Source organism: Agromyces sp. GXQ0307 (genome assembly GCF_044769845.1).
Lineage (GTDB): Bacteria > Actinomycetota > Actinomycetes > Actinomycetales > Microbacteriaceae > Agromyces.
The window spans coordinates 681,872-737,049 of the sequence record NZ_JBIZVY010000003.1 but is presented as its reverse complement, the minus strand read 5'-3'; the positions used below and the strand labels follow the sequence as shown (position 1 = coordinate 737,049).

Genomic DNA, 55,178 nt, shown 5'->3' with positions numbered 1-55,178 from the left:
CGTCGGCGCGACACTCTCGATCCTGCTCGGCTCGGGCACAGTGAACGCGATCATGTACGTCGTCAGCCTGTACTTCCAGGACCCGGCGACGTTGGGCATGGATGCGTTCCAAGCGGGACTCGCGACGCTGCCCGTCGCTGCCGCCGCCGTCGTGCTGTCGCCGCTGATCACGCCCATCGTCGGAAAGATCGGCGCACGGACCACCATCGCCGTCGGGTTCATGATCATGACCGGCTCGTTCGCGGCGCTCGCGTTCGTCCAGGAGTCCTGGACGTACGCGCTCTTCGTGCTGCCGCTGATCGGTGTCGCCGCAGGAATGAGCCTGCAGAACGGTCCGTGCTCCTCGCTGTCGACCGCGGCCGTCGATCCCTCGGAGGTCGGGGCGGCTTCCGGGATCTCGAACATGGCGCGGTACGTCGGTGCCGCGGTGATGACGGCGATCGTCGCGTCCGTCTACGGCGGGGTCGGCGCCCGCCGCATGGACGCCGGCGAGACCGATGGTGCGGCGCTGGCGGACGCGTTCTCGTGGTCGTCGATCTCGATGGGCATCTGGTGCGCGCTCGGCATCGCGCTCGCCCTGCTCGTCGCTCGGGGAGTGACTCGCGGCCCGCGGAGCTTCGAAGCCGCCGCGGCGGCGTCGTCGCTGTCTCACACCCTCGTACCGCCCGAGTCGGTCACTCGTGCAGTCGGGACCGCAGGCTCCCGGGCCCCACGCTGAAGCGATCCCCCCAGCGTCAGCGGCGGGCGTCGGCGCATCGGCATGAGGCGCCGACGAGCCGGGACCCCGGCGCGCCCGGTCCCCTCACGCCTTCGAGCGTTCGAGCGCTTCCGCGAGTGCGTCGAGCTGCGGCTTCTGCGACGCATCGATCGTGAGCGACATGAACGAGGACATCGCGAGCAGCACCTCGTAGGTGTCCGGCTTCCCGCGCCTGCCGGGCCGGTGGGTGACTCGGAGGTCCCGGTAGGTCGAAACCGGGTTGCGGGCCGCCTCCTGCAGCCCGTTGTGCCGGAACTTCGCGACCGTGGCGCCGTCGAACAGGAGACGCTCACCGTTGGTGCCCGTGACTTCGATGTTGTCCATGGCTCAGCTTCCCAGAGCAGCCGGCTCGTCCGCCGCAGGTCGAACGGTCCGGCGTCGGCGCGGCTGCCGCGGTGGCCATGCCGCGCCCGTAGAGTACGGGCATGCCCGCCGACGCGGCCACGTTCCCCGCCTGGGTGACGGCGATCGCCTGGACGTCGCTCGTCATCGGGTTCGCGTGCGCCGGGTGGGTCTGGCTCGACGTGCGACGTCGACCGCAGCGGATGTCGGTGATGAACGTCGTCTGGCCGGTGAACATGCTCTTCGGCGGCATCCTCTGGCTGCTCGTCTACCTGCGGATCGGACGGGCCGCCCGCCGCGGCGACGACCGCCCGCCGCGCAGGCGCAGCATGCCGGACGCCGTCGCGGTGAGCACGAACCACTGCGGCGCCGGGTGCACGCTCGGCGACATCGTGGGGGAGTTCCTGCTGGTGCTCGTTCCGGTGCTCGCCGTGGTCACGGGCTACGGATGGCTCTTCCAGGAGCGCATCTTCGCGGTGTGGGTGTGGGACTTCGTGTTCGCCTTCGCGATCGGGATCGCCTTCCAGTTCTTCGCCATCGCGCCGATGCGCGGGCTGAACCTCCGCGACGGCCTGAAGGCCGCGGTCGCGGCCGACGCGGCATCCATCTCGGCCTGGCAGGTCGGCATGTACGGGACGATGGCGATCGCCCAGTTCCTGCTGGTCCCGCTCTGGTTCGGCGGGATGATCCCGGTGCTCACTCCGGAGTTCTGGTTCGTCATGCAGCTCGCGATGATCGTGGGCTTCTGCACGAGCTACCCGGTGAACTGGCTGCTCATCCGGGGCGGAGTCAAGGAGCGGATGTGACCGTGACACGACGTGCCGGCCGGGCGACGCCTGCGACGCCCACCGGCCTTGCGGCGGTCGGCGCGCTCGGCGTCGTGTTCGGCGACATCGGGACCAGCCCGCTCTACGCGCTGAGCGCGGCGCTCGCCCCGGCCGGGTCGATCGATTCCACGACGGTCTACGGCGTGACCTCGATGGTTGTCTGGTCGATCACCCTCGTGGTGACGGTGCTCTACGTCGGCGTCCTCATGCGGTTCGACAACGACGGCGAGGGCGGGCTGCTGGCCCTCCTCGCCCAACTCCGGCGTGCGCACCCGACCGCGACGGTGCGAACCCTGGCCACGGTCGTCGCGATCCTCGGCCCGACGTGCGGACGAGCCGCTGCTCGCCAGCATGGTCGATCGCCTCGCCGCCGCGCCGCGCGTGCCGGGGACCACGGTCTACCTGGCTCGCAGCAGCGACACCGCCCCGGTCGCGCTCTCGACGATCCTGGAGCGCTACCGGGTGCTCTCCGAGCACGTCATCGTGCTGGCGATGCACACGACGACCTCGCCGTTCGGGATCGAGGTCGAGAGCCGGCCACTCGCCCCGGGCGTGACGGTCGTCGACGCCGGCTTCGGGTACCGCCAGCGGGTGCTGGTCGTCGACGCGCTGACGATCGCGGCCTCCCGTCCGGGCTCCGGGTTCGATGCGGAGCAACTCGAGGACGCCACCTACGTCGTCTCGTCCGATTCACCGGTGGCCGACGCGGACTCGACCCTTCCGAGGTGGCAGCAACGACTCTTCATCGCGCTCGAACGCGCCGAGGGCTCGCCGCTCGACCTCGCGCAACTCCCGGCCCGTCGGACGGTCATCGTCGGCCGGGAGCTCCGCGTGTGAGCTCGGCCGCCCCAGCCTAGGCTGGCGTCATGCAGACGGATGCCGCGCCCCTCGCCGTCGCGGTCGCGCAGTTCGCGCCCGGCGACGACACCGACGCCAACCTCGCCGAGATCGACCGGCTCGCGAGCCTCGCCGCGGGCCGTGGCGCACGGTTGGTGGTGTTCCCCGAGTACTCGAGCTACTTCACGCCCGAGCCGGGCCCCGATTGGGCCGCGGCGGCGCAACCGCTCGACGGCCCGTTCACGGCGGCACTGGGTGCGCTCGCCGATCGGCTCGACGTGCACCTCGTCGTCGGCATGATCGAGCGCCCCGCGGGCGAGCAGCGCCGCGTCGGGAACACCGTGGTCGCGATCGCGCCGGGCGGGGGAGTCGTCGCCGCGTACCGCAAGCTGCACCTGTACGACGCGTTCGGCCAGCGCGAGAGCGAGTGGGTGGCCCCGGGCGAGATCGCCGATCCGGAGACGTTCGCGGTCGGCGGCATCCGCTTCGGCCTGCAGACCTGCTACGACGCGCGCTTCCCCGAGGTCTCGCGCCGCATCGTCGATGCCGGGGCCGACGCGATCTGCATGCCCGCCGAGTGGGTGCGCGGGCCGCTCAAGGAGGCGCACTGGCGCACGCTCACGACGGCGCGCGCGATCGAGAACACCGCGTACGTGCTCGCCGCCGACCACGCCCCGCCCGTCGGCGCCGGCAACAGCATGATCGTCGACCCGATGGGCGTCGAGGTCGCCACCATCGGCGAGCAGACGGATGTCGTGCTCTCCTGGCTCTCGACCGACCGCATCGCCGAGGTGCGCAAGCGCAACCCCGCGCTCGCGCTGCGACGGTTCGCCGTCGTGGTGCGCGACGAGTCCTGACCCGCGGCCGCCGTCGGCCTCAGCGCATCGCCGCGAGCCGTTCGGTCGCGGTCTCGAGCACCTCGCGGCGCTTGCAGAACGCGAACCGCACGAGGCTGCGCACCTCGGCGCGGCGCTCCGGGTGCACGAACGCCGTGACGGGCACGCCCACGACCCCGGCGCGATGGGGGAGGTCGCGGCAGAACGCGTCGCCGTCGCGTGCGCCGAGCGGGGCGGCATCCGCCACGACGAAGTACCCCGACGCCGGGACCGACGGCGTGAACCCGGCGCTCGTCAGGCCCGCGACGAGCAGGTCGCGGCGGGCGGCGAGCTCGGCCGCGGCATTCGCGAAGAACCGATCGGGCAGGTCGAGCCCGGCGGCGATCGCGGGCTGGAACGGCGCGCCGTTCACGAACGTCAGGTACTGCTTGACGGCGAGCACCGCGGTCACGAGGTGCGTCGGGCCGGTGACCCACCCGATCTTCCACCCGGTCGTGTTGAAGGTCTTGCCGCCCGACGAGATCGAGATCGTGCGGTCCCAGGCGCCGGGGCGGGTCGCGATCGGCACGTGCTGGCCGTCGAAGACCAGGTGCTCGTAGACCTCGTCGGTGACGATGAGCGCGTCGTGGCGGTGCGCGAGTTCGACGATCAGGTCGAGCGTGGCCTCGTCGAGGAGCATGCCGGTCGGGTTGTGCGGGGAATTGACCAGGATGACGCGGGTGCGGTCGGTCACGGCGGCGCGCAGCTCATCGTGGTCGGGCCGCCAGTCGGGGAAGCGCAGGGGCACGGTGCGATGGATGCCCCCCGCACGGGCGATCCCCGCCCCGTAGGCGTCGTACGACGGCTCGAACGTGACGACCTCGTCGCCGTCGTCCACGAAGGCCAGCAGCGTGGCGGCGAGCGCCTCGGTCGCCCCCGCGGTGACGAGCACCTCGCGTGCGGGATTGACGGCGAGCCCGTACCAGCGGTGCTGGTGACGCGCGATCGCCTCGCGGAGGACGGGCATGCCCGGCCCCGGCGGGTACTGGTTGAGGCCCGTCGCGATCGCCTCGCGCGCGGCATCCAGCACCTCGCGCGGGCCGTCCTCGTCGGGGAATCCCTGACCGAGGTTGATCGCCCCGGTCGAGACGGCCAGCGCGCTCATCTCGGCGAACACGGTCGGGGCGACACCGCCGTCGGCGGCGAGGAGGCCCGCGCCGGCGGCGGTCCGCTGCCACGGTGCGAGCGGTCGGGAGGGGATGGGATCCACGCTCACACCGTATGCCACGCTCCGGCGGCTACGCTGACTGCGGCGCCCGGGCGGTTCACGGTGGCGACATAGCTTCGACATAGGGACCGCCGATTCGCCGCACAGCTTGGAGCGGGATGCTGGCATCCGCTGGAAGGAGCGAAGATGACCGAGACCAACACCGGCGGGATCGAGCAGAACCCGGAGAACCACCCCGAGCCGACGGCCCAGGGTGGGGATGCCGCGGAGGCCACCGCCCAGGTCGAGACCCCGCGTGCCGAGGCGTCGCCCGAGCCCGTGTCCGAGCAGGTCGCGCCCGCGGCGCCGGCAGAGCCCGCGACGACGACGCCTTCGGCGGCCGCGCCCGCAGAGGCCGCTGCGCCGGTCGCGCCGCCCGCGCCCGCCGAGGCCGCGCCCGCCCCGCGCCCGACCGGCACCGTCTACACGCCCGGCCAGGCCCCGCAGCCGTACGTCGCGGGCCAGTACCGTCACGAGCCGGCCACGGCGCCGGCCCCCGGGCAGACCCAGCCGACCACGCCGATCGCGGGTGCGCCGGCCACGGCGCAGGCCGGTGGCGCCGGAACCGTGCCGCCCGCCTTCGGTGGCCCCCAGTCCCAGGCCCCGGCCGCAGCCCAGGAGCCCGCGCCCAGGCAGCGTCGCGTCGGCTTCGGCGTCGCCGCCGCGATCGTCGCTGCCGCGCTCATCGGCGGCGCATCGGGCGCCGGCATCACGGCGCTCCTGACCAACGACGGCGACAGCGCGGTCGAGCAGACCTCGTCGGGCACGCAGCGCCTCGTCGTGAACGACGACGGCTCGGTGAACCAGGTCGCGGCCGTCGCGGCGGCGGCGAGCCCCAGCGTCGTCACGATCGAGGTGAGTGGCGGCCAGTCCGGCGGCACGGGCTCGGGCATCATCCTCTCGGAGGACGGCTACGTCCTCACGAACACGCACGTGGTGACGCTCGACGGCGCGACCGGCGACCCGACCATCCAGGTCAAGGCCGACGACGGCACGCTCTACACGGCCGAGCTCATCGGCACCGACCCGCTGAGCGACCTCGCCGTGATCAAGCTGGCGGATGCCTCGGGCCTCACGCCGATCGAGTTCGCCGACTCGAGCGAGCTCAACGTCGGCGACACGGCGATCGCGATCGGCGCGCCCCTCGGGCTCTCCGGCACCGTGACCAACGGCATCGTCAGTGCGCTCAACCGGAGCATCGACGTCGAGTCGTCTGCTGCACCCGAGTCCACGCCCGACAGCGGCGAGGGCGACCAGGGCGGCCAGGGCGACAGCCCGTTCGACTTCTGGAACTTCGACGGCGAGGAGGGCGGCGGCTCGGGCTCCTCGAGCGGCGGCGGCCTCATCTCGATTCCCGTGATCCAGACGGATGCCGCGATCAACCCCGGCAACTCGGGCGGGGCGCTGCTCGACGGCGAGGGCAAGCTCATCGGCGTGAACGTCGCGATCCTCTCGGCCGGTGGCAGCTCGGGCGAGGCCGGCAACATCGGCGTCGGCTTCGCGGTGCCGTCGAACCTGGCCGAGCGCATCTCGAGCGAGATCATCGAGAACGGCGTCGCCACGCACGGCCTGCTCGGTGCGACGGTGACCTCGGCGCAGGCGAGCGGCGAGAGCTCGACGGTCGGTGCGCTCATCTCGGAGGTGAGCGCCGGCGGTGCCGCCGAGGCGGCGGGCCTGCAGTCGGGCGACGTCGTGACGGCCCTGAACGGCATCCCGATCACCGATCAGACCGACCTCACCGCGCAGGTCCGCGCCCTCGCGGGCGGCGCCGAGGCCGAGTTGACCTACACGCGCGACGGCGAGTCGATCACCGTGACGGTGACGCTCGGCACCTTCGAGGGCTGAGCGCCGCGCGCGCCTCGCACGCACCGCGACGGGGGCCGGATCTTCGGGTCCGGCCCCCGTCGTCGTGCCGCGCGATCCCGCGCCGCGACGCCGATTCCGGGGATCCCTGCTGCTAGGCTCGATCGACCCTGTGCCCGAGTGAGGACCATGCCCGACCAGCACCATCCGGCGGATCTGTCGCCGCCGATCGGCGTCTCGTATGTCATGCCCGTGTTGAACGATGCGTCGCACGTGCGCGCGGCGGTCGAGTCGATCCTCGCGCAGGAGTACGACGGCCCGGTCGAGGTGCTCATCGCGCTCGGCCCGTCGATCGACGGCACGACCGAGCTCGTCGAAGACCTGGCCTCGCGCGACGCGCGCGTGCACGTGCTCGAGAACGCGGTGGGGTCGACGCCCGCCGGCCTGAACATCGGCATCCGAGCGGCCGTGCACCCGGTGGTGGTGCGCGTCGACTCGCATTCGATGCTCCCGGTCGACTACACGCGCATCGCGGTCGACACGCTCGTGCGCACGGGGGCCGACAACGTCGGCGGCATCATGGACGCGCGCGGCGAGACGCCGTTCGAGCGCGCGGTGGCGCTCGCGTACACGACTCCGGTCGGCCTCGGCGGCTCGGCGTTCCACGTCGGCGGCCACGAGGGTGCGGTCGAGACGGTCTACCTCGGGGTCTTCCGCAAGAGCGCGCTGGAGCGCGTCGGCCTCTTCGACGAGACGATCAAGCGCGGCCAGGACTGGGAGCTGAACCGTCGCCTCCGGCAGTCCGGCGGCACCGTGTGGTTCACGCCCGAGCTCGCGGTGACCTACCGCCCGAGGTCGAGCCTCGAGCGCCTGGCGCGGCAGATGTTCTCCACCGGGCTGTGGCGGGGCGAGCTCGCCCGCCGGTTCCCCGCCGCGAACGGCCTCCGCTACTTCGTGCCGCCGGCGATGGTCGTCGGCGTCGTCCTGGGTCTCGTCCTCGGCGTCGTCGGCGTCGTGCAGGCGGCGACGGGCCAGGCGCCGTGGCTGCTGATCGGCTTCGCCGTGCCGATCGTCTACCTGCTCTTCGTCGTCGCCGCGACCCTCGTCTACGCGCGCCGCCGCGGCGGCGCGACCGCGGCGTGGTTCCTGCTCGTACTGCCGTGCATCCACGTCGCGTGGGGAACGGGCTTCGTGCTCGGCTACCTCTCGCTCACGAGCAACATCGCCGAGCACACGGGAAGGTGAGCATGTCGGAGCCCATGCCGGAGCGGGGGATCCCGTCGAGCCTCGCCGAGCAGCGCGCGGTCACGCAACCGCCCGAGGTCCGCGGCCGACGGAACGCCGAGCACTGGACGGCGTCGCTGTACCTGCGCAACCTCTCGCCGTACGTGACCTGGCTGCTGCTGCACACCCGCATCTCGGCGAACGGCGTGACGGGACTCATGATCCTCGTCGGCTGGTCGACCGCCGCGGCGCTGCTCATCCCCGGCATCTGGGGCGCCCTGCTCGCGGTCGTGCTCGGCCAGTTGCAGATGCTGATCGACTGCTGCGACGGCGAGGTCGCCCGGTGGCGCCGCACGTCGAGCCCGGCGGGGGTCTTCCTCGACAAGGTGGGCCACTACTCGACGGAGGCGCTCATCCCGCTCGCGCTCGGCATCCGCGCCGCCGCGTACCCGCTCGAGTTCCCCGCCGACTTCCTCTGGACGACGATCGCAGCCCTGCTCGCGCTCGTGATCGTGCTGAACAAGGCGCTCAACGACATGGTGCACGTGGCGCGGGCCAACGCCGGGCTGCCGAAGCTCGCCGACACGCACGGTGAGACGGCCCCGCGCGGCGGACTCATCGCGACGCTCCGCAAGGCCGCCCGGTTCGTCCCCTTCCACCGTCTCTATCACTCGGTCGAGCTGACGCTCATCGCGTTCGCCGCGGCCGTCGTCGGGCTCTTCGCGGGGCAGCCGATGGTCGATCGCGTCGTCGTCGCCGCGCTGCTGCCGCTCGCCGTGCTCGCCCTGTTCGGTCACTTCGTGGCGATCATGGCCTCCCGCCGTGTCCGTGCCTGACGCCACGCCCACCGATCGGCGGCCCCTCGTCGGGGTCGTGGTCCTCACGATGGGTCGGCGCCCGGTCGAGCTCGCCCGCGGCATCCGGAGCATCCTCGACCAGCAGGGCGTCGACCTCGACGTCGTCTGCGTCGGCAACGGCTGGGATCCGGCGACCGCCGAACCGCCGCTCCCGCCGGAGGTGCGCACGCTCCACCTGCCCGAGAACCTCGGCATCCCGGCCGGGCGAAACCGCGGCGTCCCCGAGGTCGCGGGCGAGGTGCTCTTCTTCCTCGACGACGACGCCTTCCTGCCGAGCCCGACGTTCCTGGCCGACGGATGTCGCATGCTCGCCTCGCGCCCGGACCTCGGGCTCGTGCAGCCGCGCGTCGTCGACCCGACGGGGCTGGAGTCGCCCCGACGCTGGATCCCGCGGATCCGCAAGGGCGACCCCGCGCACTCGAGCGACGTGTTCTCGTGCTGGGAGGGCGCGGTGCTCATGCCGCGGCGCGCGTTCGAGGCCTCCGGCGGATGGGCCGACCCGTTCTTCTACGCCCACGAGGGCATCGAGCTCGCCTGGCGGGTGTGGGATGCCGGCTACCGCGCCTGGTACGCGGGAAACCTCGAGGCCGCGCACCCCGTGATCGACCCGGCGCGCCACGCGTACTACTACCGGCTCAACGCGCGCAATCGCGTCTGGCTCGCACGCCGCAACCTGCCGGCGATCCTCGTGCCGTGCTACGTCGGCGCGTGGACGGCGATCCAGGTGCTGCGCTGGTTCCGGCAGCCCGCGGCGCTCAGCGCGTGGTTCGAGGGATGGCGCGCCGGGTGGCGAGAGCACGCGGGGGAGCGGCGGCCCATGTCGTGGCGCACCGTCTGGCGGATGACGGCGGCGGGTCGGCCGCCGGTGGTCTGAGGTCGGTCACGGGCGAACGGCGCGACGGCTACCCTTGGACGGTGGGTTTGAGGAACGACGCGCGTCGCGCGGTGAAGCTCGTACGAAACGTCGTGCGGTCGCGTCGGGCGCAGGCACGCCTCGTCGAGAAGCTCGCCGAGCAGGGGCCGCTCGAACCGCACCGCTTCCGCGTCGGCGTCTACTTCGCCGACGGCAAGGTGAACCTCTACCAGCTGCGGCAGTGGTACAAGCCGCTCGCGCGCCTGGCCGAGCGCCATCCGGTGCTCATCCTGAGCCGCGCTTCGGGGGCCGCGCTCGCCCTGCTCGACGAGTCGCCGCTGCCGGTCGCGTACGTCCGGCGGGTCGCCGACCTCGAGCACGTCATCCACGAGCAGGACCTGCACGTGGTCTTCTACGTCAACCAGAACGCCAAGAACTTCCAGATGATGCGCTACGGGCGCCGCTGGCACGTGTTCATCAACCACGGCGAGTCCGACAAGATGTACATGACCACGAACCAGTTCAAGGCCTACGACTACGCCCTCATCGCGGGCGACGCCGCGCGAGCGCGCCTCGAGAAGGTGCTGTGGGACTACGACTTCGACAAGCGCGCCATCCCGATCGGCCGCCCGCAGGCCGACCACTACCTCGACGGACGAGCGCTGCCGTACCCGGACGACGACCGCGAGGTCGTCCTCTACGCCCCGACCTGGGAGGGCGACCGCGGCGCGGCCGCCTACGGTTCGATCGCGTCGCACGGGGTCGACCTGGTCCGAGCGTTGATCGCGACCGGACGGCATCGCGTGATCTACCGGCCGCACCCGCGCTCCGGCGTCGTCGACCACGACTACGGCGCCGCGAACGCGGAGATCAAGCGCATGCTCGTGCAGGCGAACGCCGCCGACCCGTCGGCCCACCACGTCGTCGACGAGGGCAAGGACCTCGGCTGGCAGCTCGCCGCCGCCGACGTCGCGATCGTCGACATCTCCGCGATGGTCTACGACCGACTCGCGGCCGGCAAGCCGCTCCTCGTGACCCGACCGGTGAACCCGGATGCGCAGATCGACACCGGAGGCTACCTCTCGGCGTGCGAGTGGCTCGACCGGGCCGACGGCGCGGCGATGCTCGACCGGGTCGACGAGGTCGCACACGACGCGCTGGCGCTCGAGCGCCTCGGCTACTGGGTCGAGCGCTACTTCGGCGACACGACCCCGGGCGTCACGACGGCCCGCTTCCACGACGCGGTCGACCACCTCATGACCGAGTGGGAGCGTTTCGCGGCGCTGCACGCGACCGATCCCGAGGTCGACGACCACGACGCCGAGGGCGAGGCGGCCGAGCAGTCCGACGAGATCGACGTCGACTGACCCGGCGATCCGGCCGATGCGATCCGGCGGTGGGGACCGTATGCTCGGGCCCATGGCGCAGCTGATCACCGAGGCGGAACTCGACGAGGTCGAGCTCCGCGTGGCCGACGGGCGGGGTCACGTCGAGCGGGCCGAGCTGCTCGAGCGTTGGGCGACGGATGCCACGGCCTACGAGCTCGACGACGGCATCCGACGCGCGCACCTCCTCCAGGTCGCGGCCGAGCACCTCGAGATGGCCGGCGAGCTCGAACGGGCGCTCGCCGTCGCCCGGCGCGCAGCCGAGGCATCCGACGCCGAACCGGACGAGGCGACCGGCACCATCGTCTCCGTCCTGCTCGCGCTCGGCCGGCGCGACGATGCGGTCGGCGAGGCCGACACCCTGCGCGGCTCCGGGAACGGCGAATGGTGGCGGCACCTCCACGTCGCCGAGGCGTTCGAACTCGCGGATGAGCTCGAGCTCGCCGAGCGCTGGTTCGTGATCACCCTCCGGATCATCGAGCGCGATCCCGAGCATGACGTCGCGGACCGGCTCATCGCCCTGAGCGGCCGCTTCCGGGTGCGACGCGACGCCGGCAAGCCCGACGACGTGCTCGACGCCGAGACGACGCAGCTTCGCGAACTGCTCGGCTACGAGCCGATCGGCTGACCCGGCACTCAGTCCGCCGGACGATCCGAGGCCTGACCAGCGGCCTCACCCGACGCCTCGGGCCCGCCGACCGTCTCCACGACGTCGTCGCTCGCGCCGTCGGCGGTGCCGGCGTCGCCGGAGGCATCCGTCTCGTCACGGCGCGATGCCACGGCGGCGAGCCGCCCGAACGGCCGGCTCGCGACCCGGCCCGCGTTCGAGACCGCCCGCGCGAGCCGCTTGCCGGCCGACCCGATCGCCGTCTCGTCGCCGCGCGGCTCGAGCTCGACGGGGAGCGCGTACGGCGCGGGGCCGAACGCGAGGCGCGACTGCTGGAGCACGCGGCGACCGAGCACGTGGTTGCCGATGCCGCCGATCGCCGCGCCGATGCCGAACGGGATCGCACGGCCGACGATGCCCGCGCCGCCGCGGACCGCGAACTGCTTGACGAACACGTGCCGCAGCCGGTCGACGACCGAGCCCATGACGGCGCGGGGGAGCGTGCTCGTGATGATCTCGCCGAAGTACGCATTCCGCGGCACGCCCGAGCCGGTCGCCTGCGCCGCGAACTGGCGCACGAGGTCGGCGCCTTCGCGGCCCATCATGAGCGTCATGACGAGCGCACGGGCACGATCGGGGTTCTCGACGTGCAGGCCGTGCACCTCGGCCACCGACTGCGCGAAGAGCGCCGTCGCCTCGAGGAAGCCTGCGGTCTCGACGCCCGACAACGCCAGCGTGATCCCGGTCGAGATGCCGGGGACGACGGCGGTCGCGCCGACGGCGGCACCGCCCGTGGTGACGGCCGTGAGGTAGCGGCGCTCGAGGACGCGGACGAGCTCCTCGGGGGTCGCCGTCGGGTGATGGCGACGGATGGCGCGGAGGTGGGCGAGCACGATGGGCCGCTGGATGGACAGCAGGCGATCGAGGCCGCGCTCGAGTCCGACGGCCCGATCCGCAGGATCGCTCGGGGGTGCGCCATCGGGCCCCGGGCTTCCCGGGGTTCCCTCTTCGGGCGCACCGCGGCCCATCGTCGTGATCCGGTGCACGCGTTCGGACATGCCGTCGATCCTAGGCGGCGCCGCTGCGAACATCGCCGGGACGCGGCCGTCGGGGCGGGGGCTTGACGGCCGCGTCAGCGCGTGCCGTAGTCGGCGTTGTAGCGCTCGAGCACCTCGTCGATCCCGGCGTCGAGCACCAGCGATCCCTTGTCGAGGTACAGGCCGCGGGTGCAGAAGCGGCGGAGGTCGCGTTCGTTGTGCGAGACGAAGAAGAGGGTGCGGCCGCCTGCGAGGAGCTCCTCGATGCGCCGGTAGCACTTCTCGCGGAAGGCCTTGTCGCCGACGGCGAGCACCTCGTCGACGAGCAGGATCGGCTCTTCGAGCTGCGAGATCACGGCGAATGCGATGCGCACCTTCATGCCGCTCGACAGGTGCTTGTAGGGCGTGTCGAGGAAGTCGCCGATCTCGGCGAACCCGATGATCTCGTCGAACTTGGCGTCGATCTGGCCGCGGGTCATCCCGTGCAGGCCCGCGGTCAGGTACACGTTGTCGCGCACCGTGAGGTCGTCGACGAATCCACCCGTGATCTCGATCAGCGGCGCCACGCCGCCTTCGACGCTGACGGACCCCTCATCGGGCAGCATGACGCCCGCGACGAGCTTGAGCAGCGTCGACTTGCCCTGTCCGTTGCGGCCGACGACGCCGATCGCCTCGCCTGCATGCACCTCGATCGAGAGGTTGCGCAGCGCCCAGAACTCGTCGGGCCGGATCCGGCGGCGACGGCGCGAGAGGAGGTCCTTGAACGACTTCCTGCCTCGGCGATTGCGCCGGAAGCGCACGCCGAGGTCGTCGGCGCGGATGGCGGCCACTGGCATCAGATCTCCTTCAGCACCTGGCGCTCGGAGCTGCGGAACACCCAGAGGCCGATCCCGAGGAACGCGAGCGACATCGCGGCGGCGACGCCGACCGCGAACCAGTCGAGCTCGGCGGGGAAGATCGCGGACCGGTACAGCCCGAAGATCCCGGTGAGCGGATTGAACGCGGCCCAGAAGTGCAGCGACTCGGGGAGGTTCGTCGTCCCGTAGACGATCGGGGACGCGTAGAACAGGAAGCGCAGCACGAGCTTCGTCGCCCGCTCCAGGTCGCGGAAGAAGACCACGAGGGGCGCGACGATGAGCCCGAGCCCGGCGGTCAGCATCGCCTGGAGGAGGACGGCGAGGGGGAACAGGGCGAGCTCCCACCCGACTCGGACGTCGTCGCCGGCGAGGGCGGCGAGCACGACGAAGAGCACGAGGACGGGCAGGGACAGGACGAACTCGATGCCCTTCGACAGCACGATCCGGTTGACCCAGATCGTCCGGGGCAGCTTCGTGGAGCGGACCAGCTTCGCGTCCTTCAGGAAGGCTCGGGTGGAGTCGGAGACGGCGCCCGTGAACCACATCCAGGGCAGCAGCCCCGCGAGCAGGAACACGATGTACGGTTCGGTGCCGACCGGGCGCTGGAAGACCTGCGTGAAGACGAACCAGTAGATGCCGGCCATGACGAGCGGGTCGAGCACCGACCAGAGGTAGCCGAGCGCGGAGGTCGAGTACCGGACCTTCAGGTCGCGCGTCGTGAGCAGCCACAGCGAATGCCGGTAGCCGTCCCATGGCGTCCGCGTGAACGGATGCGAGTCGGCGTAGCTCATCACGCTCTCATCGTAGATGGCCGGAGGCGGCCCTCCGTACCGCACGGATGGGCGCGCTGGCGCCGCGATCGCGCGCAGATGCGAGAAAAGCGGATGCCGCGACCGGCATCCGCTTCTCACGCTGTGTGGTGCGCAGGTCACACGAAGTGGTTCGCGCGCTCCAGGTCTTCGGCGAAGTCGATCTCGACCGCGTACAGGTCGGAGACGTCCATCGGCTCGACGAGCAGGCCGTTCTTCTCGATCGCCAGCTCGAGGCCGCGCTCGAAGTAGTCCTGGTCGCCGACGCGCTGGAGGTGCGCGAGGAAGGTCGCCTTGTCACGGCTCGAGATGTAGTTGATGCCGACCGCCTCGCCGAGCCCGCCCTTGACGGTCTTGGAGAGCTCCTTGATGTAGCCCTCGGCGGTGGTCGTGTACTTCACCTCTTCGTCGGACACCTTCGCGGTGTTGACGGTGACGAACGACTGATCGCGTGCGATGAACGAGAGCGCGCGGTCGAGGATCGCCGGGTCGAACACCACGTCGCCGTTCATCCAGAGCACGCCGCCCGGCTGCGACGCCTGCAGCGCGCGCATCAGGGACTTCGAGGTGTTCGTCTGGTCGTACTCCTCGTTGTAGACGAAGGAGGCCTGCGGGAACGCCTCGATGATGTGCTCGAGCTTGTAGCCGACGACGATCGTCACGGCGGCGTTGCGGCCGAACGCGTGCTCGATGTTGTCGAACTGCTGGCGCATGATCGTGCGGCCGTCGCTGAGCTCGGTGAGCGGCTTGGGGAGGGAACGCCCGAGCCGGCTCCCCATGCCGGCTGCGAGGATCACGATCTGCGTGGTCATGACATCTCCTTCATCGATTCGGATGTCTCGGCGCACTCGATTCGGTTCGAGTTCACCGGGGATTCATCCGTACGTTCACTGTTGGACACGCCGTTATGCCGAACCACAGGATACCGGACGCTCGGGGCCGCCGCCGGGGGTTGCGTGCAAGCCGTAGCGGGATCGTGATGCGACGCACGGGTGACGCCCAGCTCGGAGGTTCCGGACGCCACGACGTGAATTCGCTGTGAAGGGTCCACGGCTGCGGGCGGGGTGGTTGGTAGGTTGTCGTGGTGACTTCCGTTTCGCGATCAGGTCCTGAGGACGAGACTCCCGAAGGCACGGGCACGGGGGTGTCTGCTCGTCGGGGGGAATCCGCCACGTCCGAACAGGGCCGTGGCGAATCGGGCCGCGCCGGCGGGAAGACCGCCGGCCGAACCACCGCGGCGAAGTCCGCGGCCGCACGTTCGAGCGCCGCCAAGGCCTCGGCGACCAAGTCCGCTGCGACGAAATCGTCGACGAGGAGCACCGCGGCGAAGTCCACGGCGACCCGCACGACCGCCGCGAAGCGTGCCACCGCCGCGCGTCCGACGACCGCGGCCGAGGACGCGAGCGAGACGACGACCGCCGAGCCGGTCAAGCCCGCAGCGAAGCGCACGTCGAGCGCACGGAAGCCGGCCGCATCGTCCGGAACGGCCAAGCGTCCGTCGTCCGAAGCGGCCGCGAAGCGGGCGTCGGCGAAGTCCGGCTCGGCCAAGGGTGCGGCGAAGACGACGTCGGCGAGCGGATCGCCGACCGCCGGTGCCGCAGGCACGACGTCGGAGGCGGCCGTGCCCGACGGCGTGGAGGCCGCGCCGGAGACCACCGCGCCCGCTCCGAAGCGCGCGGCCGCGGCCCGCAACGAGTCGGCGAGCACGTCGGCGGCGAAGGGCCAGACCGCCAGGTCGGCGCGAGCCGCGTCCACGGCGGCCGCGCGGTCGCGAGCTGCCGAGGCGCGCAAGGCCGCGGCATCCGCTCGACAGCGCGTCGCCGCCTCGGTCACGACCGACACGACGGAGGCGGAGCCGAGGCCGCGACGTGCCACCGGGCCGATCGAGCCGATCGTCGCCGAGTCCGAGGACGCGGAGTCCCGGAGCGAGCCGTCCGCGGCCGAGCCGTCCGAGGCCGCGGCCGAGGTGACGCGCACCTGGCACCCCGGCGGCCCCGATGAGCCGCCCGCTGCGAGCGACGACGGGGATTCGACGCGCGCGAACGCGGACGAGCCCGATGCGACCGGAGAGGCCGCGAGCACGGCGACCGGGGTCGAGGACAGGACCGACCTGACGGCCGACGCCATCCTGTTCGTCGGCGACGACACGATCTCGACGCCGACGACGGATGTCGAGACGACCGACGCGTCTGTCGAGACGGTCGACGCGTCTGTCGAGACGGTCGACGCGGATCTCGAGACCGCCGACGCAGATCTCGAGACTGCCGACGCGGCTGTCGAGCCGCCCGCCGAGGTCGTCGACGCGGCCGAGGCGACCGGAACGACCGGGGCCGAGTCGCCCGTCGACGACGATCACCACGGCGAACAGGGCGTCGCCGTCATTCCGCTCGGCGTCGTCGCGACCGCTGCGAGCCCCGCCGCGCGGAAGAAGCGCACGATCCGGGTCGCCCGCGAGGCGCCGGCGCCCGAGGCTCCGACGGTGCTCGCGATCGACGGGCTCGTGAAGCGGTTCGGCGACACCACCGCCGTCGACGCGATCAGCCTCGGCATCCGCGCCGGCTCGTTCTACGGCATCGTCGGACCGAACGGCGCCGGCAAGACGACCACGCTCTCGATGATCACCGGCCTGCTGCGCCCGGACGGCGGCTCGGTGCACGTGAACGGCATCGACGTCTGGAAGGAGCCGCGCGCGGCCAAGCGGATCACCGGCGTGCTGCCCGACCGGCTCCGCCTGTTCGACCGGCTCACCGGCGCCGAGATGCTCTACTACGCCGGCTCGCTGCGCGGACTCGATCACCGGACCGTGCTCGATCGCAGCGCCGACCTCGCCGACGCGTTCGGCCTGGAGGACGCCCTCGACCGGCTCGTCGCCGACTACTCCGCGGGCATGACCAAGAAGATCGCCCTCGCCTGCGCGATGATCCACTCGCCGCGCGTGCTCGTGCTCGACGAGCCGTTCGAGTCCGTCGATCCCGTCTCGGCGGCGAACCTGACCGACATCCTCGAACGCTACGTCGCGGGCGGCGGCACCGTGCTGCTCTCCAGCCACAGCATGGATCTCATCGAGCGCGTCTGCGACTCGGCGGCGATCATCGTGGGAGGTCGGGTCCTCGCATCCGGCACGCTCGACGAGGTGCGCCGCGGCGACACGCTGGAGGAGCGGTTCGTCGAGCTCGCGGGCGGGCGCAAGGCAGCGGAGGGCATGGAATGGTTGCACAGCTTCTCCGACTGAAGCTGCGGCTGCTCGGGAACATCTTCAAGCGGAGTGCGTGGCAGGTCGTCGGCCTCTCGATCGCGATCGTGTACGGGCTCGGCATCTCGGCGCTGCTGTTCCTGATCCTGGTCGGGCTGCGGTCTGTCGACGACGTCGCGCTCGTGCGCGACGTGCTCGTCGTGGCCGGGGCGGCCACCGTGCTGGGGTTCCTCGTCGTGCCGCTCGTGTTCGGCATCGACGACACGATGGACCCGCGACGGTTCGCGCTGTTCGGCATCCCCGACCGCACCATCGCGCTCGGACTCGCGCTCTCCGCGGTGATCGGCGTGCCGGCGGTCGCGCTCGCGATCGTCCTCACGGGCACGGTCGTGACGTGGTCGCGCGGCGTCGGGTCGACCCTGTTCGCGATCCTGGGCGCGCTGCTGGCGTTCGCGACGTGCCTGCTGGCGGCGCGCCTCACGGCCGGCGTCGCCGGACTGCTCCTCGAGACGCGCCGTGCGCGAGACGTCGGAACCGTGCTGGGCGTGCTCTTCGTCGTCATGCTCGCCCCGATCGCCGTCGCCCTGACCACCGTCGACTGGGCGGCGTCCGGTCGGCGCGCGATCGGCGCGATCGCCGGGGCGCTGTCGTGGACGCCGCTCGGAGCCGCGTTCGCCGTGCCCGGCGAGGCCGCATCCGGTGCCTGGGGCATCGCGATCCTGAAGCTCCTCATCGCGGTCGCGAGCGTGTGGCTCGGCTGGCTGGCCTGGAAGGCGCTCGTCGCGAGGATGCTCGTCACTCCCGGTCGCGAGGCGAGCCCGCGCAGCTACCACGGGCTCGGCTGGTTCGGCCGGACGACCGGCGGTCCGACCGGGGCGATCGCGGCGCGCAGCACGACCTACTGGTTCCGCGACTCGCGCTACTGGGTGTCGCTGCTGATGGTGCCCGTCGCGCCGATCCTCGTCATGCTGCCGCTCGGCATCGCCGGCGTGCCGCCCATGTACCTCGGCCTCATCCCGGTTCCGCTCATGTGCCTCCTGCTCGGCTGGAGCCTGCACAACGACACCGCCTACGACAACACGGCGATCTGGCTGCACGTCGCATCAGGCGTGCGCGGAGCGGCCGACCGGTTCGGTCGACTCGTGCCCGTGCTCGTCGCCGGCATCCTCGTGATCGGGCTCGGCAGCGCCGTCACCGTGTTCGTGCTCGACGACTGGCGCCTCCTGCCGTCGCTGCTCGGTGTCAGCACCGCACTCCTGCTCGCCGGCCTCGGCGTCGGGTCGATCACGTCGGCCGCCATGCCGTACCCGGTCGTGAAGCCCGGCGACAGTCCGTTCCAGCAGCCGCAGTCGACCGGGGGCATCACCGCGCTCGTGCAGTCCGTCGCGATGTTCGCTGCGCTGGTCATCGCGGCACCGGCGATCTGGTTCGCCGCGCTCGGCATCTTCGACGACCCGGCATGGCACGCGGCGTCGCTCGCGGCGGGCGTCGGCTTCGGCCTGCTGGTGCTCGTGATCGGCGTGTTCGTGGGCGGACGCGTCTTCGAGCGCCGCGCTCCCGAGATCGTCGCCGCGGCCGTCCGCGCCTGATCGCGGCGTAGACTTCTCGGCATGATCCGACCCGTGCAGGCGAGCATCGCCGACCCCGACGCGCCCGGCGGCGGCACCTCGGTCCTCGACCGCGAACTCGAGAAGCTGCTCGAAGAGGAGCACATCGAGCCAGGCGACCACGAGCGGTTCTCGCACTACGTCAAGAAGGAGCAGATCCTCGAGTCGGCGATGACCGGCAAGCCGGTCCGAGCGCTCTGCGGCAAGAAGTGGACCCCGGGCCGCGACCCGGAGAAGTTCCCGGTCTGCCCCGCGTGCAAGGAGATCTACGAGCGGATGAAGAAGGGCTGACGCCCTCGTCGCTCACCGGTAGGTCGTGGGAATCACGGGCTCGCCACGGCCCAGGCGGAACGCCTCGATCGGCAGTTCCTGCATGACCTCGGCGCGATGCGCGCGTGCGGCCTCGACGCCCGCGTGTCCCGTGTACGCGGCATCCGCTCGCCCTTCGTGCATCAGCCGCACCATGAGCGGCCGCAGCTGGTCGTCGTCGGCGAACTCCTCCTCGCCGTCGGGACCGTCGCCGACGAACACGAGCTCCTCGCGTGCCGTGCGCGTCGAGTCGATGCGGCGGGCCGCGTTCTTGCGCCCGCCGACGCTCAGCTTCTTCGTCGACGACTTGGCCACGCTCACCCACTCGCCGTCGTCGCCGCGGCGCGCGACGAGCTTGTAGACCATGCCGGCCGCGGGGAACCCCGAGCCCGTCACGACCGACGTGCCGACGCCGTACGCGTCGACCGGGGCGCCCGAGAGGGCGGCGAGCGTGAACTCGTCGAGATCGCTCGTGACCGTGATGCGCGTGTTCACGGCGCCGAGCTCGTCGAGCTGCTCGCGCACCGCGGCGACCACGGTCGGGAGGTCGCCCGAGTCGATGCGCACGGCGCCGAGCCCGGTGCCGGCGACGCGGACCGCGGTCTCGACGCCGGTCGGGATGTCGTAGGTGTCGATGAGCAGCGTCGTGCCCGGCCCCATGGCCTCGACCTGCGCGCGGAAGGCGGACTCCTCGCTGTCGTGCAGCAGCGTGAACGCGTGCGCGGCGGTGCCCATGGTCGGGATGCCCCAGGTGCGGCCGGCTTCGAGGTTGCTCGTCGCGTCGAACCCCGCGATGTACGCCGCGCGGGCGGCGGCGACCGCCGAACCCTCGTTGGTGCGGCGCGAACCCATCTCGGCGATCGGGCGACCGAGCGCGACCGACACCATGCGAGCGGCGGCGCTCGCGACCGAGGAGTCGTAGTTCAGCACCGAGAGCACCAGGGTCTCGAGCATGACGGCCTCGGCGAAGGAGGCCTGAATCGTCACGAGCGGCGAGCCCGGGAAGTAGGCCTCGCCCTCGCGGTAGCCCCACACGTCGCCGCGGAAGCGGTAGTCGGCGAGCCAGTCGAGGGTCTCGTCGCGCACCACGCGCTGCTCGCGGAGGAACTCGAGCTCGGCGTCCTCGAAGCGGAAGCGCTCGATGAGCTCGAGCAGGCGCCCGGTGCCCGCGACGATGCCGTACCGGCGCCCGTCGGGCAGGCGCCGTGCGAACGCCTCGAAGAGGCTCTCGCGGTGGGCGGTGCCGTCGAGCAGGGCGGCATCCACCATGGTGAGCTCGTAGCGGTCGGTGAACAGCGCAGCAGACCCGGTCACCCGGCCAGCCTAGTGCGAGGGGGTCAGGATGCCGCGGCAGCGGCGCGCGGCGGGGCCTCCGGCCGACGGGCTCCGGCACCGGCACGTGCACGGGCGCGTGCGCGGGTGCGGGAGCGGAACCCGACGGCGAGCACGTTCGCGGCGGTGACGAGCGCGAGCCCGACGAGCTGCCAGGCGGCGAGCGCCTCGCCGAGGACGACGAGTCCGGCGAGCGCGGCGGCCGTGGGGTGCACGCTCTGCAGGACGGCGAACCGCTGGCGTGGCATCCGTCGGAGCACCATGAGGTCGATCGAGTACGGGATCGCGGACGACAACAGCCCCGCGATCGCGCCGACGCCGAGCACCAGCGCGATCGCGCCGGGCTCGAGGCCGAGGAGCACCACCACGAGGAGCGGCGCCGTGAGGATCGCCGCGACCGTGGTCGCGACCGCGGTGGCCTGCACGCCGGGCAGCGACCGGCCCGCGCGCTGGCTCAGGAGGATGTAGGCCGCCCAGGCGGCCGCGGCGGCGAGGGCGAACGCGATGCCGAACGGATCGATGCCGGGCACCGTGCCCGTGAGGAGCACGACGCCCGCGGCGGCGAGCACGGCGGCGACGAGGTCGATGCGGCGGCGGGATCCGAGGATCGCGAGGGCGAGCGGACCGAGGAACTCGATCGTGACCGCCGGGCCGAGGCCGATGCGTTCGACCGCGGCGTACAGGGCGAGGTTCATGACGACGAGCACGCCGCCGAGGAGCATCGCCGGTCGCAGCACGGACCACGTGAGGTCGCGACGGCGCGGGCGCGCGACGGCGAGCAGCGCGACGGCCGCCACCGCCTGGCGGAGGGCGACGACCCCGGCCGGGCCGACCAGGGGGAAGATCGTCGCGCCGATCGCCGCGCCGACCTGCACGGATGCCGCGCCCCCGACGACCGCGGCCGCGCCGCCGATCCCGTCCCCGTTCATCCGAGTCATGCCGCTCACGCTACGTCGGCATTGACGCGTTGGGAAATGCAATCGGAGACCATTGATACGCTACGTGCATGGAACTGGAGCTGCGCCACCTCCGCGTCCTCATCGCCGTCGACGACGAGCGGTCGTTCACCGCCGCCGCAGACCGCCTCGGGATGTCGCAGGCCGCCGTCTCCAGGTCGCTCGCCGCCCTCGAGCGCGCGGTCGGTGCCACCCTGATGCACCGGACGACCCGGCGCGTCGAGCCGACCGAGCCGGGCACCATGCTCGCCGGCGTCGCGCGGCGCGTCACGGCGGAGCTCGACCGCGCCGTGGCATCCGTACGCGGCGACCGCGCCGTGATCCGGATCGGGTACGCGTGGGCGGCGCTCGGCGCGCACACGACGGCGGTCCTCAGGGAGTGGAACCACGGGCACCCGGCGAGCCCGATCCGGCTCGTGCGGATCAACTCGCGCGACGCCGGCCTCCTCGACGGGCACGTCGACCTCGCCGTCGTGCGGCACCCCGTCCTGCCGCCCGAGCTGGAGTCGGAGGTCGTCGGGCGCGAGCGGCGGGTCGCCGCGCTCCCGATCGACCATCCGCTCGCCGACCGCGAGAGCGTCGCGCTGGCCGACCTCACACCGTGGGAGGTCGCGGTCGACCGGCGCTCGGGCACGACGACGACCGAGCTCTGGGAATCGAGGGGCATCGCGGCGCCGCCGCTCACGTGGAGCGGCGACGTCGAGGAGTGGCTCGACCTCATCGCCGCCGGCGACGCGATCGGCGTCACCTCGGAGGCGACCGCGCACCACCTTCCGCGCCCCGGCGTCGTGTTCGTGCCGATCGGCGACGCGCCGCCGCTGGAGGTGCGCCTAGCGTGGCACCGGAACCACCGGCATCCGGCGTCTGGCCGCATCGCACGCGCCGTGCGCGCGGCGTACGCGGCGGGCACGACTCCGGGCGAGGGCGACGCCGGGCGCGCCTGATCTAGGCTGGTGCCTCGTGAGTGATGCACCGATCGGGATCTTCGACTCGGGGGTCGGCGGCCTCACCGTCGCCCGCGCGGTGCGCGACCAGCTCCCGAACGAGTCGATCCTCTACGTCGGCGACCTCGAGCACTCGCCCTACGGGCCGAAGCCGATCGCCGACGTGCGCCGCTACGCGCTCGCCGTGCTCGACGACCTCGTCGCGCAGGGCGTGAAGATGCTCGTGATCGCGTGCAACACCGCGTCGTCGGCCATGCTCCGCGACGCGCGCGAGCGCTACGACGTGCCGGTCGTCGAGGTCATCCAACCTGCGGTGCGGCGCGCCGTCGCGACGACCCGCACCGGGCGCGTCGGCGTGATCGGCACCGCCGGGACCGTGCAGTCGCGCGCGTACGACGACGCGTTCGCCGCCGCGCCGCACCTCGAGCTGTCGTCGGCCGCGTGCCCCCGGTTCGTCGAGTTCGTCGAGTCGGGCGTCACGACCGGGCCCGAGGTGCTCGCGGTCGCCGAGGAGTACCTCGCGCCGCTCCGCGCCGCGGGCGTCGACACGCTCGTGCTCGGCTGCACGCACTACCCGTTCCTGAAGGGCGCCATCTCCTACGTCATGGGGGAGGGCGTGAGCCTCGTCTCGAGCGACGTCGAGACCGCGAACGACGTGTACCGCGTGCTCGTCTCCCAGGGCCTCGAGCGCCGCTCGCCCGAACCCCCCGTGCACCGCTTCGAGGCGACGGGCGGCTCGAGCGCCGCCTTCCTCGACCTCGCGCACCGCCTCATCGGCCCCGAGATCTCGCAGGTCGAACTCGTGCAGACCGGCGTGCTCACGCTTCCGGCCGCGGCAGCGGCATCCGTCACCGACAGGAGAACCCAGTGACCGAGACCCCCGACCTCGTGCGCGCCGACGGCCGCACTCCCGACGCGCTCCGCGACGTCGTCATCGAGCGCGGCTGGAGCGCGCACGCCGAGGGCAGCGCGCTCATCTCGTTCGGGAATACCAAGGTGCTCTGCACCGCGAGCTTCACCAACGGCGTGCCGCGCTGGATGACCGGCAAGGGCAAGGGCTGGGTCACCGCGGAGTACGCGATGCTGCCGCGTTCCACGAACACGCGCAACGACCGCGAGTCGGTCAAGGGCCGCATCGGCGGTCGCACGCACGAGATCAGCCGGCTCATCGGGCGGAGCCTGCGCGCCGTCGTCGACATGAAGTCGCTCGGCGAGAACACCATCCAGATCGACTGCGACGTGCTGCAGGCCGACGGCGGCACGCGCACCGCGGCGATCACGGGCGCGTACGTCGCGCTCGCCGACGCCATCGAGTGGGCACGCGGCCGGAAGTTCATCGCGCAGAAGGCGACGCCGCTCATCGACACCGTCTCGGCCGTGTCGGTCGGCATCATCGACGGCACGCCCATGCTCGACCTGGCCTACGTCGAGGACGTACGTGCCGAGACCGACATGAACGTCGTCGCCACCGGCCGCGGCCTCTTCGTCGAGGTGCAGGGCACCGCCGAGGGCGCGCCGTTCGACCGGCGCGAGCTCGACCAGCTGCTCGACCTCGCGCTCGCGGGCACGGCCGAGCTCGCCTCGATCCAGCGGGCCGCGCTCGAGTCGCAGCCCGGCGGGGCGGCCGCGGGTGAGGCCGGCGCGGGCGCCGCGGGCTGATCGAGGGCCGTCGGATGTCGCAGCCGCTCGAGGTGGTCCTCGCCACGCACAACGCGCACAAGGTCGCCGAGTTCCAGCACATCCTCGGCGAGGCCCTGCCCGGCCTGACCGTGCTCCCGTACGACGGGCCCGAGCCCGTCGAGGACGGCACGTCGTTCGACCAGAACGCCTTCATCAAGGCGCGCGCCGCGGCATCCCACACCGGCCGCATCGCACTCGCCGACGACTCCGGCATCGCGGTCGACGTCATGGGCGGCTCGCCCGGCATCTTCTCGGCGCGCTGGGCTGGCCCCGGCCGCGGCGCCGAGGCGAACCTCGAGCTGCTGCTCGCGCAGCTCGGCGACATCCGCCACCCGCACCGTGCGGCGCACTTCCACTGCACCATCGCCCTAGTGGTGCCGGATGCCGCGGGCGGCGAGCCGCACGAGTTCGCCGCCGTCGGCACGTGGCCCGGGCGCATCGCGACCGAGCGCGCGGGCGTGAACGGGTTCGGGTACGACCCGATCTTCCTGCCCGACGGCTTCGACGTGTCGGCCGCCGAGCTCGCGCCCGAGGTGAAGAACGCGCACAGCCACCGGGCGCGGGCGTTCCGTGCGCTGCTGCCCGAGCTGGAGCGCGTCGCGCGGTTCGGCTGATCGCCGCCGACTGATCCGGTGCCGCGGGACTCGTCCTACGGTACGAGTGGCTCCGCCGAGGACGGCACCGCGGGCCGACGACGACCGAGTGGGACCGACCTACCTTCGACGCATGAACTCCGGACCGGGGCATCCGGCCGGAGCACTCGAATCGAAGGAGTGGCCGGTCATCATGATCGAAGCAACCCACCTCACCAAGCGCTTCGGCGCGACGGTCGCCGTCGACGATCTCTCGTTCACGGTGCGGCCCGGTGTCGTCACCGGATTCCTCGGCCCGAACGGCGCCGGCAAGTCGACGACGATGCGCGCCATCGCGGGCCTCGTACGCCCGACCTCGGGTTCGACCCGGGTGAACGGGAAGGCCATCGCCGAGCACGTCGCGCCCATCACCGAGCTCGGCACGCTCCTCGGGCCCGACCACGCCCATCCCGGGCGAACCGCGCGCGCCCACCTGCTCGCGCTGGCCGCGACCCACGGCCTCGGCCGAGCTCGCGTCGACGAGGTCCTCCGCCTCACCGGCATCGAGGCCGTCGCCGGTCGGCGCGTCGGGACGTTCTCGCTCGGCATGCACCAGCGTCTCGGGCTCGCCGCCGCGCTGCTCGGTGATCCACGGACGCTCATGCTGGACGAACCCATCAACGGGCTCGATCCCGACGGCATCGTCTGGGTCCGAACCTTCCTGCGCAGCCTCGCCGCAGAGGGCCGCACCGTGTTCGTCTCATCGCACCTCATGAGCGAGATGGCGCAGACCGCCGATCACCTCATCGTCATCGGACGCGGGCGGCTCCTCGCCGACGCACCGATGGCCGACGTGCTCTCCCGCGTGGGCGCCGACCGGGTCCTCGTGAAGGCCCCGGAGGCAAACCGGCTCGCCCCGGCGCTCGTCGCGCCGGGTGTCGCGGTCACGACGGTGGCGGCAGACGAACTCGAGGTCACGGGAATCGACGCCGCGACGATCGCAGCGATCGCCAGGGACCACGACGTGCTGCTGCACGAACTGGTCACCCACACCGCCTCGCTCGAGGAGGCGTACCTCTCGCTCACCGACTCCGCGCTCGAGTACGCGGCCGCCGCACCCGCGGCCTGAGCAAACCCCCACGTCATCGAAGGATCAATCGTCATGTCCACCTCATCCGCCGCACCCCCTGCTCGCGCGCCACGCCTCGCCTTCCGGCACCTCGTCCGCGCCGAGTGGATCAAGGCCGCAACCGTCCGCTCGACGTACTGGACGGCGGCCGCCGCCGTCGCCGCCGTCCTGCTGTTCGCTGCCGGCATCCTGTTCATCGTCACGCTGGCGCCCGCTTCGGAGGTGCCCGACCCCACCGCCGTGCTCGCCGACAACTACGGCGCGGTGCCGAGCCTCGGCGTGCTAGGCCTCGCGTTCATGTTCGCCTACTCCTTCGTCGCGCTCCTCGGCGTGCTGCTCGTCGGGCCGGAACGGTCGACCGGCCTGCTCGCCGCGACGTTGTCCGCCGCGCCGCGGCGAACGCCGGTGTTCGCGGCGAAACTGCTCGTCGCCGCCGTGATCGGCGCGGCGGTCGGACTCGTCGGGGCGGTCGCCTCGTTCTTCCTCGCACAATCGCAGCTCGCGTCGTTCGGACTGGGTTCGACGATCCTCGACCTCGACGTCCTGCAGGTGCTCGCGGGCGGCACGGTGTTCGTCGCACTCATCGCGATGCTCTCGACCGCGATCGGGTCGCTGTTCCGCAGCACGGCGGCGGGTGCCGGCACGGTGCTCGGAGTGCTGATGCTCGCCCCGGCGCTCCTCCCGATCGTGCCCGGCATCGGCGCGGAACTCGCCGCCTGGCTGCCCAGCACCGCCGGTATGATGCTGTTCCAATCCGCGGCCCAGTCCGGCTGGCAGCCGATCGTCACGGGCGGACTCGTCCTCCTCGCGTGGACCGTCGGCTCGGTGGCACTGGGCGGAGCGCGGTTCGCGAGACGAGACGTGTGATGGCCGAACGGGCACGCACCATCGGCCGGGCGGGCAGCCCGGCCGATGGTGGCACCGTGCCCGCGGGCGGCCCGCTCAGACGGGTCTTCGCGTCGCAGCCGTGGCTGGTCGACGCCGCGGTCTCGCTCGTGTTCACGACGATCGTCGTGGTCACGCTGATCTCCGACGTCATGACCGAGGGGACCGAGGTCACGGCGTGGCAGGTCGTGACCATCGCGGGCACCGCGGTCGCCCTGTTGTTCCGCCGCCGCGCTCCGATCACCGTGCTCGTCGCGGTGACGCTCCTCACTACCGTGCTCGGATTCTCGGCGGAGTCCAACCTGGTGCTCGCGGTGCCGATCGCGCTGTACGCCGTGGCCGCATTCCGCTCGCCCACCGCCGGATGGCTCGCCGGGGCGGCCGCGTTCGCCGCGACCGGCGCGAGCCTCTTCCTCTGGCTGCCCGTGCTCGAGGCCAGGCTCGGGGCGCCGGGCGCCTTCGACATCCCGCTGGTCCTGCTCACGATCGCGATGGCCGATGTGGTCGGCGTCCTGCTCGGGGCGAACACGTGGCAACGGGCGGAACGCGTCCGCGTCCTCACCGAGCGCGCCGAGCAGCTCGCGCGCGACCGAGACAACCTCGCGCGCATCGCGACGCTCGACGAGCGGAGTCGGATCGCGAGGGAGATGCACGACATCGTCGCGCACAGCCTGTCGGTGATCGTCGCCCTCGCCGACGGCGCGGCCGCCGCGCTCGATCGCGACCCGGATTCGGCGCGGCGTGCGATCGATCGGCTCGCCGACACCGGTCGCGAGGCCCAGCGCGACATGAGGCAGGTGCTCTCCGTGCTCGGTGAGGTCACCGACGGACCGGCCGCGCTCGAACCGGCGCCCGGACGGGACGCGCTCGCGGACCTCGTGTCGGGCTTCCGCGAGGCGGGGCTGCCCCTGCGATTCACCGTCCGCGGGACTGCCGACGCCGACCCGCAGCGCGATCTCGCGGTGTACCGGATCGTCCAGGAGGCGCTGACCAACGCCCTGCGCTACGCGCCCGACGCCGAGCGGGTCGACGTCGTCGTGGACTCCGACGAGTCCGCGACCGTCGTGACGGTCGCGGACGACGGTCGCGGGGCGCCCGCTGCGGTCGGCACCGGACGCGGTCTCATCGGCATGGCGGAGCGCGCCTCGGTGTTCGGCGGTTCGGTCGAGGCCGGCCCGCTGCCTTCGGGCGGGTGGCGCGTGCGGGCGGTGCTCCCGACGGAACGGGGCGGCGATGATGGATGAGGGGCGGGTGACGCTCAGGGTCCTCCTCGTCGACGACCAGCCCCTCATCAGGGTGGGCTTCCGGATGGTGCTCGAGAACGAACCCGGGTTCGAGGTCGTCGGAGAGGCCGACGACGGTGCCGAGGCCGTCGAACTCGCGGAGGCCCTCGTCCCGGACGTCGTCGTGATGGACGTCCGCATGCCGAGGATGGACGGGATCGCCGCCACCGAGCGGATCACCCGGCGCCTGCCCGAGGTCCACGTGCTGATCCTCACGACGTTCGACCTCGACGAGTACGCGTTCTCCGGGTTGCGTGCGGGGGCGAGCGGCTTCCTGCTGAAGAACGCGCGTCCTGCCGAACTGGTGCACGCGATCCGCACCGTGGCCGCGGGCGACGCGATCGTCGAGCCGCGCGTCACCCGTCGCATGCTGGACCTCTTCGCGGCGAAGCTGCCCGGGGGCGCGGCGGCCGCCCCGCCCGCGCCGCCCTCGCCTGCGGAGCGCGCCGAACGCGACCCGCGCCTCGAGGTGCTCACCGAGCGCGAGCTCGAGGTGTTCGCCGCGATCGCCCGCGGCCTCAGCAACGCCGAGATCTCGGCTGCGCTGTACCTGTCGGAGTCGACCGTGAAGACGCATGTCGGACACGTCCTGATGAAGCTCGGCGTGCGCGACCGCGTGCACGCCGTGATGCTCGGGTACGAGACCGGCATCGTGGCACCGGGCCGCGGGTGAGAACGGGTCTCGTTCCCATCAACGGCGGGCCGCGCCATCCGTGCCTACGCTTGAGGGGATGGGACACTCGCACGACCACGCCGCCGACGCGCACGTCGCCGGCCGACGCCGCCTCGGGATCGCGATCGCGATCATCGCGGCGTTCGTCGTCGTGCAGGTCGTCGGCGGCCTGCTGACCGGCTCGCTCGCACTGCTCGCCGATGCGGGCCACATGACGAGCGACCTGCTCGGCCTCGTCGTCGCGCTCGGCGCGGCGATCGTCGCCGCGCGGCCCGCGAACGACCGGCAGACCTACGGCTTCCGGCGCTTCGAGGTGTTCGGGGCGCTGTTCAACGGCGTGCTGCTCGTCGTCGTCGCGGTCGCGGTGGCCGCGAGCGCGATCGGCCGGCTCGCCTCGGGTGCGTCGGGCGAGGCGCACGAGGTCGCGGGCGGCCCGATGCTCGTCATCGCGATCGTCGGGCTCCTGGCGAACATCGCGGCGCTCCTCGTGCTGCGCGGCGGCGCGTCGCAGTCGATCAACCTGCGCGGCGCCTACCTCGAGGTGCTCGGCGACACGGTCGGCTCGGTGCTCGTGATCGCCGCGGCGATCGTGATCCTCGTCACGGGGTGGGACGCCGCCGATCCCATCGCGTCGCTCCTCATCGCCGGGCTCATCGTGCCGCGCGCGCTCGTGCTGCTGCGCGACGTCATGCGGGTGCTCAGCCAGTCCGTTCCGGCCGAGACGGATGTCGCGGAGATCCGCGACCACATCCTCGGCACCGACGGCGTGGTCGCCGTGCACGACGTGCACGTGTGGGCGATCACGACCGGCGCGCACATCTTCAGCGCGCACGTCGAGGTCGAACCGGCGGTGTTCGCCGAGGGCCGCGTCGGGGCCCTGCTCGACGAGCTGGGCGGATGCCTCGACGAGCACTTCGACGTCGAGCACTCGACCTTCCAGCTCGAGCCGTCGGGTCGCGGCCGCCGCGAGTCGACGACGCACGCCTGAATCCCTGATCGCATCCTTGACGCTCGCCGGCGTCGGATGTATCGTGACGCGATATACCGCACTCCGATACATACGACGAGCGAGGGACGATGAGCACCGAGAGCCAGCCGAAGGACCTGCTCCCGCTGACGGAGCCGGTGTTCCACATCCTGCTCTCGCTGGCCGATGAGGAACGGCACGGGTACGGCATCATGCGCGAGGTGCGCGAGCGCACCGAGGGATCGATCGTGCTCGCGCCCGGAACGCTCTACGGGGCGATCAAGCGGCTTCGCACGCTCGGGCTCATCGAGGAGGCGGCCACGCGGGTCGACCCCGAGCTCGACGACGAACGACGCAAGTACTACCGCATCACCGGCTTCGGCGAGCGCGTCGCGGCGGCGGAGGCCGCGCGCGTCGCGGCGCTCGCCCGCCAGGCGGCCCTCAAGCGACTGCTCACCGGGTGGGGTGAGGTCTGATGTCCTCGCCCGGCATCGAGGGGCGCCTGTTCGGTGCCGCGATGCTGATGCTGCCGGGAGAGTTCCGCTCCGAGTACGGGGAGGAGATCCGGGTGCTCGCCCGCGACACCGTGCGTGAGGCGCAGTCGCAGGGCGCCGGGTCGGCGCGGTCGGCGCGGACGCGGATCGTCGTCGACCTGCTGCTGGCGGCGATGCGGGAACACGCACGGAAGGAGTCCGTCATGCACTTCAACCTCGCCGGCCTCGGCGCCGGCATCGCGATCGCGATCGGCCTGCCCATGATGGTGGCGAGCTACTCGAGCTACGGATTCTGGGGCCTCGTCCGCGAGACCGGTGCCGTGGTCGGATTCGACTCGAGCGACGTCGCCGTGCACCCGACGATCGTCCTCGTCGGAGCCGTGCTGACCGCGATCGGGCTCCTCGCGCTCGTGCATCGGCTCGCCACCGCCTCTCCGGCGACCTCGTCGACGTTGCGCATCGCCGCCGTGCTCGGCAGTGCGATGGTCGGCCTCGGGGGCGCCGCCATGTTCGCGTACGCCCTGCCGACGGTCTCGGCGTGGCGGGGTGCGTTCGACCTCGTCGGCGGACTCCTCCTCGGTCCGGGCTTCCTCGTGATCCTCGCCGTGCTCATCGCGGCGGGCGTCATCGCCCTTCGGACGCGCGCACTCGGCGTGCTCAGCTTCGCGCCGCTCGCGGTCGCGGGCAGCCTGGTGCTGCTCATGGTCGTGGCACTGCTCGGATTCGCCACCGGCATGCCGATGGAGGCCTTCGTCCGCGGTCCCGCGATGGTCGTCTCCGTGTGGCTCGTCCCGGCGACGTCGGTCCTGCTCGGCGCGGCGCTCGCGCTCACGCCGATCCCGTCCGGCGCTCGGGTGCGGCGGAGCGAACCCCGCCCCGCGTGATCGGTCCCGATCAGGTGGTGCGGCGCGAGCGGCGCGCGGCCATGACCGCGCAGAGTGCGCCGATCGCCAGGAACACGGTGCCGAGCAATGCCCCGGTCACGCTCGGTCCGTCGTGGTCGATGAACAGGAACGCCGGTTCGGCGGCACCGGCCCCCCGCTGCATCCAGTAGCCGATCGACTGCACCCACGACAGGGCGCCGACCGCGAAGGCGGCGACGGCGCCGACGATCCACCACGTGCGTCGGTTGCGTTCGTTCATCTCGACCACCTCCACTGCGGCGGATGCCGCGTATCGGGTCTGGTCGAAGTGTATGTCGCTCAGCGTTATATCGCAATGCGATATAGAGACGGATGCCGCGAACCGGCCGCCCTCGAACGAGGACGACCGGCGTGCGGCATCCGCCTGCTCAGCAGGACAGCGACGGGTTGAACGGCGCGTACAGGCCGCTCGGGTTGTGCTTGCCCGTCCAGACGTGGAGGTCGTAGTGCACCGGCATCTCCGGGTCGTGGCCGGGCATCGGGCCGTCGAACGTGACGGTTCCGAACACGGGCGTCGGCTGGCCGACATCCGGCTCGAAGAACTCGACGCCCCAGAGCTCGAGCTCGCCCGAGGCCGACGGGCCGTACATCAGCACCGGCGGCCGCGTCGGGTCGACCGGTGCGCCCGGCGCGATGAGCGCGGGGTTCACGAAGTGGATGCCCATGGCGCCGTCGGGGCTGCTCGAGCACTCGTGCGTGTCGACGTAGCCCTCGGCGAGGGCGACCTCGACGTCGTGGAAGCGCGCCGTGGCGGCGCGGACCTGCGCGACGAGTGCGGCCTGGCTCGCGTGGTCGGGCCGGGGCAGTTCGCCGGCGGGTGCGGCCTGTGCAGGCAGGGCCGGGATGGCGACGGCGAGTGCGACGAGCGCGCCGGCGGCCGTGAGGCGACGGATGGACATGGTGGTGATCTCCTTCGGTTCGGTGGTGCCGGTGGTGGCGGTGTGGCCGGTGGTGGTGGGGGTCATCGGCGGTCGCCGATCGGGTGGGCGGCGGCGAAGACGCCGTCGGAGTCGACGGTGCGACGCACCTCGACGAGTCGTGCCCAGGCATCGGCGTCGAACCCGGTCGCGACGTCGACACCTCGGTCGGCGAAGTTGAGGAACAGGCTGCCGTTCGCCCAGGGAGCGAGGGCGGCGACGACCGAGCTCGTGACCGATTCGCCGATCGCCGCCATCTCGGGCGTCGGGGCGGGCGAGAGGGCGAACAGCGCATACGCGCCGTCGAGGCGTGCGAGAGCGCCGTGGCCTGGCCGGGCGAGCGCACCGCCAAGGTGGCGCAGCTCGGCGCAGATGAGCGGGATCTCCACGCCGGCGCCGGCGACCGCGACGAGGGCGTCGATCGCGGCGTCGGGCAGGTCGCCCAGCATCGCGTGGTCGCTCACGGAGGGGACCGGCCCCGGCGGGTCCATGTGCACGTCGACGAGGCCCGCGGCGGGCATTCGCCCGAACGTGTCGACCTCGGGTGCGAGGGCGCGGAGGGGCGCGAGGAGCTCCGCCGCCCGGTCGTCGTCCTCGAGGATCGCGCCGTCGATCACGACGAGGCTGCGACCGCTGAGGAACGGCGGCATCGCCGGGTCGGGCGGGAATCGCAGGAAGCGCAGCGACGTCGTCACGGATTCCGGCAGGTCGGCCGTCCACCGCGCCCACGCGCGGGCCACCTCGGATCCCTTCGACAGGTCCCAGAGCAGCATGCCGGCGACGACGTCGGGCACGGGGATGAGGTCGATCTCCACGGCGACGACGACGCCGAAGTTGCCGCCCCCGCCTCCGCGCAGGGCCCAGAACAGGTCGGGGCGATCGTGCTCGCTCGCGCGGACGACTGTGCCGTCGGCCGTCACGAGCTCGACGGCGCGCACGTGCGAGGATGCGAGTCCGTGTGCCCGGCCGTAGAACGACAGGCCGCCGCCGAGCACGTAGCCCGCCACGGCGACGTCGCCGGCGCTGCCGTGCAGCGCGGCGAGGCCGTGCGGGGCCGCCGCCGCGACGACGTCGCGCCACAGCGTGCCGCCGAGCACCCGGGCGGTGCGGGCGGCGGGGTCGATGCTCACGCCGGTCAGCTCGTGCAGGCGGACGAGCACGACGTCGTCGAGCGAGCCGGCGGCGAGCGCCGCGGCGCCGTGGCCGGTGCTCTGCGGTGCGACGCGGAGTCCGAGCTCGGTCGCCGAGGCGACCACGCGGGCGACCTCGTCGACCGTGCGCGGCACGGCGACGGCCGCTGGGCGCTGGACGACGGCGAGGTTCCATGGGACGGTCGCCGCCTCGAAGCCGGGGTCGCCGGGCAGGTGCACGGTTCCGGCGTCGCGGAGCGTCGAGGTGTCGGTGAGTGAGGGGTTCATGTCGGTCCTTCGGTTCATGGGACGGTTGGTGGTCGGTTCTCGGGTCGGCGTGGTGACCGCCACGTCCGCGGCGAGGCGGACGAGCATTCCCGGCACCTCGTGGCGAGCGGCGGAGACCCAGGCGACGACCGGCGCGGCCCTGCCCGTGCCGAACCGCTCGAGCACGAGCTCGACCAGTTCCGACGCGGACCCCGGTTCGGTCGCGTGGATGCGCACCTGCGTCACCGCCCCGAGCTCCAGGCCGCGCTCGACGAGCGCCGCCTCGAGCCGGACGAGCGAGAGGCACAGCTGCGCGGTCGCGTCGTCGGCGTGCAGGAGCTCGCCGCGGTCGTCGACGGACCCGGTCTCGATGGTCGTGGTGGTGGTCACGACGGACATCGTGCGCGGCCGGCGACGGTCAGCGGTATCCCGATCGGCCGGGGAATCGGCGACCCCAGCGCGCGGGGCCTTGCGACTCCCAGCGATCTGGGATACCGGTCGGGCCCGTCGAGGCGCATACTGAACGCGTGATTCCCCAGCTGACCGGGGCCCGCGTGCGGGGCGACCTCGACGTGCTCGCGCGCGCCGGGCTCGATCTCGACGATTTCATCGGCGAGGCGACCGACTCGGTCCGTCGCGCCGTGCCCTGGGTCGGCGCGTGCGTCGGCACCCACGATCCGGCCACCATGATGCTCACGAGTGCGCGGAAGTACGGCGCGCTGACGGCGCACAACGAGCACGACCGGCTCTTCGGGATCATCGAGTACGGCTCCGAGGAGCCCACGTCGTTCCGATCGCTCGCGGGCAGCGACCAGAAGGCGATCGGCATGCGCGCGACCGAGTCGGCCGAGATCGATCGATCAGAGCGGATGGCGCGGCTCATGCGACCGCACTACGGCTTCGCCGACGAGGCCCGCCTGCTGTTCCGCGACGGCACCGCCGTCTGGGGATGCCTCGCGATCTTCCGCGGCAGCGACGATCCGGCGTTCACCGCCGACGAGGTCGAGTTCCTCGGTTCGCTGTCCGAGTCGTTCGCTCGGGGCGTCCGCTCGGGCATCCTCACCCGCCTCGCGCACGATGCGATCCCGCTCGGCGAGACCGGTGGACCCGCCGTCGTCATCGTCGACGCGAACGACGGCATCGCGCAGATCAGCGTCGGCGCCGAGGAGCGGCTCGAGCAGCTGCGCGGGAACGCGCACGGCGGGGACCCGCTGAGCCTCGTGACCTCGCTCGTCGGCGCCGCGCGACGCACGCTCGGCTCACCCGAGACGCCGCCCGCCCGCGCGCGGGTCCGCACCGGCTCCGGCGTCTGGCTGCTGCTGCACGCGTCGCCGCTGCGCGGCGCCGCCGGCGCGACCGGCGACGTGGTCGTCACCATCGAGGAGGCGCGTCCCCCCGAGATCGTCTCGCTGGTGGTCGCCGCGTTCGGCCTCACCCAGCGTGAGCGCGATGTCACGCGCCTCGTGCTTCAAGGCGTGGAGACCAAGGAGATCGCCTCCACGCTCCACGTCTCGGCCTACACCGTGCAGGACCACCTGAAGTCGGTGTTCGACAAGGCGGGCGTCCGCAGCCGGCGCGAACTCATCTCGCGGGTGTACTTCGACCAGTACGTGCCGCGCATGGGCGAGACCGTGGGCGCGACGGGGTGGTTCGCGGGCTGATTCGGCTCAGCGTCCGTCGTGCGGCGGTCGGTCGTCGCCGTGGTGGCCGTCGCCGTGGTGCGGGTGGTCGCCGTCGAGGTGCGGCGGGCGATCGAACACGTCGGGGTCGAGCACGAGTTCCTGGGCCTCCTCCTCGTCGGTGATGACGTCTTCGCCGGCGGCCGCGGCCTTCTTCGCCTTGCGACGCTCGCTGAAGTAGTGCCAGGCCGTGACGAGCGCCGTGCCTCCGACCGCGACGAGGAGGATCAGGTCGATGTACTCGCGCACGAGGTAGGCGACCGGCGGGATGAAGCTGACCGCGTAGCCGAACATCGTCAGGCCGAAGCCCCAGAGCACCGCGCCGATGAAGTTGTACAGCGTGTAGCGGCCGCGGTTCATGTGGCCGACGCCCGCGGCGACCGGTGCGAACGTGCGCACGATGGGCACGAAGCGGGCGAGGATGATCGTGAGGCCGCCGAACCGCTCGAAGAACGCGTTCGTGCGTTCGACGTTCTTGACGCTGAAGAGCCCGCTCTCCTTGCGTTCGAACACCTTCGGGCCGCCGCGATGGCCGATCTCGTAGCCGACCTCGCCGCCGACGAACGCGGAGACGCCGATGAGCAGGGCGACGAGCCAGACCGAGACCCCGAACACGCCGGCCGGTGGGACCAGTTCGGGATTCGACAGCAGGCCCGAGATGACGAGCAGCGTGTCGCCGGGCAGCAGGAACCCGACGAGCAGGCCGGTCTCGGCGAACACGATGAAGCAGACCACGAGTAGCGCCCACGGCCCGGCGCCCTGGATGATCGTCTCCGGGTCGAGCCAGGGGATGAGCGCGGTGTGGATCACGGCGTGGTGCTCCTGTCGTCGGACGCGGCGACCGCCGGCCTCGGTCGGCTGGGGTGTTCGTGCAGTCTACCGAGCGGATGCCTCACGGCGATCGGGCAGCCCCCGAATCCGCCGTGAGGCCGGCACGTCCGCCGGCGGCCCGGCCGCGGCATCCGCACCCGACGACTCGACGCGACGGAAGCGGGGCACGAGCCCGCCGTCCACCTCGACGTGCTCCGCGAACATGTCGGCGGGCCGCACCCAGACGCCGTGGTCGCCGTAGAGCTGACGGTAGACGACGAGCCACTCCTCGGTCTCGCTGTGGCGGGCGAGGGTGAGGACCTCGTATCGGTGACCCTTGTAGTGCTCGTAGGTGCCGGGTGGGATGGCGGGCGGCTCGGCGGTCTCGGACACGGGGTCATCGTAGCCGCGCGGGCGAGGTCGTCCGGGGGAGGGCCGACCGCCCGAGTCGAGTCGAGTCGAGTCGAGTCGAGTGCGGAAGGAGGGACTTGAACCCTCACGCCCGAAGGCACAGGAACCTAAATCCTGCGTGTCTGCCGATTTCACCACTCCCGCGAGTGCCCGTTCAGTCTAGGCGGCGGCGAGCAGCCGGCCCGGCACGAGGGACCGGCCGCACGAGGCATCCGCCCTTGTCGCCGTCGGTGCGCTCGGCCAGACTGCCGCCCATGGGGGCAACGGATGACACGACCGCTCGCCGCGACGTCCTGGTGATCTTCGGCATCACCGGCGACCTCGCCCGCGTGATGACGTTCCGATCGCTGTACCGGCTCGAGAAGCGGGAACTGCTGTACTGCCCGATCATCGGGGTCGCGTTCGAGGACTGGACGAAGGACCGGCTCGCCGAGCGCGCCCGCGAGAGCATCTCGGCGACCGGCGAGGAGATCGACGAGTCGGTGTTCGGGCGCCTCATGGACCGGATGTCGTACGTGCACGGCGACTTCGGAACGCCCGAGACGTACGACGGCGTGAAGGAGGCGATGGGCGGGGCGCGGCATCCGCTGTTCTACCTCGAGGTGCCGCCGAACCTGTTCGCGACCGTCGTCAAGGGGGTCGCTGCGGCCGACCTCGCCGCGAACGCCCGGTTCGTGATCGAGAAGCCGTTCGGACACGACCTCGCGTCGGCGAGGGCCCTCGCCGACGAGCTGCACGCGGTCGTCGACGAATCGCAGCTGCTGCGTGTCGACCACTACCTCGGCAAGGTCGGGCTCGAGGAGATCCCGTTCCTGCGCTTCGCGAACACGCTGCTCGCGCCGACCTGGAACCGCGACCACATCGACCACGTGCAGATCTCGATGACCGAGGCGTTCGGCGTCGACGACCGCGGACACTTCTACGATCCGGTCGGAGCACTCCGCGACGTCGTCGTCAACCATCTGCTGCAGGTCGTGGTCGCGGTCGCGATGGAGGCGCCCGAGCCCGGCGACCGCGCCTCGATCGGTCGACGACGCACCGAACTGCTGCGCCAGGTCGTGCCGGCCGATCCGGCGCGCTACGTCCGCGGCCAGTACCGCGGTTACCGCGACGTCGACGGGGTGGCCGCCGACTCGACGACCGAGACGTTCGCCGCGCTCGAGCTCCGGATCGAGAATCCGCGGTGGTCGGGCGTGCCGTTCCTCATCCGCACCGGCAAGAAGCTCCGCACGACCCAGACCGAGGTGCGCATCGTCTTCCGCGACGCCCCGTCGCTCGGGTTCGGCCTGCGCGGCGACCATCCGCCGTCGAACGAGCTCGTCGTGCGACTCGGTCCGACCTTCGGGGTCCGGGTGGCGCTCGCCGCCCAGCGCGTGGATGCCGCGGCGCCCGAGCTCGCGGAGCTCGACGTCGGATTCGCGGCGAAGCCGGGGGAGGCGCCGACACCGTACGAGGTGCTCTTCGAGGCGGCGCTCGCCGGCGGCGGAATGCGATTCGCCAGCCAGGGGACGATCGACGCGGAGTGGGCGGTCGTCGAGCCGCTGCTCGAGGCACCGCCCGAGGTGCACGAGTACGAGCCCGGTACATGGGGTCCTGCGGCCGCCGACGCGCTCATGGCCGGGCGGGGCGGATGGCGCGAGCCCTGGACCGAGGGCTGAGACACGCCGGACGTCCCGGCGCCCGGACGTCCGGGACCGGGCCGCAGCTCCGGCCGCCCGCGCCGATCAGCCGCCCGCGCCGTCGCCGCGACCCGCGAACCGCTGGACGAGCTGCGCCTTGCGCCGGATGGCCTGCTCGTCGGTGGGCAGGTCCCAGATGACGACCTGGTCGTCGGGCCCGACGGTCTCCGTGCCCATCGAGGTCACGATCTCGATCTCGTCGTGCACCACGCCGAAGAGATCGGCACCCGTGCGAGCGCCCCAGCGCACGATCGTCCCGAGCGGTTCGCCGTCGGGCCGGGCGAGCACGTGGCCGACGTGCTGCGGCCCGAGGCTCCTCGCCGAGAGACGACGGAGCGGCCGAGGCTCGCCGCCCGTCGGATTCGGCCAGCACACCCTGCACGACCGCACGCCCGAGAGGTCGCGCGCGGCCTGCCTGGTGATCAGGGTCGGCATCGGGAGGCGGTAGGCCGGGTTCGACGCGAGGCGGCGCCGATGCGCCTCGGTCCACTTGGCCGTGCGGTCCAGGTGCGATTCGATCGAGGCGCACTCCAGCCGGTGCAGCATGTGCTCGCGCGAGGAGGCGCCGTGCGTCACGGCGAACTCCGCGCCGGAGGCGAAACCGCGCCGGAGCTCGGCGACCTCCTCCGCGACGATGCGGTCGACGAGGTCATCGATGGCCTCGGGGCGGTACGCGACGTCGTCGGGGAGCGACGCGTCGTCGGCCTCGGGAATGCGTGCAGGTTCGGGTCCGGTCATTCGCGTTCGCTCCGTTTCTCGGCGCCCCCCGCGGCCGTGTCTCGTGGCCGAATGTAGCCAGACGGCCCGCTCGGGAGTGCGGCGACGCGCTGGCGTGTCGGACCGGTGGCACCCGAATGCGGGGTCCGACGGGCGTGGCGGATGTCCCGTCGGCGCTTGTGCGCGTCATCCGACGCGCATCGGGTCGTGGCATCCGCCCCACCGCCCGTGCATGCGGTTGACTGGGCGCATGGCGGATCGACGGCGTGGACGACGGGCGGGCTCGACGTGAGCGGGGGAGCCGGCGGTGTCGGACCCGGTCGCGGCATCCCGGGCGACACGGAGCCGACCAGGCGGCCCTCGCTCGCGGCGATCATCGGCATCGCGCTCGCCGTGTTCGCGTTCCTGCTGCCCTCGTGGTGGGCCCTGCCCGTCGCCGCGATCGCCATCGTCCTCGGCGTGGTCGGGCGTCGGCAGTTCCGTGCCGACCCGGTCGCGGGGCCGGGATGGCTGTCGCTCACGGCGATCATCCTCGGCGCGTTCGTGCTCCTCGGCCAGATCGCGATCCTCGTCACGGCGCTCGCGACGACGCCGGCCTGAGCGGCCGCGGCCGACCGGATCGGTGTCGGATGTCCGAAGGAGCCGCCGACGCATGGACACGCGGACACGCGGACACGTGGCACCCGAACGCGGGGCGTGCCCGCCGTCGTCGCATCGATAGCCTGTCGGCAGGCGCCCCGGCAGACGCGACCGGACTCGTGAGGGGGAGCGATGATGCAGCGTGGAACGATCTTGCTGGTCTCCGACGATGCGGCGATCCTGCATGAACTGCCCGCGCTCCTCGACGCCGCCGGCTACGCCGTCCGCACCCTGGCCGGCAACGACGAGACGCTCCCGCAGACCGTGAGGCAGCGGCCAGACCTCGTGCTCCTCGACGTCGGCCTCGACGGGATCGGTGCATTCGCGCTCGCCGCGGAGCTCCACGCCGGTCGCGACACCCGGCTCACGCCGCTCGCGTACGTCGCGCACGCGGACGACGTCGCCGCCCGGGTGCGGGGAGTCGCGGAGGGCGACGACCTGCTCTCCACGCCGTTCGACCCCGACGACGTGCTCGAGCGGGTCGAACGCCTCGTCGCGGTCTCGAGGACCCGGTCGGCGCTCCGCGGTTCCGAGGCGGCGTTCCGAGACGTGATGCGGCCATGGCCCGACCCGGTCATCACCGCGGACGCGCGCGGCATCATCCGGACGTGGAACCCCGCCGCCACGGCCCTGCTCGGATTCACGGAGGACGCGGCGGTCGGCCAGCCCGTCGGAACGGTCGTCCCGCTCGAGTTCCGCGACGCGCTCCGCGAGAGCGTCGAACGCGTCCGCCACGCCGACGAGGCGCACGTGATCGGCCAGAGCGTCGAACTGCCGGTGCGCCGACGCGACGGCAGCGAATTCATCGCGAACCTGTCGCTCGCGACCTGGGTGCTCGACGGCCACCGCTACTACACGGGGATCGTGCACGAGGCCGAAGCGGCGGCGCCCGACCTCGAGACCTTCCCGTCGGTCACGGAGGCGGCGATCGACGCGATCGTGTCGGCCGACCGGACCGGACGGATCGTGGCCTGGAACTCCGCCGCGACGCGCATCCTGGGCTACGCCGAGGACGAGGCGCTCGGGCAGCTGCTCGACCTGATCATCCCTCCCGAGCACCTCCAGGCGCACCACGCCGGCATGCGACGCTACGCCGAGACCGGGGAGGCCCGCGTGATCGGGCGGACCGTCGAGCTCACGGCGCAGACCAAGGGCGGCGGCCGGATCCCCATCGAGCTCTCGCTGTCGACGTGGACCGCGAACGGGGATCGGTACTACACGGGCATCATCCGCGACATCGCCGAGCGCAGGGCGGCCGAGGAGGCGCTGCGCCGGAACGAGCGCGACCTGCGCGCCCGATCCGGCGAACTCCGCGAGAAGAACGCGGCGCTCGAACGCACGATCGATCAGCTGAGCCGCATGCAGGACCAGCTCATCCTGCAGGAGAAGATGGCGTCGCTGGGGCGCCTCAGCGCCGGCATGGCGCACGAGCTCAACAATCCGGCATCCGCCGCCCAACGCGGTTCGAGCCAAGCCATGGCTGCGTTCGCGAAGCTGCAGGTGACGCAGTTGGACCTGGGCCGCCTCGGCCTCTACGGCACGAGGCTCGAACGACTGCGCGAACTCGACCGCCTCGCCGCCGACCGCGCCGACGCACCCGCCGAACTCGGTGCACTCGAGCGCAGCGACCGCGAGGGCGAGATCGAATCATGGCTCGATCGGCAGGGAGTGCCCGACGGCGGCGAGCTCGCGCCATCCCTTGTCAGCCTCGGCTTCACGGTCGACGACCTCGAACGGCTCGGCGACGTGTTCCCCGACGAGGAGCGGCGGGTCATCGTCGAATGGCTCGGCCACAAGTTCCTCGTCTACGCGCTGCTCGCAGAGGTGGCCGTCGGCACGACCCGGATGGTGGAGCTCGTGAAGGCGCTGAAGACCTACACCTACATGGACCAGGCGCCGGTACAGGACGTCGACGTGCGACTCGGCCTCGACAACACCCTGGTCATGCTGCACAACAAGCTGAAGCGAGGCGTGGATGTCGTGAAGGAGTACGACCACGACCTCCCCACGATCCAGGCGCATGCCAGCGAGCTGAACCAGGTGTGGACCAACCTGCTCGACAACGCGATCGACGCGATGCACGGCGAGGGCACGCTCGTCGTCCGTGCGCGGCACGACGGCGACTGGGTCGTCGTCGACATCGAGAACGACGGTCCCGACATCCCGCCCGAGACGCTCTCGAAGGTCTTCGACCCGTTCTTCACGACCAAGCCACCCGGCGAGGGCACCGGCCTCGGCCTGCCGATCTCCCGCAACATCGTGGTCAAGAAGCACCACGGGGAGCTCACGGTCGCCTCGCGCGCCGGCCGAACGCGGTTCACCGCGCGGCTCCCCGTCGGCGTCGCGCCGACGGACGACGACGAGGACGGGGAGTGAGCGATGGCGAAGCCGATCATCATGACGGTCGACGACGAGCCGCAGGTGCTCGGCGCGATCGCGCGCGACCTGCAGGCCCGCTACCGCGACGACTACCGCATCGTGCGATCGGGCTCGGGTCAGGATGCGCTCGATGCCGTCCGGGCCTTCAAGCGCCGCGGCGACGCCATCGCGCTCTTCCTCGTCGACCAGCGGATGCCGGGAATGACGGGCACCGAGTTCCTGACCGAGGCGCTCGTGCTGTACCCGGACGCCAAGCGCGTGCTGCTCACCGCCTACGCCGACACCAGCGCGGCGATCACGAGCATCAACGCGCTCGACCTCGACTACTACCTGCTGAAGCCGTGGGACCCGCCGGAGGAGCGGCTCTACCCGGTGATCGACGATCTCCTCGACGACTGGCACGCCAACACGCCGCCGACCTACGAGGGCGTGCGCGTCGCGGGCACACTGTGGTCGCCGACCACGCACGCCGTGAAGGACTTCCTCGCGCGCAGCCAGATCCCGTACCAGTGGCTCGACCTCGAGAAGAACGAGGGTGCCCGGGCGCTCGTCGAGGCGTCGTCGACCGGGCTCACGAAGCTGCCCGTCGTCTTCCTGCCCGACGGCACGACGCTGTTCTGCCCCGACCTGCACGAGCTCGCCGAACGCATCGGACTGCGCGCCCCCGCGCAGCAGCCGTTCTACGACCTCGTGGTGGTCGGCGCCGGGCCGGCCGGCCTCGCCGCCGCGGTGTACGGCGCGTCCGAGGGGCTCCGCACCGCGGTCGTCGAACGCGATGTGCCCGGGGGCCAGGCGGGCACGAGCTCGCGCATCGAGAACTACCTCGGGTTCCCGCACGGCATCGGGGGCGCCGACCTCGCGCGTCGCGCCGTGACCCAGGCGCGGCGGCTCGGCGCCGAGATCATCTCCCCGCAGACCGTGACGGCGATCCGCGTGGAGGACTCGTACAAGATCGTCACGCTCGACGACGGCACCGAGCTCCGCTCGCGTGCGCTCGTGCTCGCGACCGGCGTCGAGACCCGAACGCTCGGGGTGCCCGGCGAGGAGCGGCTGCTCGGGGCATCCGTCTACTACGGCGCCGCCGCGTCGGAGGCGGCCGAGTACAGCGGACGCCGCGTGGTGGTCGTCGGCGCCGCGAACTCCGCCGGGCAGGGCGCGATGTTCCTCTCGCGGTACGCCGCCGAGGTCACGATCCTGGTTCGCGGTGAGGGACTCGAATCGTCGATGTCGCGGTACCTCATCGACCAGATCGAGGCGACGCCGAACATCACGGTGCTCCCGCACCGGAGGGTGGTGGCGCTCACGGGCGAAGAACGGCTGGAATCGATCACGGTCGCCGACGCGAGCTCGGGCGGCGAGACCGAGCTGCCGGCCGACGCGATGTTCGTCTTCATCGGAGCGGTGCCCGGCACCGACCTCGTCCGGGGCCTCATCGAGCTCGACGACCACGGCTTCGTGCTCACAGGCACCGACCTGCTGGTCGACGGGCGGAGGCCACGCGGGTGGACGCCGAAGCGCGACCCGTTCCCGCAGGAGGCGAGCGTGCCGGGCATCTTCGCCGCCGGCGACGTGCGGCACGACGTGATGCGCCGCGTCGCGTCGGCGGTCGGGCAGGGGGCGGTGGCGGTGAGCCTCGTGCACAAGTACCTCGAGACGGTGTGAGGCGGCGCGCTCTGCGCGCACCAACTGCCGAGTTCGCAGGATGACGCGGCGCAGACAGTCGCACCGGGGGTCATGACGCGGCTCATCCTGCGAACTGCGCCCGACGGGGGCGGCCGGCCGGCCGGCTGGCGCGGGGGAGCGGCGGGCGGCGGCGGCGGGCGCCGGGCGGCGGGCGGCGGGCGGATCGAGTTCGCAGGATGACGCGGTGCAGACACTCGCACCGGCGGTCATGACGCGCCTCATCCTGCGAACTGCGCCGCCAGCGGCCGATGCCCCGCCCGCCGCCGCGCCATGATGGAGGCATGGCGACCGACCCGGTGGCGGAGGCGGCCGACGCGCTCTACGCGCTCGTGCCCGAGGAGTTCACGGCCGCGCGCAACGAACGCGTCGCCGACGCGCGCGCCGCAGGCGACACCGAGGCCGCGAAGGCGATCGGCGCACTGCGCCGCCCCTCGCCGTCGGCGTGGATCGTGAATCGACTCGCCCGCGACGAGCCCGACCGCGTGGGCGACCTCGTGGGCCTCGGCGGCGAGCTCGCCGACGCGCAGGCCGCAGGCGACGGCCGCGCGCTCGGCGCGCTGGTCGCGGAGCGGCGGGAGCTCATCGGCCACCTCGTCCGCCTGGCGTCGGGGCTCGCGGACGCCGCAGGCCGTTCGCCGTCGCGCGCCGTGCTCGACGAGGTCGAGCAGACCCTGGTCGCCGCGAGCGTCTCCGCCGACGCGGGTGCCGCGGTCGCGAGCGGTTGGCTCGTGCGGGCGATCCGCGCGGTCGGCGTCGAGGTCGACCTCGCGGGAGCGGTCGGCGGCGGCGAGCCCGGGCCGCCGCGCCGCCTCGGGAAGCGCCCGGCAGCCGAACGAGCCGACACGCGAGCACGACGGGGCGAGGGGCGAGCGGATGCCGCCTCCCGCGGCGCTGCGCGTCCGCCCGACGCCGACCGGGCCGCCGAGACGGCCCGCCGGGAACGCGAGCGTCTCGTCGAGGCCCGCCGGCAGGCGCGCGAGCGCGCCGACGACGACGAGCAGGCGCTCGCCGAGGCATCCGCTCGCTTCGACGCCGCGGAGCGTCGCTTCGACGACCTCGAGACCGAACGCGACGAGCTCGAGCGGCGTCTCTCGCAGGTGCGCGACGAGCTCCGTCCGGCCGAGCGCGAGCTGCGGATCGCGACCCGGGCCCGCGAGGCGGCGGCTGCCGAGGCGTCGCGGTCGGCGCGCGCTCGCGATGAGGCCGAGTCCGCGCTCGACGACGTCGACCGTTGAGCCGACCGGGCGCCGCGCCCCGGTGTGGATAACTGGGCGGGTGATCCGTTCCGCTTCTCCATGATGGGAGCCATGTCCGACCCCGTGCGCACCATCGCCGAGCGAGTGCGCGGGCGGGTGCTCCGCGACGGGGTCGACCTCGCGCGCGACGAGGCGGTCGCGGCGCGGTTCGCCGCCGAAGAGGTGCGCCGGTACTCCGAGCGGGCGCTCGCCGGGGCGCACGCGCCGCTCGGCGACGAGCAGGCCGCCGCCCGTGAGGTCGTGGCATCCATCACCGGGTACGGACCGCTGCAGCCGTTCTTCGACGACCCGACCGTCGAGGAGATCTGGATCAACTCGCCCACACGTGTGTTCGTGGCGCGCGGCGGCGTGGCCGAACTCACCACGGTCGTGCTCGCCGATCGCGAGGTACGCGATCTCGTCGAGCGTATGCTGCAGCACTCCGGCCGCCGGGTCGACCTGAGTTCGCCGTTCGTCGACGCGTCGCTGCCCGACGGATCGCGACTGCACGTCGCGATCCCCGACGTCACCCGTGCGCACTGGGCGGTGAACATCCGGAAGTTCCAGCAGCGCATCCGCTCGTTGCCGCAGCTCGTCGAGCTGGGCTCGATCTCCCGGCCGGCCGCCGAATTCCTGCGGATGGGCGTGCTCGCGGGGGCCAACGTGCTCGTCTCGGGCGCGACGCACACCGGCAAGACGACGATGCTCAACGCCCTGCTCGCGGCGACGCGCACGGGCGAGCGGGTCGTCACCGTCGAGGAGACGTTCGAGCTCGACCTCGACGTGCGCGACCTGGTCGCCATGCAGTGCCGCCAGCCGAACCTCGAGGGTTCGGGCGAGATCACGTTGCGCCGACTCGTCAAGGAGGCGCTGCGGATGCGCCCGGACCGGCTCGTCGTGGGCGAGGTGCGCGAGGCCGAGAGCCTCGACCTGTTGATCGCGCTGAACTCGGGGTTGCCGGGCATGTGCACCATTCATGCGAACTCGGCGCAGGATGCGCTCGCGAAGCTCTGCACCCTGCCGCTCCTCGCCGGCCGGAACATCGACTCGGGCTTCGTGGTGCCGACCGTGGCATCGTGCATCGACCTCGTGGTGCACCTCGCCATCGACCGCGACGGGCGGCGCCGTGTGAGCGAGATCGCCGCGACCACGGGCGAAGTGGTGGGTTTGCGCGTGGAGGCCGAGGCGCTCTTCCGGTTCGACCGGTCGACTGGTGCGCTCGACGCGACCGGCGCGCACCCGGCACGGCTCGAGAAGTTCGAGGCGGCGGGCCTCGACCCCGCGATCGTCCTGGGCGCGGCGGCGTGAGCCTCGTCCTCGGCGCGACGCTCGGTGCGGGCATCCTGCTCGTGCTGTCGCCATGGCTGTGGCCGGCGCGCGCTCGGGCGGCCCGGGGCGGCGGTCCCGGTGGTGCCGGTGCGCGACGCGGTCCACTCGAGGCGGTTCGCGACGAGTTCGCGCTCGCCGGCATCCCCGCTGCGCCGATCATGGCCGTCGCCGCAGTCGCGGTCGTCCTCGCCGCGGTCGCCGCAGCGGTCGCCCAGGCCGTGTTCGGCGTTCCGCTCCTCGCGCTGATCGCCGGGCTCCTCGCCGCTGCGGTGGTTCCCATCGTGATCAGGGCACGTGCGAACCGTCGCCGGGCGACGAACCGCGCGATCTGGCCCGACGTCGTCGACCACCTCGTCTCGAGCGTGCGTGCCGGGATGAACCTGCCCGACGCCATCGCCGCCCTCGCCGATCTCGGTCCGGCGGCGACGCGGAGCGCCTTTGCGGGCTTCGACGACGAGTTCCGCCGCACGGGCGACTTCGGGTCGGCGGTCGACACGCTGAAGGTCCGACTCGCCGATCCCGTCGCCGATCGCATCCTCGAGACCCTGCGGATGGCGCGAGAGGTCGGCGGCACCGACCTGACCGCGGTGCTGCGCGGGCTCGCGAGCTACCTCCGCGACGACGCCGCGCTCCGAGCCGAGGTCATCGCCCGGCAGGGCTGGATCCGCAACGCCGCACGCCTGGGCGTCGCCGCCCCCTGGCTCCTGCTCTGCGTCCTCGCGAGCCGCCCCGAGACGCTCGCCTCATACGACTCCCCTGCGGGGACCGCCCTCATCCTCTGCGGCGTCGTCGTCACGATCGTCGCGTACCGGATCATGCTCGGCCTCGGCCGCCTTCCCGAGGAGCGGCGATGGTTCAGTTGAGCGCGATCCCGATGCTCGCCGTCGCACTGGGTGCGGTCCTCGGCCTCGGACTCTGGCTCGTGGCGGCATCCGTTCCCCGCATCGGCCGTGCCCGGCTGGTCGACCGGGTGGCGCCCTACATCACGGACTTCTCCGCCGAGGCCCGCGCGATGCGCGCTCGACCGACCTCCGACCCGGGCTCGGTGATCGGGATGCTCGTCCTCCCAGCGGCGCGGCGGGCTCGCGGCATCCTGTCGTCGATCCTCGGCGGCAACGACGCCGTCGCGCGGCGACTCCGGCAGGCAGGGTCGGATGTCACGGTCGAGCGGTTCCGCGGACGCCAACTCGTCTGGGCTGCGGCCGGCTTCGCCCTCGGTGCACTGTTCGCGCTGTTCGCGCCCGCGATGGAGACGGCGCCGACGGTGCTCCGCTGGGCGGTGCCGCCGTTCGGCGCAGCAGTGGCCGCGGTCGCCGTCGACTGGATGCTGCAGCGAGCCGCGCGTCGCCGGCTCGCGCGCATCACGAGCGAACTGCCGACCGTCCTCGAGTTCCTCACCCTGAGCCTCACCGCGGGCGAGGGCATGCTCGACGCGCTCCGTCGCGTGTCGAGGACGGGTTCCGGCGAACTCGCTCGAGAGTTCTCGAGCGTCGTCGCGGCAGTCGGAACGGGTGTTCCGCTCGGGGTCGCGCTCGCCGACGTCCGCGACGGGCTCGAGCATCCGGCGCTCTCGCGCGCGATCGACCAGGTGCTCGGGGCCCTCGATCGCGGCACGCCGCTCGCCGAGGTGCTCCGAGCGCAGGCGGGCGACGCGCGCTCGGAAGCCAGGCGCACCATCATCGAGCTGGCCGGTCGCAAGGAGATCGCCATGCTCGTGCCGCTGATCTTCCTCATCCTGCCGGTGACCATCGCCTTCGCGCTGTTCCCCGGCTACCTCGTGCTCCAGGCGGGCTTCTGATGCACCGTCGACCCCCGTCATCCGATGAAAGGACTCCGCATGCCCCGCTGGATCGCCCGACGACTCGCCGACGATCGTGGCGACGTGCCCGGATGGGTGCTCATCACCCTCATGACCGCGGGGCTCGTCATCGTGATCTGGGGCCTCGCCGGCCCAGCGCTCTCCGGCGTCTTCGACCAGGCGATCGATCGCGTCGTCGGCTTCTGACCCGGCTCGTCGACGAACGCGGCTCCGCGGTCGCGGAGTTCTCGCTGGTGGGCGTGCTGCTCACGGCGCTGCTCCTCGCGGTCGTCCAGCTCGCCCTCGCCCTGCACGTCCGCAACACGGTCCTCGATGCGGCCGCCGAGGGCGCCCGATACGCGGCACTCGCGGGCTCCTCGCCCGCCGCGGGTGTCGAGCGCACCCGGCAGCTCATCGACGCAGCCGTCGCGGCCGAATTCGCCGCGGATGTCTCGGCGACGACCACGCATATCGGAGGCGTCCCGGCGATCGCCGTCACGGTCCGAGCCTCGCTCCCCGTCATCGGCCTGCTCGGCCCGGAACGCGCACTGGAGGTGACCGGGCATGCCGCGGTCGAGACGCTCGACTGAGGCACGCCGGAGCCGACTCGCCGACGAGGCGGGGTCGGCCTCGCTCGAGTTCCTCACGGTGGGCATGATCCTCCTCGTGCCGCTCGTCTACCTCGTGCTCGCGATGGCGACGATCCAGGCGGCGGCCCTCGGCGTCGAGGGTGCGGCACGGCAGGCAGCCCGAGTCGCGGTGCTGCGAGCGGATGGCGCGGAGCCCGCGGCAGCCGTCGAGCAAACCGTGCGCGTGGTGCTCGCCGACTACGGCATCGATGCGGACGCGGCATCCGTCGCCCTCGACTGCAGCGGGCCGTGCGAGACGGCCGGCCCCCGGGTGACCGTCGCGGTGGGCGCCTCGGTGGCGCTGCCCCTCGTGCCGCAGGTACTCGCCTCGAGCGGGATCGGGACGGTGCGGCTCGAGTCGCGCGCGACGCAGACGGTGTCGCGCTTCGCGGGTGCGTCGTGAACGAACGGGTGGCGCGAGCGATGCGCGACGACGAGTCCGGCTCGACGCTGCTGCTCACGATCTTCTACGGTGTGCTGGCGCTCGCGCTCATCCTCGTGGTGACCTCGGCGACGTCGCTCTACCTCGAACGTAAGCGGCTCTTCACCCTCGCCGACGGCGCGGCCCTCGCGGCCGCCGAGTCGTGGCGGCTCGACGAGGTCCGGATCGAGGGCGACGCACTCGTGTTCGGCCTCGACGAGGCATCCGCCGCCGGTGCTGTGGCCGACTACCTCGCCGGCTCGAGCCACTCGCTCCGGGGGCTCGAACTCGTCCGAGCCGGCTCGAGCGACGGTCGCAGTGCAACCGTGACGCTGCGCGCGGTCTGGCACGCACCGATCTCGACCGATCTCGTGCCGGTCACCGTGCCGATCGAGGTCACGGCCGAGGCGAGATCCGTCTTCCACTGACGGTGCGGTCGAGGCGCGAGTCGGCGGGCCCGCTCGACCGACGCGCTACGCCGGCGCGTCGCCCGCCGGGTCGCCGAGCGCCTCGACGAGGTCGTCGCGGGCGAGCAGGAACTGCTCGGTGCCGAGGTAGTCGCTGTGCGTCGCGATGCGCCAGAGATAGCTCGCCGGGGCGGACTCGGTGACACCGCGGTCGACCGGGTTGTCCGCCGCGGGGTAGCCGAAGACCGGGAAGCCGAGGTAGTCGGTCCGGCGCCAGAGGCTCCGCCATCGCGGCACGTCGCGATCGTGCGCGCCGAGGATGCCCGTGAGCGAGCGCGCCGGATCGTCTTTCGGAGCGGGCAGGCCGTCCCGGAACTCGGCGAGCACCTGCGAGCGCCACGGATCCGACCGCCACAGCGACGGTCCGCGTGTGCCGGGCACGCCGAGGTCGTCGGGGCCGAACACCGACGGGAAGAAGCGGCTGAAGTACGCCCGCAGCTGCGTGCCGTACGAGAGCAGGGCCGTGCGGTCCACGAGTTCCTCGCCCGCCATGATCCCGGCGGGCACGCGGTCGCCGCGCATCGCCATGAGTGTCGCCGCCGAGATCGTGGAACCCATGGAGTGCGCGGTGAGGATGACGCCGCGGCGACGCCGCGCCGACGGATCGCCGAGCCACGCGCGCGTGCGCGCGGCGAGCTCGGGCACGACGCGCTCGCCGAAGCAGGGCGGCGCGAACGGGTGGCCCGCGCGCGGGAAGAACGCCACGACGTCCCAGAACACCCCGAGCGGGCGCTCGCTGCTCGACGCGGCGTGCGTGACCACCGCCGCGACCGCGGCAACGGCCACCGCGACGAGCACCGCGGTCGAGCCGGCGCGGATGCCCGCGGGGGCGTTCTCGCCGAACCAGCTCACCGCGCCCGCCCGGAGCCCCTCGTACACGACCGCCGACGACAGGCTCAGGAAGCCGATCGCGGCGAAGACCGCGAGCCAGCCGAACAGGGGTTCGCCCCGATGCAGGAGGTGCGAGCTCCGACGCACCGTGAGGCGGCGGCGGTTCCGCGCCTCCGGGACGGCGTATCGCGGCGCGTAGGTCGTCGGGTCCGGCGTGACGAGCCCGCCCCGCTCCTCAGCAGACGCGCGCTCGTCGTCGCCGTCCGACGGCGTCGACCACGCCAGAGCGGGCAGGCTGAAGCGCACGAAGCGCACCATGTTCACCAGCAACGCCGCGACGATGAGGACGATCATCAGCACGGCGATCGCGGTGAGCACGACGGCGAACCGCTCGTACGCATCCGGCACGTCGAGCGACAGCTCGGGCTGCGGCTCGGGCGGCGTGCGCCAGATGTACGAGGTGTCCGCCGAGTCGGTCGAGGTGCCGAGCCATGAGGCGACGCCGAGCACGAGGAGGCTCGAGAGCGCCATCGACGCGAAGAGCGCGAGCAGCATCGCGACCGCGGCGCCCTGGCCGCGCCACGCCTGGAACCGGTGGTTCGCCGGCGTCGTCCACGCGTTCACCAGGTGGAGCAGCACGCACAGGGCGGCGCCGCCGACCCAGAGCCACCGCTCGTCGCCGTCACGGGCGTGGCTGCCGAGCAGCAGCGCCGCTCCGCCCACGAGGAGGATCGCGCTGATCACCCGCCGCGCCCACGATCGGTTCTTCCAGCCTGCTCCGGCGAGTGCGAGGAAGAGGGCGAGCACGATCAGGGCGATCGGGGTGCCGATCAGGCCGAGGAAGACCTTGCCGCCCCCGTCACCCTCGGTCGTCCGGAAGGCGAGCCAGGTCCACACCCCGTAGCCCGCGATCGATGCGACGAGGCACGTCATCGACGCCATCCGCTTCACCGTGGTGCGGCGGTCGGACGTGGTGTGCGAGGCGAGCGCGACGAGGACCACGATCACGACCAGCAGCGCCGCGGCACCGATCGCGAACCACGCCGCGACCGGGTTCCCGAAGCCGGCGGCGAGGCACTCGCCGGTGATCGACGACGACCCGTCGGTCCAGCAGTCGTCGACCGCGAGGTACGCCGAGTCGAGGGCGAGGAGGAAGAGCACGAGCGCGATCGCGCCCGACACGTGCAACCACTCGGAGGTCTGCCCGATGCGGGACTCGGTCCAGAAGCCGCGCGTCGCGAGGAGCGGACGGTTCCGCTCCTGCTCCAGCAGGTCCAGGCCCGTCCCGAACTGCTTCACCCGCTCCTCGTAGGCGACCCGGCCCCGGCGCGCGATCACGTAGAGCACGACCACGGTCGCGATGGGTGCCAGCCCGAAGAGGGCCGCCCGCCGGTCGCGCTCGAGGTCGACGAGGCCATCGAACACCGACGGGAGTGCGGCGCACACCTGCCCGTCGCGGAAGCACTGGATGCCGACGAGGTCGATCGCGACCGAGCAGAACGCGGCGACCGCGATGAGCGTGAGCAGGAGCCCGAACACGCGCACGGTCGCGGCGCCGAAGTCACCGTTCCACTTGGGGGTGCCGGCCGTCATGCCGGGCTGCGGGTCGATGCGCCGGGTCCAGTACCCGAGGTTGGCGAGCGCATAGGGGAGGAGGAGGAACCACCCCACGTGGACGAACGCCCGACCGATGGCGGCGAGCGCGCCCCCGCCGGTGCGGGCCTGCGCGCCCCACGAGAAGGCCTCGATCGAGCGGATGCCGCGTTCCGGGCGTTCCCCGCGCTTGCGCCAGAACGATCCGAGGTCGTCGCCGAACACCTTCTCGATCTTGTCGGGAGCGGTCTCGAGCATCTCGGCGGGCGGGGTGTTCTGCACGCCGTGGATCCGGATCTCGAGGATGTCCGGATCCGACCGGCCCGAGAACACGTTGAAGAGACTGCCGAACATGACCCCTCCCCCCAGAGGTGGTCGCCGGAGCGTCGACCTGAGCGAATGCTAGCGAGCGATGAATGCTCAGGCTGGCCCTCGAACGGGGCACTTGAGAACGGCTTCGCCAACTCGCCACGTGGGGTCGTCAGCGGAGGTCGAGCACGGCCGCGTCGCTCTGCACGTCGCCGATCCGCACGACGAACTCGTTCGGCCCGGCTCGCAGACCCGAAACGCGAAGGTCGCGTACCAGCTCCGCGGAGCGTCCGGGCGGAAGCTCCACCAGCTCGGGCTCGACTGAGCCGTTCATCGCGAGCCGCCAGCTCGGGTCGGGTTCGCCGTTGACGAGCAGTTCCGAGCCGAACACGCCGGGTGCGATCGGTTCCGCTCCGGAATTCGAGACCGTGAGCGTGACGCGCACCAGGCCGGCATCCGAGTCGGGCGCGGGGTCGACGCGGAGCGCGAGGTGCAGGTCCCCGGTGCTCATGTCACCGCACCCGCCCTGGTTCGGGTGATGCGGGCCCCCTCCTTGCTGACCGTGGTCGTGCCGAGGGAATCGACCGAGAAGATCTGCGCGGAGCGGAAGAAGAAGGTGCCCGCCGTGCCCGAGCCGAGAACCCGGAAGCGGTTCGGGATGGACCAGGTCCACCCGCCGCCGAAGAACGACGGGAACGGGAACACCCGGAAGAACGGCGGCGCCAGCGGGAAGCCGCTGCCGCAGTGGTCGTGCTTGAAGCGGTTGTCGGCGCGGAGCGTCACGAACGCCGGGTTCGGATGGTGGTTGAGGTCCATCGCCGAGCCCGCGCCGAATCGGAAGTAGCCGTGCACGCCGCTCGGCGGCCCCGGATCCTCGAGCCACTGCACCCGTGCGAAGCTGACGTCGCGGTGCCCGAAGTCGACCTCGGTCAGCATGTCGGCGCCGGCCTGACCGGCGGGGATCGGGTTCACGAGGTCGCGGGTCATGCTGAAGCGGTCGGGCGGGACGACCGTGAGCACGACCGTCGCCGGCGGACCGCTCGCGGGCGTCGCCGTGACCGTGACCGACCCGGTCTCCGGGGCCGTCCATCGGGTGCTCGGCCCGCTCGCGATCGTGAGCGTGCCCGCCGTGACCGTCCAGGTGACGGGTGCCGACGCGGCCAGGTCGACGAACTCGCCCGACCCGACGCTCCGGCGCGAGTTCGGCCCGCCGTCGGGCGCGGCCGCGACCGTGGTCGTCGTCAGGACCGGCGGAGGGGGAGGCGGTGGTGGGGGAGGCGGCGGCCCGCTCCCCGGGATCCGCCGATCGAACTCGCCCATCGTGATGGGGCCGACGATGCCGTCGTCGACGATGCCCGCCGAGCGCTGGAAGGCCTGCACGCGAGACTTCGTCTCGGGCCCGAACTTCGCGTCGACGCCGAACTTCGGCAGGCTGAGGCCGATATCGACCATCGCCTGCTGCAGCTTCGACACCGCCGGACCGCTCGAGCCGACGCGCACGAACCGCTCGTCGTCGAAGGCGGCTTCGAGCACCGTGTCACCGGCGAAGCGGGTGTTCGTCAGGTCGTGGCCGTCGCCGATCGTACGCTGCACGACGGTCCCGTCGGCCGAGGCGGCGGCGGGCGCGCCGACGGGCTGCGGCGGGAAGCTCGCCACGGGGTCGTCCTGCTGGCCGGGCGGCACCGTCCGGCCGGCAGTCGAGGCGATGGCGTACGTGACGGCCGCGTTCCCGGCCAGGCGCTGCAGGTGCAGCGCCGTCGACGGCGTGAGTCGCTGCGGTGCAGCCGCTGCGCGCGTGTGCGGCTTCACGGCGTGCGCGACCGCGTACGACGGATGCGACGGCGCGCGCTCCAGCGTCCTCACGGTGACCACCCCCATGGTCGGTCCGATTCCAGTGTCGCATCCGTCGAGCCCATCGGACTGCCCGATCGGGCACTCCCGGCCGAGCGCTGACGGGACGGCACGACCCGCCGACGCGACGGCGCGTCAGCTGCGGCCCATCGCCACGACGAGGACGACGATGACGAGCACGATCGGAACGCCGATCGCACCCACGAAGACCGCCCGTCGCAGCCGGTACATCGGGTCGTGGTCCCACATCGCGTTGGGCTGCATGCCCGTGCGGATGACGCGACGGTACCGCGACCCGCAGTCGACGCATTCCCAGATCGTTCCGACGCTGTGATCGCCCGCCGCGGGGAGTGAGCATCGGTGCGGATTCACGGGTGACGAAGGGTCGGCGGTCGGCATGCGCCTCACGATAGGGCTCGGCGGCTCGCCGTGGGGCGAGGTCGCACACCCTGTGGAAACGCCGGAGCGGCCGGCGACCCGAAGGTCGCCGGCCGCCCCGTCTCGGTGCCCCGAACGGGAGTGCGCGTCAGTCCAGCAGGTGGCTGAGCGCAGCCTCCATCCAGTCGGCCCGGGTCGCGGCATCCGTGATGCCCTCGAACCCGAAGCCCGCGTAGAGCGAGCCCGGCGTGGCCACGACCGCGGCCTCCGGGAACCCGCCCGCCGTGGTGCGGATGAAGTTGTTCGGGTTGGGCGAGCTGCCCTCGGGCGGGCCGGTGATCTCCCAGCCGCCGAGGTCGGCCTCGAACGAGGTCGTGCCCTCGCCCGTCGACACCTCGATGTCGTCGAAGAACACGCCCAGGCCCTGCGTCGCCCAGTCGCTGGCGTACGACAGCGCGATCTCGACCTGCCCGCCGGCGTAGGCGCCGAGGTCGACCTCCCACTGCTGCCACCCGCCCGAGTTGCCGGATGCGGCGTTCCACACGCCGCTCGACCCGGTCGGCTCGCAGGTGCCCGGCGTCTGGTAGTGGTCGACCTGCGGATGCAGCTCGTTCCAGCCGGAGAGACAGCTGTCGCCCGTGTCCTGCGACGTGTGCCCGTTGAGGTCGGGCAGCGTCGTCCAGTCGTCCTGGCCCGGGGTATGCGCCTCGACGAACGTGAAGTCCCAGTGGGCTTCGGTGTCGTACGACGTCCAGAACGACAGCGTGGCGCCGCCGGCCGGCACGTCGATCGTGCGCATCAC

General features: G+C 72.4%; 57 protein-coding genes, 1 tRNA gene and 1 pseudogene (2 of these 59 running past the window's edge). 38 read left to right on the top strand and 21 right to left on the bottom strand.

Annotated elements, in window-relative coordinates:
• Positions 1–718, top strand: the 3' portion of a protein-coding gene (locus ACIQH8_RS13475; protein ID WP_400999427.1) for an MFS transporter. It extends 809 nt beyond the left edge of the window; 718 of the gene's 1,527 nt are visible here — the last part of the coding sequence; the start codon falls outside the window, past its left edge; its stop codon occupies positions 716–718.
• Between the two features lie 84 nt (positions 719–802).
• On the opposite strand, the gene ACIQH8_RS13470 is transcribed toward ACIQH8_RS13475, so the two are convergent.
• Positions 803–1,081 (bottom strand): hypothetical protein, encoded by a 279-nt coding sequence (locus ACIQH8_RS13470; RefSeq protein ID WP_400999425.1) that lies wholly within the window; start codon positions 1,079–1,081, stop codon positions 803–805.
• A gap of 101 nt (positions 1,082–1,182) precedes the next feature.
• Here ACIQH8_RS13470 and ACIQH8_RS13465 point away from each other — a divergent pair, with 101 nt between their 5' ends.
• The 4 genes and pseudogenes from ACIQH8_RS13465 to ACIQH8_RS13450 all read left to right on the top strand — a co-directional run bounded on the left by ACIQH8_RS13465 (position 1,183) and on the right by ACIQH8_RS13450 (position 3,620).
• Complete coding sequence (locus tag ACIQH8_RS13465) at positions 1,183–1,905, top strand: DUF4396 domain-containing protein (RefSeq protein ID WP_400999423.1); 723 nt, start codon at positions 1,183–1,185, stop codon at positions 1,903–1,905.
• Positions 1,902–2,234 (top strand): annotated as a pseudogene (locus ACIQH8_RS13460) (KUP/HAK/KT family potassium transporter); the annotation flags it as partial. The gene ACIQH8_RS13465 and the pseudogene ACIQH8_RS13460, both read left to right, overlap by 4 nt.
• A 43-nt stretch (positions 2,235–2,277) precedes the next feature.
• Complete coding sequence (locus ACIQH8_RS13455) at positions 2,278–2,763, top strand: hypothetical protein (RefSeq protein WP_400999421.1); 486 nt, start codon at positions 2,278–2,280, stop codon at positions 2,761–2,763.
• Positions 2,764–2,792: 29 nt separating this feature from the next.
• Positions 2,793–3,620, top strand: coding sequence for a carbon-nitrogen hydrolase family protein (locus tag ACIQH8_RS13450; RefSeq protein ID WP_400999419.1), 828 nt, complete (start codon positions 2,793–2,795; stop codon positions 3,618–3,620).
• 19 nt (positions 3,621–3,639) lie between these two features.
• Here the strand turns inward: ACIQH8_RS13450 and ACIQH8_RS13445 are convergent, their stop codons facing one another.
• Positions 3,640–4,848 (bottom strand): aminotransferase class I/II-fold pyridoxal phosphate-dependent enzyme, encoded by a 1,209-nt coding sequence (locus tag ACIQH8_RS13445; protein WP_400999417.1) that lies wholly within the window; start codon positions 4,846–4,848, stop codon positions 3,640–3,642.
• 144 nt (positions 4,849–4,992) lie between these two features.
• On the opposite strand from ACIQH8_RS13445, the gene ACIQH8_RS13440 reads away from it, so the two are divergent.
• The 6 genes from ACIQH8_RS13440 (at position 4,993) to ACIQH8_RS13415 (ending at position 11,595) form a co-directional block, all read left to right on the top strand.
• Entirely contained in the window at positions 4,993–6,690 is a 1,698-nt protein-coding gene (locus ACIQH8_RS13440) for a S1C family serine protease (RefSeq protein ID WP_400999415.1), read from the top strand.
• Between the two features lie 147 nt (positions 6,691–6,837).
• Positions 6,838–7,893, top strand: coding sequence for a glycosyltransferase family 2 protein (locus ACIQH8_RS13435; RefSeq protein ID WP_400999413.1), 1,056 nt, complete (start codon positions 6,838–6,840; stop codon positions 7,891–7,893).
• Positions 7,894–7,895: 2 nt separating this feature from the next.
• The gene (locus ACIQH8_RS13430; protein WP_400999411.1) at positions 7,896–8,708 is read left to right on the top strand and encodes a CDP-alcohol phosphatidyltransferase family protein; all 813 of its coding nucleotides are present in this window, start codon (positions 7,896–7,898) and stop codon (positions 8,706–8,708) included.
• A gap of 49 nt (positions 8,709–8,757) precedes the next feature.
• Entirely contained in the window at positions 8,758–9,603 is an 846-nt protein-coding gene (locus ACIQH8_RS13425) for a glycosyltransferase family 2 protein (RefSeq protein WP_400999843.1), read from the top strand.
• Between the two features lie 41 nt (positions 9,604–9,644).
• Positions 9,645–10,949 (top strand): CDP-glycerol glycerophosphotransferase family protein, encoded by a 1,305-nt coding sequence (locus tag ACIQH8_RS13420; protein WP_400999409.1) that lies wholly within the window; start codon positions 9,645–9,647, stop codon positions 10,947–10,949.
• A 52-nt stretch (positions 10,950–11,001) separates the two neighbouring features.
• On the top strand, positions 11,002–11,595 hold the full coding sequence (locus ACIQH8_RS13415; RefSeq protein WP_400999407.1) for a hypothetical protein: 594 nt from the start codon (positions 11,002–11,004) through the stop codon (positions 11,593–11,595).
• Positions 11,596–11,603: 8 nt separating this feature from the next.
• On the opposite strand, the gene ACIQH8_RS13410 is transcribed toward ACIQH8_RS13415, so the two are convergent.
• The 5 genes from ACIQH8_RS13410 to ACIQH8_RS13390 form a co-directional block, all read right to left on the bottom strand.
• On the bottom strand, positions 11,604–12,632 hold the full coding sequence (locus ACIQH8_RS13410; RefSeq protein WP_400999405.1) for a hypothetical protein: 1,029 nt from the start codon (positions 12,630–12,632) through the stop codon (positions 11,604–11,606).
• A 74-nt stretch (positions 12,633–12,706) separates the two neighbouring features.
• Positions 12,707–13,447: an ABC transporter ATP-binding protein gene (locus tag ACIQH8_RS13405; protein ID WP_400999403.1), complete on the bottom strand. Its 741-nt coding sequence runs from the start codon at positions 13,445–13,447 to the stop codon at positions 12,707–12,709.
• Positions 13,447–14,259, bottom strand: coding sequence for an ABC transporter permease (locus tag ACIQH8_RS13400; RefSeq protein ID WP_400999841.1), 813 nt, complete (start codon positions 14,257–14,259; stop codon positions 13,447–13,449). The genes ACIQH8_RS13405 and ACIQH8_RS13400 overlap by 1 nt, the downstream gene beginning before the upstream one ends.
• Positions 14,260–14,396: 137 nt before the next feature.
• The gene (locus ACIQH8_RS13395) at positions 14,397–15,089 is read right to left on the bottom strand and encodes an NTP transferase domain-containing protein (protein ID WP_400999401.1); all 693 of its coding nucleotides are present in this window, start codon (positions 15,087–15,089) and stop codon (positions 14,397–14,399) included.
• Positions 15,090–15,141: 52 nt separating this feature from the next.
• Entirely contained in the window at positions 15,142–15,933 is a 792-nt protein-coding gene (locus ACIQH8_RS13390; RefSeq protein ID WP_400999399.1) for a hypothetical protein, read from the bottom strand.
• Between ACIQH8_RS13390 and ACIQH8_RS13385 the strand changes: the two genes are divergently transcribed.
• From ACIQH8_RS13385 to ACIQH8_RS13375, 3 genes are read left to right on the top strand one after another with little or no spacing between them, the layout of a single operon-like run.
• Entirely contained in the window at positions 15,899–17,509 is a 1,611-nt protein-coding gene (locus tag ACIQH8_RS13385) for an ATP-binding cassette domain-containing protein (protein WP_400999397.1), read from the top strand. The two genes, ACIQH8_RS13390 and ACIQH8_RS13385, sit on opposite strands and share 35 nt — an antisense overlap.
• Positions 17,485–19,059 carry a hypothetical protein gene (locus ACIQH8_RS13380; RefSeq protein WP_400999395.1) on the top strand — a complete coding sequence of 525 codons (1,575 nt, stop codon included), beginning with the start codon at positions 17,485–17,487 and terminating at the stop codon, positions 19,057–19,059. The genes ACIQH8_RS13385 and ACIQH8_RS13380 overlap by 25 nt, the downstream gene beginning before the upstream one ends.
• Before the next feature lie 21 nt (positions 19,060–19,080).
• A complete protein-coding gene (locus ACIQH8_RS13375) occupies positions 19,081–19,368 on the top strand; it encodes a DUF3039 domain-containing protein (RefSeq protein ID WP_400999393.1) in 288 nt (95 codons plus the stop codon).
• A 12-nt stretch (positions 19,369–19,380) separates the two neighbouring features.
• Here ACIQH8_RS13375 and ACIQH8_RS13370 read toward each other — a convergent pair whose 3' ends face one another.
• Both ACIQH8_RS13370 and ACIQH8_RS13365 read right to left on the bottom strand, forming a co-directional pair.
• Positions 19,381–20,700 (bottom strand): nicotinate phosphoribosyltransferase, encoded by a 1,320-nt coding sequence (locus ACIQH8_RS13370; protein WP_400999391.1) that lies wholly within the window; start codon positions 20,698–20,700, stop codon positions 19,381–19,383.
• Between the two features lie 23 nt (positions 20,701–20,723).
• Positions 20,724–21,656 carry an EamA family transporter gene (locus ACIQH8_RS13365; protein ID WP_400999389.1) on the bottom strand — a complete coding sequence of 311 codons (933 nt, stop codon included), beginning with the start codon at positions 21,654–21,656 and terminating at the stop codon, positions 20,724–20,726.
• A gap of 68 nt (positions 21,657–21,724) precedes the next feature.
• Here ACIQH8_RS13365 and ACIQH8_RS13360 point away from each other — a divergent pair, with 68 nt between their 5' ends.
• From ACIQH8_RS13360 to ACIQH8_RS13310, 11 genes are all read left to right on the top strand, one after another.
• Positions 21,725–22,618, top strand: coding sequence for a LysR family transcriptional regulator (locus ACIQH8_RS13360; RefSeq protein ID WP_400999387.1), 894 nt, complete (start codon positions 21,725–21,727; stop codon positions 22,616–22,618).
• Between the two features lie 16 nt (positions 22,619–22,634).
• On the top strand, positions 22,635–23,489 hold the full coding sequence (gene murI, locus ACIQH8_RS13355) for a glutamate racemase (RefSeq protein ID WP_400999385.1): 855 nt from the start codon (positions 22,635–22,637) through the stop codon (positions 23,487–23,489).
• The gene (gene rph, locus ACIQH8_RS13350) at positions 23,486–24,277 is read left to right on the top strand and encodes a ribonuclease PH (protein WP_400999383.1); all 792 of its coding nucleotides are present in this window, start codon (positions 23,486–23,488) and stop codon (positions 24,275–24,277) included. The genes murI and rph overlap by 4 nt, the downstream gene beginning before the upstream one ends.
• A gap of 14 nt (positions 24,278–24,291) precedes the next feature.
• Complete coding sequence (locus ACIQH8_RS13345; RefSeq protein WP_400999381.1) at positions 24,292–24,912, top strand: non-canonical purine NTP pyrophosphatase; 621 nt, start codon at positions 24,292–24,294, stop codon at positions 24,910–24,912.
• 172 nt (positions 24,913–25,084) lie between these two features.
• Complete coding sequence (locus tag ACIQH8_RS13340; RefSeq protein ID WP_400999839.1) at positions 25,085–25,999, top strand: ABC transporter ATP-binding protein; 915 nt, start codon at positions 25,085–25,087, stop codon at positions 25,997–25,999.
• 33 nt (positions 26,000–26,032) lie between these two features.
• Positions 26,033–26,866, top strand: coding sequence for a hypothetical protein (locus ACIQH8_RS13335; RefSeq protein ID WP_400999379.1), 834 nt, complete (start codon positions 26,033–26,035; stop codon positions 26,864–26,866).
• On the top strand, positions 26,866–28,128 hold the full coding sequence (locus tag ACIQH8_RS13330; protein ID WP_400999377.1) for a sensor histidine kinase: 1,263 nt from the start codon (positions 26,866–26,868) through the stop codon (positions 28,126–28,128). The genes ACIQH8_RS13335 and ACIQH8_RS13330 overlap by 1 nt, the downstream gene beginning before the upstream one ends.
• Complete coding sequence (locus tag ACIQH8_RS13325; protein WP_400999837.1) at positions 28,121–28,840, top strand: response regulator; 720 nt, start codon at positions 28,121–28,123, stop codon at positions 28,838–28,840. Before ACIQH8_RS13330 ends, ACIQH8_RS13325 begins: the two co-directional genes overlap by 8 nt.
• Positions 28,841–28,898: 58 nt before the next feature.
• A complete protein-coding gene (locus tag ACIQH8_RS13320) occupies positions 28,899–29,828 on the top strand; it encodes a cation diffusion facilitator family transporter (protein ID WP_400999375.1) in 930 nt (309 codons plus the stop codon).
• An 89-nt stretch (positions 29,829–29,917) separates the two neighbouring features.
• The gene (locus tag ACIQH8_RS13315; protein ID WP_400999373.1) at positions 29,918–30,283 is read left to right on the top strand and encodes a PadR family transcriptional regulator; all 366 of its coding nucleotides are present in this window, start codon (positions 29,918–29,920) and stop codon (positions 30,281–30,283) included.
• On the top strand, positions 30,283–31,185 hold the full coding sequence (locus ACIQH8_RS13310) for a hypothetical protein (RefSeq protein WP_400999371.1): 903 nt from the start codon (positions 30,283–30,285) through the stop codon (positions 31,183–31,185). Before ACIQH8_RS13315 ends, ACIQH8_RS13310 begins: the two co-directional genes overlap by 1 nt.
• Before the next feature lie 10 nt (positions 31,186–31,195).
• On the opposite strand, the gene ACIQH8_RS13305 is transcribed toward ACIQH8_RS13310, so the two are convergent.
• The 3 genes from ACIQH8_RS13305 to ACIQH8_RS13295 all read right to left on the bottom strand — a co-directional run bounded on the left by ACIQH8_RS13305 (position 31,196) and on the right by ACIQH8_RS13295 (position 33,928).
• Positions 31,196–31,444 carry a hypothetical protein gene (locus ACIQH8_RS13305; protein WP_400999369.1) on the bottom strand — a complete coding sequence of 83 codons (249 nt, stop codon included), beginning with the start codon at positions 31,442–31,444 and terminating at the stop codon, positions 31,196–31,198.
• 148 nt (positions 31,445–31,592) lie between these two features.
• A complete protein-coding gene (locus ACIQH8_RS13300; RefSeq protein WP_400999367.1) occupies positions 31,593–32,189 on the bottom strand; it encodes a hypothetical protein in 597 nt (198 codons plus the stop codon).
• Positions 32,186–33,928, bottom strand: a complete 1,743-nt coding sequence (locus tag ACIQH8_RS13295; protein ID WP_400999365.1) for an FAD-binding oxidoreductase — start codon at positions 33,926–33,928, stop codon at positions 32,186–32,188. The genes ACIQH8_RS13300 and ACIQH8_RS13295 overlap by 4 nt, the downstream gene beginning before the upstream one ends.
• Positions 33,929–34,065: 137 nt before the next feature.
• Here ACIQH8_RS13295 and ACIQH8_RS13290 point away from each other — a divergent pair, with 137 nt between their 5' ends.
• Complete coding sequence (locus tag ACIQH8_RS13290; RefSeq protein ID WP_400999363.1) at positions 34,066–35,199, top strand: LuxR C-terminal-related transcriptional regulator; 1,134 nt, start codon at positions 34,066–34,068, stop codon at positions 35,197–35,199.
• Between the two features lie 6 nt (positions 35,200–35,205).
• Here the strand turns inward: ACIQH8_RS13290 and ACIQH8_RS13285 are convergent, their stop codons facing one another.
• From ACIQH8_RS13285 to ACIQH8_RS13275, 3 genes are all read right to left on the bottom strand, one after another.
• Entirely contained in the window at positions 35,206–36,027 is an 822-nt protein-coding gene (locus ACIQH8_RS13285; protein WP_400999361.1) for a DedA family protein, read from the bottom strand.
• Positions 36,028–36,093: 66 nt separating this feature from the next.
• Positions 36,094–36,420: a DUF1653 domain-containing protein gene (locus ACIQH8_RS13280; RefSeq protein ID WP_400999359.1), complete on the bottom strand. Its 327-nt coding sequence runs from the start codon at positions 36,418–36,420 to the stop codon at positions 36,094–36,096.
• Between the two features lie 80 nt (positions 36,421–36,500).
• Positions 36,501–36,582: transfer RNA gene (locus ACIQH8_RS13275), tRNA-Leu, on the bottom strand.
• Positions 36,583–36,692: 110 nt separating this feature from the next.
• On the opposite strand from ACIQH8_RS13275, the gene zwf reads away from it, so the two are divergent.
• Positions 36,693–38,096, top strand: a complete 1,404-nt coding sequence (gene zwf, locus ACIQH8_RS13270) for a glucose-6-phosphate dehydrogenase (RefSeq protein WP_400999357.1) — start codon at positions 36,693–36,695, stop codon at positions 38,094–38,096.
• A gap of 66 nt (positions 38,097–38,162) precedes the next feature.
• Here the strand turns inward: zwf and ACIQH8_RS13265 are convergent, their stop codons facing one another.
• Positions 38,163–38,855: a hypothetical protein gene (locus ACIQH8_RS13265; protein WP_400999355.1), complete on the bottom strand. Its 693-nt coding sequence runs from the start codon at positions 38,853–38,855 to the stop codon at positions 38,163–38,165.
• 186 nt (positions 38,856–39,041) lie between these two features.
• Between ACIQH8_RS13265 and ACIQH8_RS13260 the strand changes: the two genes are divergently transcribed.
• The 11 genes from ACIQH8_RS13260 to ACIQH8_RS13210 all read left to right on the top strand — a co-directional run bounded on the left by ACIQH8_RS13260 (position 39,042) and on the right by ACIQH8_RS13210 (position 49,375).
• On the top strand, positions 39,042–39,434 hold the full coding sequence (locus tag ACIQH8_RS13260; RefSeq protein WP_400999353.1) for a hypothetical protein: 393 nt from the start codon (positions 39,042–39,044) through the stop codon (positions 39,432–39,434).
• Positions 39,435–39,605: 171 nt separating this feature from the next.
• The gene (locus ACIQH8_RS13255) at positions 39,606–41,849 is read left to right on the top strand and encodes a PAS domain S-box protein (RefSeq protein WP_400999351.1); all 2,244 of its coding nucleotides are present in this window, start codon (positions 39,606–39,608) and stop codon (positions 41,847–41,849) included.
• A gap of 3 nt (positions 41,850–41,852) precedes the next feature.
• Complete coding sequence (locus ACIQH8_RS13250; protein WP_400999349.1) at positions 41,853–43,514, top strand: FAD-dependent oxidoreductase; 1,662 nt, start codon at positions 41,853–41,855, stop codon at positions 43,512–43,514.
• Positions 43,515–43,816: 302 nt separating this feature from the next.
• Positions 43,817–44,770: a hypothetical protein gene (locus ACIQH8_RS13245; RefSeq protein WP_400999347.1), complete on the top strand. Its 954-nt coding sequence runs from the start codon at positions 43,817–43,819 to the stop codon at positions 44,768–44,770.
• Positions 44,771–44,842: 72 nt separating this feature from the next.
• A complete protein-coding gene (locus tag ACIQH8_RS13240) occupies positions 44,843–46,078 on the top strand; it encodes a CpaF family protein (RefSeq protein ID WP_400999345.1) in 1,236 nt (411 codons plus the stop codon).
• Positions 46,075–46,962: a type II secretion system F family protein gene (locus ACIQH8_RS13235; protein WP_400999343.1), complete on the top strand. Its 888-nt coding sequence runs from the start codon at positions 46,075–46,077 to the stop codon at positions 46,960–46,962. The genes ACIQH8_RS13240 and ACIQH8_RS13235 overlap by 4 nt, the downstream gene beginning before the upstream one ends.
• Positions 46,950–47,897, top strand: a complete 948-nt coding sequence (locus ACIQH8_RS13230; RefSeq protein ID WP_400999341.1) for a type II secretion system F family protein — start codon at positions 46,950–46,952, stop codon at positions 47,895–47,897. The genes ACIQH8_RS13235 and ACIQH8_RS13230 overlap by 13 nt, the downstream gene beginning before the upstream one ends.
• Positions 47,898–47,936: 39 nt before the next feature.
• Positions 47,937–48,104 carry a hypothetical protein gene (locus tag ACIQH8_RS13225; RefSeq protein ID WP_400999339.1) on the top strand — a complete coding sequence of 56 codons (168 nt, stop codon included), beginning with the start codon at positions 47,937–47,939 and terminating at the stop codon, positions 48,102–48,104.
• Entirely contained in the window at positions 48,035–48,487 is a 453-nt protein-coding gene (locus tag ACIQH8_RS13220) for a TadE/TadG family type IV pilus assembly protein (RefSeq protein WP_400999835.1), read from the top strand. Before ACIQH8_RS13225 ends, ACIQH8_RS13220 begins: the two co-directional genes overlap by 70 nt.
• Positions 48,462–48,929 carry a TadE family protein gene (locus ACIQH8_RS13215; protein ID WP_400999337.1) on the top strand — a complete coding sequence of 156 codons (468 nt, stop codon included), beginning with the start codon at positions 48,462–48,464 and terminating at the stop codon, positions 48,927–48,929. The genes ACIQH8_RS13220 and ACIQH8_RS13215 overlap by 26 nt, the downstream gene beginning before the upstream one ends.
• On the top strand, positions 48,926–49,375 hold the full coding sequence (locus ACIQH8_RS13210) for a pilus assembly protein TadG-related protein (RefSeq protein ID WP_400999335.1): 450 nt from the start codon (positions 48,926–48,928) through the stop codon (positions 49,373–49,375). Before ACIQH8_RS13215 ends, ACIQH8_RS13210 begins: the two co-directional genes overlap by 4 nt.
• A 45-nt stretch (positions 49,376–49,420) precedes the next feature.
• On the opposite strand, the gene ACIQH8_RS13205 is transcribed toward ACIQH8_RS13210, so the two are convergent.
• The 5 genes from ACIQH8_RS13205 to ACIQH8_RS13185 all read right to left on the bottom strand — a co-directional run.
• Positions 49,421–52,192 (bottom strand): hypothetical protein, encoded by a 2,772-nt coding sequence (locus ACIQH8_RS13205; RefSeq protein WP_400999333.1) that lies wholly within the window; start codon positions 52,190–52,192, stop codon positions 49,421–49,423.
• Between the two features lie 127 nt (positions 52,193–52,319).
• The gene (locus ACIQH8_RS13200) at positions 52,320–52,658 is read right to left on the bottom strand and encodes a hypothetical protein (protein WP_400999331.1); all 339 of its coding nucleotides are present in this window, start codon (positions 52,656–52,658) and stop codon (positions 52,320–52,322) included.
• Positions 52,655–54,025 (bottom strand): peptidoglycan-binding protein, encoded by a 1,371-nt coding sequence (locus ACIQH8_RS13195; protein WP_400999329.1) that lies wholly within the window; start codon positions 54,023–54,025, stop codon positions 52,655–52,657. Before ACIQH8_RS13195 ends, ACIQH8_RS13200 begins: the two co-directional genes overlap by 4 nt.
• Positions 54,026–54,133: 108 nt before the next feature.
• Complete coding sequence (locus ACIQH8_RS13190) at positions 54,134–54,262, bottom strand: hypothetical protein (protein ID WP_400999327.1); 129 nt, start codon at positions 54,260–54,262, stop codon at positions 54,134–54,136.
• A gap of 262 nt (positions 54,263–54,524) precedes the next feature.
• Positions 54,525–55,178: the 3' portion of a M14 family zinc carboxypeptidase gene (locus ACIQH8_RS13185; RefSeq protein WP_400999325.1), read on the bottom strand. The gene runs 2,448 nt beyond the window's last position; the window shows 654 of its 3,102 coding nt (coding positions 2,449–3,102); the start codon falls outside the window, past its right edge — the gene reads right to left on this strand; its stop codon occupies positions 54,525–54,527.

What these genes read in the sequence shown, in the direction of transcription:
- ACIQH8_RS13190 (WP_400999327.1), bottom strand. Translation starts at nt 54,262, where the DNA reads ATGCAGCCCAACGCGATGTGGGACCACGACCCGATGTACCGGCTGCGA.
- ACIQH8_RS13395 (WP_400999401.1), bottom strand. Translation starts at nt 15,089, where the DNA reads ATGACCACGCAGATCGTGATCCTCGCAGCCGGCATGGGGAGCCGGCTC.
- ACIQH8_RS13340 (WP_400999839.1), top strand. Translation starts at nt 25,085, where the DNA reads ATGATCGAAGCAACCCACCTCACCAAGCGCTTCGGCGCGACGGTCGCC.
- ACIQH8_RS13195 (WP_400999329.1), bottom strand. Translation starts at nt 54,025, where the DNA reads ATGGGGGTGGTCACCGTGAGGACGCTGGAGCGCGCGCCGTCGCATCCG.
- ACIQH8_RS13305 (WP_400999369.1), bottom strand. Translation starts at nt 31,444, where the DNA reads ATGAACGAACGCAACCGACGCACGTGGTGGATCGTCGGCGCCGTCGCC.
- ACIQH8_RS13375 (WP_400999393.1), top strand. Translation starts at nt 19,081, where the DNA reads ATGATCCGACCCGTGCAGGCGAGCATCGCCGACCCCGACGCGCCCGGC.
- ACIQH8_RS13310 (WP_400999371.1), top strand. Translation starts at nt 30,283, where the DNA reads ATGTCCTCGCCCGGCATCGAGGGGCGCCTGTTCGGTGCCGCGATGCTG.
- ACIQH8_RS13205 (WP_400999333.1), bottom strand. Translation starts at nt 52,192, where the DNA reads ATGTTCGGCAGTCTCTTCAACGTGTTCTCGGGCCGGTCGGATCCGGAC.
- ACIQH8_RS13245 (WP_400999347.1), top strand. Translation starts at nt 43,817, where the DNA reads ATGGCGACCGACCCGGTGGCGGAGGCGGCCGACGCGCTCTACGCGCTC.
- ACIQH8_RS13430 (WP_400999411.1), top strand. Translation starts at nt 7,896, where the DNA reads ATGTCGGAGCCCATGCCGGAGCGGGGGATCCCGTCGAGCCTCGCCGAG.
- ACIQH8_RS13415 (WP_400999407.1), top strand. Translation starts at nt 11,002, where the DNA reads ATGGCGCAGCTGATCACCGAGGCGGAACTCGACGAGGTCGAGCTCCGC.
- ACIQH8_RS13330 (WP_400999377.1), top strand. Translation starts at nt 26,866, where the DNA reads ATGGCCGAACGGGCACGCACCATCGGCCGGGCGGGCAGCCCGGCCGAT.
- ACIQH8_RS13425 (WP_400999843.1), top strand. Translation starts at nt 8,758, where the DNA reads ATGGGTCGGCGCCCGGTCGAGCTCGCCCGCGGCATCCGGAGCATCCTC.
- ACIQH8_RS13450 (WP_400999419.1), top strand. Translation starts at nt 2,793, where the DNA reads ATGCAGACGGATGCCGCGCCCCTCGCCGTCGCGGTCGCGCAGTTCGCG.
- zwf (WP_400999357.1), top strand. Translation starts at nt 36,693, where the DNA reads ATGGGGGCAACGGATGACACGACCGCTCGCCGCGACGTCCTGGTGATC.
- ACIQH8_RS13435 (WP_400999413.1), top strand. Translation starts at nt 6,838, where the DNA reads ATGCCCGACCAGCACCATCCGGCGGATCTGTCGCCGCCGATCGGCGTC.
- ACIQH8_RS13230 (WP_400999341.1), top strand. Translation starts at nt 46,950, where the DNA reads ATGGTTCAGTTGAGCGCGATCCCGATGCTCGCCGTCGCACTGGGTGCG.
- ACIQH8_RS13465 (WP_400999423.1), top strand. Translation starts at nt 1,183, where the DNA reads ATGCCCGCCGACGCGGCCACGTTCCCCGCCTGGGTGACGGCGATCGCC.
- ACIQH8_RS13380 (WP_400999395.1), top strand. Translation starts at nt 17,485, where the DNA reads ATGGTTGCACAGCTTCTCCGACTGAAGCTGCGGCTGCTCGGGAACATC.
- ACIQH8_RS13325 (WP_400999837.1), top strand. Translation starts at nt 28,121, where the DNA reads ATGGATGAGGGGCGGGTGACGCTCAGGGTCCTCCTCGTCGACGACCAG.
- ACIQH8_RS13410 (WP_400999405.1), bottom strand. Translation starts at nt 12,632, where the DNA reads ATGTCCGAACGCGTGCACCGGATCACGACGATGGGCCGCGGTGCGCCC.
- ACIQH8_RS13315 (WP_400999373.1), top strand. Translation starts at nt 29,918, where the DNA reads ATGAGCACCGAGAGCCAGCCGAAGGACCTGCTCCCGCTGACGGAGCCG.
- ACIQH8_RS13360 (WP_400999387.1), top strand. Translation starts at nt 21,725, where the DNA reads ATGGAACTGGAGCTGCGCCACCTCCGCGTCCTCATCGCCGTCGACGAC.
- ACIQH8_RS13400 (WP_400999841.1), bottom strand. Translation starts at nt 14,259, where the DNA reads ATGAGCTACGCCGACTCGCATCCGTTCACGCGGACGCCATGGGACGGC.
- ACIQH8_RS13405 (WP_400999403.1), bottom strand. Translation starts at nt 13,447, where the DNA reads ATGCCAGTGGCCGCCATCCGCGCCGACGACCTCGGCGTGCGCTTCCGG.
- ACIQH8_RS13215 (WP_400999337.1), top strand. Translation starts at nt 48,462, where the DNA reads ATGCCGCGGTCGAGACGCTCGACTGAGGCACGCCGGAGCCGACTCGCC.
- ACIQH8_RS13255 (WP_400999351.1), top strand. Translation starts at nt 39,606, where the DNA reads ATGATGCAGCGTGGAACGATCTTGCTGGTCTCCGACGATGCGGCGATC.
- ACIQH8_RS13365 (WP_400999389.1), bottom strand. Translation starts at nt 21,656, where the DNA reads ATGACTCGGATGAACGGGGACGGGATCGGCGGCGCGGCCGCGGTCGTC.
- ACIQH8_RS13440 (WP_400999415.1), top strand. Translation starts at nt 4,993, where the DNA reads ATGACCGAGACCAACACCGGCGGGATCGAGCAGAACCCGGAGAACCAC.
- ACIQH8_RS13455 (WP_400999421.1), top strand. Translation starts at nt 2,278, where the DNA reads ATGGTCGATCGCCTCGCCGCCGCGCCGCGCGTGCCGGGGACCACGGTC.
- ACIQH8_RS13240 (WP_400999345.1), top strand. Translation starts at nt 44,843, where the DNA reads ATGTCCGACCCCGTGCGCACCATCGCCGAGCGAGTGCGCGGGCGGGTG.
- ACIQH8_RS13470 (WP_400999425.1), bottom strand. Translation starts at nt 1,081, where the DNA reads ATGGACAACATCGAAGTCACGGGCACCAACGGTGAGCGTCTCCTGTTC.
- ACIQH8_RS13265 (WP_400999355.1), bottom strand. Translation starts at nt 38,855, where the DNA reads ATGACCGGACCCGAACCTGCACGCATTCCCGAGGCCGACGACGCGTCG.
- ACIQH8_RS13225 (WP_400999339.1), top strand. Translation starts at nt 47,937, where the DNA reads ATGCCCCGCTGGATCGCCCGACGACTCGCCGACGATCGTGGCGACGTG.
- ACIQH8_RS13300 (WP_400999367.1), bottom strand. Translation starts at nt 32,189, where the DNA reads ATGACCCCCACCACCACCGGCCACACCGCCACCACCGGCACCACCGAA.
- ACIQH8_RS13200 (WP_400999331.1), bottom strand. Translation starts at nt 52,658, where the DNA reads ATGAGCACCGGGGACCTGCACCTCGCGCTCCGCGTCGACCCCGCGCCC.
- ACIQH8_RS13250 (WP_400999349.1), top strand. Translation starts at nt 41,853, where the DNA reads ATGGCGAAGCCGATCATCATGACGGTCGACGACGAGCCGCAGGTGCTC.
- ACIQH8_RS13320 (WP_400999375.1), top strand. Translation starts at nt 28,899, where the DNA reads ATGGGACACTCGCACGACCACGCCGCCGACGCGCACGTCGCCGGCCGA.
- ACIQH8_RS13335 (WP_400999379.1), top strand. Translation starts at nt 26,033, where the DNA reads ATGTCCACCTCATCCGCCGCACCCCCTGCTCGCGCGCCACGCCTCGCC.
- ACIQH8_RS13345 (WP_400999381.1), top strand. Translation starts at nt 24,292, where the DNA reads ATGTCGCAGCCGCTCGAGGTGGTCCTCGCCACGCACAACGCGCACAAG.